The following is a 57,671-nucleotide window of genomic DNA, read 5'->3' as shown; positions in this document are numbered from 1 at the left end:
CCCCATTTATTTAAGTAATTGCTAAGTAATTTTGATGTTGCATAATCGTCTTCGATAACCAGAACTTTATTTTTCTTTCCGTCGGGTTTGGGCAAAGCAGAGATTTGTGACTCAATTGGTGTAATCAATTCTACCGGAATGCTGAATATAAATGATGTACCTCTTCCCATATTGCTGCTTACTTCAATTTCACCATTTAATAATTCGATATATTTTTTGGACAATGTTAATCCAAGACCGCTTGTGCTGATTGTCTGTTTATTTGGCAGTTCGTTCAAACTGAAAGGCTTAAATATGTCTTTCAATTTATTGGATGGAATGCCCCCTCCTGTACTTGATATTTTGAAAGTTATATTATTCTGAAGGGCAGGAGTTACCGAAATAGTAATTTTACCTTCATCAATGAGCCTTTTCGAGATATTAATAATATTCAACAAAACATATTTGATTTTTTGCGTGTCAATTTTTATTTGATCTGGAATTTGTTTATCAACATTGATAATGAACTCGATACTTCTATTTTTTAATTTTTCCTCAAATGCTCTGCTTATCTCTGTAACAAGTTCTTTGAGCCTGACTGTTGTAATATTCTCTTTGATCAGACCCGCATTAATCTTTGCTATGTCTATCAAGTCATTTAACAAGGTGAGTAAGTCTAATGCATTATTCTTTAACGTATTAACATATTCTGACTGAGCCGCTGTTAAGTTTTCTTCGTTCAGCAAAGAAGCAAAACCCATGATGCTGTTGGTGGGAGTTCTAAGTTCATGTGCTATCTCATTGACCAATTGGTTAAGTGAAGTATCAATACTTCCGCGCCTTGCAACCCAAAACCGAATTAAATTAACCACCATTGTACCGATGGTTTCAAGATTGTCTGAATCACTTTTAGTTATTGGTGACTTGCATGCAATTTTCAAAAGTACTTTTTCCTGTGAAGTTATATCAAGCACACTGCAGCTTTCATAAAGAATAAAGTCAGTCGCTGGCAGTTTACAATTGTTTTGCAGATATACAGTATTGTGTTTGCTCTCAGGTTTCAATGCCGGGCATTCGGAGCAGTAAAAATTTTCATCAGAAATAAAACTTTTTTTAGCAGAGCTTGATTTTCCAAATACCGTCAAATTATTTTTATTGTCAATCTTAAAAATAATAACCGCCTGAAGATCAAACTCTGTAACCAAAAATTCGCAAAGGTTATCTGCGAAATCGTTTGAAGATTTCTGTGCAATGTTAAAGAGGTTATTATACTTTTTCAGTGATTCGATTTTGGAGCTTAACATGTTTATTCTCTATTTCAATTGGGTCAATATGAGTAATTCAAATTACTTTGCTAAATATAACGATATGTTTTTTAATCATAAAACTTAAGGCTTCATTTGAAAAGATGGATTAAAACTTAACATCAATCTGAATACTTAGTTTATTATCAATATTTCCTTCGATGAGCGAATTACCGGATGATAATGCATCTTCCTGAGGCTTGTATGTCTCGGCGTACTTAAATGAAAGTTGAAGATAATCCAATATTTTATATCTGGCTAAAAAATACCATCTGATCCCTTCACCAAATAAAGCAATATTATTGAATACTCCGATCAAATCATTTTCATAAACGTATATCGCTGAATTAAAAGAATCAGTTCTGAAAAATGCCACCCTGCCGTAGATAGTTAAATTTTTAATTGGCAGGTATCTCATTTCCTGGTAGAATAAAAATCCCTTGTCGTTAATCTCTGCGTCTTTAATCGAATAGTCAGCTAATTCAAATCTATTTTTAATTCTTAAAGATTTTGAAATATCGTAAATCAATTCAACTCTAATATTTTGTTTCAATCTTTTTGCTATTTGATCCTCAAAATTTATAGATTCAGTCACTTCTTTATTTTCTAATTTAAAACGAAATTTTGCCTGTATCCCTTTCAATGGTTTTGTGTCGAGATCAACAAGTATTTCATCGCCGGAAGTAGGCAGGGGTGAATTAAAAGTTGCACCGGGAAATTTAAATTGATCATAATAAAAATTGAGAGTCCCTACAAAACTTTTCCAACGGAATCCATTGTAGATTCCAAATTCATTTTTTGTTGAACCGGATTGCTCGCCAAATCCAAAGCCGTGCAAATTGGAAAATCCCGAAGGATAATTTCTTATAAGAGCGACATAACTAAAACTGCTGCTGATGGGTAATTCTAATCCATTCAATGAGGCTACAGCTTTTCCATCATAAGCCCATTCACCAAATAGATTTATTTTTTCAAGATAGATATTGTAGTAAGCGGAATTATAACTGAAATTATTTCCTTCCAAATCGAATGGTTTTTCTGAAATGAAATGATTACTAAACTTTGAATTAAAAAACAGCAGCCCGGCTTTTATCCATTCTTGAGAGTTGTAATCTACACGCCCGCCGATAAAAGTTTCTTCAACGGCTTTACGATTTTCAATTTCACTTTGAGTTCGATGTAATCCTGTCTCTGAAATAGAAAGAATCCCGTTTGTTAGCGAATCGGTATTTGAATCAAATTTATTTTTTGAAAAATATCCAGACAAAGTGAAATCACTAAAAGTTACAGAGAGTGCCGCACCTCTGAAAAATTTATTTTCGTCAGTGCTTGTGTATGGGATTATGTCTCTGCTTTTCTTTTTTACCGGGTAAATAGCATCTGCACTTTTAGAAAATCCATACGGACTCCATAAAACTAAACCCTGACCAAATTCGATATTGTAATCGCCGGCGACAAGTATTTTAATTAAAGATAAATCGCGTACAGCAAAATGAAATGAAGTAAAATCATTGAATGATTTTTCGCCGGCATCTTTTTCTGAGATGAATCCTGCTTGATAGTTATCGTAAACTTTAAAAATAAATCTGTTATAAATTTTATAACTTGACCCTGCATAATCTCCATCAATAAAACCGGCTCGATCCTGCAAATCATTTTGAACCCGTGAGCGATAATTCAAATTAATTTTTTTAATGAGTGGTAATTCAGAGGCTTCATCAAACTCAATCTGATTGTAATTAATTTTTTCTTGAGTTATAGTGACGAAAGGAATAATTTTATCCGCCTGCTCTTTTGCCAACCCCTGCACTGAATATAATTCGTTGATTGAAAAAAAATCACCAAACTTTTTACGATGGTTAAAAATTAGATTTACAGTGTTTAGATCAATAGCGGGAATGCTTTGGAGTGTTTCGAGATCATCAGAATTCAAGTCAATTTTGCTGCTGTATAATTCTTCTATCTGATTAAATAGTTCCGAGTTGTCCGTTTCAATATCAAGGTCGGGCAGCAAATCATCAACATTATCTTCAATAATAATTTCAGAAGAATCAACTTGAGAAAAGTTTTCTATCGAAAAAAATAAAACGAGACTGAACATATAGAGTAGAAACAGATTCTTTTTTAAAATGAGATTCATATCAAATTCATTCTATTCCAAGATATTTTTTAACTGCTTCAAATCTTGTCCCATCCCGTCCAAAACTTAATATCAAACCGGCTTGATGCGTTAATCCAAGATCAGGGTGAGTGAACACTGCATAATCAAGACTGAATAATGAATAGTTTATTCCGACCCCGCCTGAAAATTTAGAAGGCTCATTAGAAAACCCCAGCCGAAGGGAGAGGTATTCAATAATGTCATAATCAATTCCAACCATAACTGAAGGTCTGTATCGAATATCTTTTTCGGCGGCAATATTTAGAGCAAGCTCGTTTATCAAATCAACGCTAAATCCGGAATTAAAAACCATCGGAATTTGACCATCTTCATTTCCAACCGTAGCTCTATTTAAATTATGAATACTGAAACCCCATCGGATGGTCTTTGTTAAATATGCGAGACCGCCGATGTTCAGATAAAATGCTGCATCGCTGCCATAATTCTGAATTGAAATATTGTGGAAGTTAATTGCAGCGCCGGCAAAGAATTTATTTTGATAATTGTAAGAGTAGCCAAGCAGGATTTTTGTTTCACGGTAAAGTTCAAATCCATAAGTCATTCCGCCAAGTGCAAAAGAACCTATCGAAGTAGGTTCGTGATAAGCCATAAATCCATTAGCTAATTCTTTAAAGCCGAATGGGGCGGGGGAATAGAAAACACCTACTTCGCGCCAATTCATCTGAGCAATTCCCGCCGGGTTATTGAATAATGCAAACACATCATTACTCAGAGCAACGTCTGCATTTGATAGGGATATTTGTTTCGCTCCCGGATTAAATTGCGCGAATGTTACTATTGGCATACCCAAAGTCAGCAGAAGAGTAAGTATAATTTTTTTCATCTATGTTAAATTAAGTTTGTTGTGTCATTAAATGTAAATTCATATTTTTAATCAACAATTATAAAGTAAGTATATGTATAAAATAAAATATTTCAGTTTAATATTTATCCTCTCTTCGTTCCTGAATTTTGCACAGGAACTTGATTGCACCGTGACCGTAAATTATGAAAGTCTTCCTGTTTCTAATAGAGAATTATTAACAGATTTTGGTGCCGCCGTTGAAGATTATATGAATAAGACACGTTTCTCAAATGATAACTGGGATGCCGAAAAAATTATTTGCAGCATGAATATTTTTTTTACTTCAGCTTCAAGTGATGTTGATTACTCTGCTCAGGTTGTTGTTACAAGCCAAAGACCTATTTATAAAACTGATCGCAACTCACTAATGCTTACAGTCAATGATGGTAAATGGTCTTTCAAATATGAGAAGGGGCAAGCTTTTTATGCAAATCAATCCACCTTCGAACCGATTACAAGTTTTCTTGATTATTATGCTAAAATAATTTTAGGATTGGATTGGGACTCATTTGAATCTTTGGCAGGTTCACCATTTTTTGCCGAAGCATTAAACATTTGCAACCTTGGCGCAAACAGTCAAAAATCAGAAGGGTGGGTTAGAAGCAGCAGTACTTACAGCCGTATGGGTTTAGCCGAAGATCTATTGAATGAGAAGTACAGACAATTTCGTGAATCTATTTACGATTATCATCTCGGCATTGATTATTTCTCTATCAATAAAAAGATCGGGCAGGATAAAATTGTAAAACTTATCAACACCCTGGAATCTTTAAGAACTAAAATTGATTTGAACAGTGTTGTAATTAAAACTTTTTTGATGCTAAAAGCGGTGAGATTATAGAATACTTATCAGATTATCCCGACAAAAGTGTCTTTGCTACCTTGAAAAAAATAGATCCGCCTCACATGAGCAAATACGAAGAAGCAATGGGGGAGTGAGATTTTTAATCTAATTCATCAATGAGAATTGTCTTTATGATAAAATCTCCTTCATCAATTTTATAGAGGTTTTCGTAGCCGTCTATAAGCTGTCCAAAGTTTGTGTACTTTCCATTAAGGTGGGGATATGCGCCAAGCATCACGAAGAATTGTGAGCCTTCAGTATCAACTCCCGAGCTTGCCATTCCTACTGCACCTGTGTTAAAAGGTATGTTCGAAAATTCTGAAACGATTTCGTAACCGGGACCTTCCCAGCCTGTTGCAGATTTGTCGCCTGCCTGAATTACGAAGCCGGGGACAACGCGATGAAAAATTATTCCATCATAAAAATTTTCTTCCGCAAGCTTAACAAAATTGCCGACAGATATTGGTGCTGATTCAGGTAAAAACTTTATTTCAAATGCCCCTTTGTTGGTAATAATGTGAGCCGCTTGATACTTAAAAGCATGCTGCAGCAACTCCTTAATATTAGAATCCTCTTTGGTGATTTCATCTTTTAGTTTCAGTTTTTGATACGCTAATTTCTTTATTGAATAAATGCTGGATTTTTTTGCCGTGCTAAGTATTTTTTTATAAAATACGTTATTCATTCTTTCACTTAAATTCATAATAGATAAAATGGATTCGGTGAAATTGGGATCACTAATGCGTTTTTCAATTTGTGCAGATAGAATATTTTCGAGTTTATTTTGATTCTGAATAATGAAAACTGAATCGAGAGCATCAGCAGCAATTGATACTAATGCCGGGATTTCGCTCGTAAGCGCATTAAAATAAATTTCATTCAACCGGGCACTTAAAGTATCATTTTTTGAAAACGAATTTAGTGAAGTCAAACTTTCGATTTTTGTCAGTTTATCATCTGAATAATAGAAATGAGTTAACTCTTCAAAATATTTTTGATTGTTAGGAAAATTTGCGTACGATCTGATTCTAAATTTATCGGGAATACTTCCCGGAACTAAAATTTCTTCGGTAATAAATTTTTCAGGGAAAAGCTCGGAGTAAGAGACTAATAATTCGCCTCTCACATTTTGGTTTAGTTTTTCATCATATAAAAATTTAACTAAAGAATTTTCTAAAGTCATCAAGAGTGAATCTGAAACTGAGAGATTCTTTAAACTTATTGCCGTTTGTCGTGCAACGATTTCATTATTGTCATAAAGCAGTTGAAAATATTTTCTAAGTTCATTTTCTGCAAATTCTTTTTTAAAGCAAATCATACTTGCAGCTAATGACTTTAATAAAATATTTTCAGTTGATATTAAATAATTGAAAATAGAATTCTGTTCAGGGAAAAAATTATTTCTGCGGAAAGCAAGTAAAATATATTGAATGATTTCATTATCAACGCGATCATTTATTTTTTCATCTAACAGAATACTCAATTGTGTCATCAACTGATCTTCTGATTTTAGCCGGCTTAAAACATAAAGCAAAGATTTAAGCTCAGCCATTTTCAAATCTTTATTGCTTAGTTCATTTGCGATTAATTTATTTTGATCAGTAGTTTTAACTCCCCGAAGCGAAAAGTTCAATAAGATTATGCTTATCGGAATATGCCTGAATTTAGCAGTTGAATAATATTCAATGATTTTATTAAAGTCATTCTGATTTCCGGTATAACTTATGCCTGTAAAATATTTGCCTGCTGATTCGGGATTAGCAAAAACTTTTTCCCAAAAATATTTAGTAGTTTGAAAACACTGCCCCAAGCTTTCAAGACAGAATATTTTTAATTCATCATCGGTAACTTCCAGGTTTATAACTTCGTTGGCGAAAGATGTATCACGGCTGTTGCTTATTGATAACAATGCAGCATTGATTTTCCTCTGTCCATTCGAGGAAAGATACTGCAGCAAAATAGAGTTGTCAAATTCACGTGTGTAAGTTGTGTGAAGCAGATCAGTATAGGCGGGGGAGTATTGTGCTATGATAAATTGAGGGAAACAAAAAAGGAATAAGAGAGTATATAAAATTTTTGAATGATCAGAAAATATTTTATTTATCTTAAATACTGATCTCATAAATTCTATATTTTTTATAAAGCTCTGAGTTCATCACTTGAGCACCGCGATTCATCATTTCATTATCTTCGAGAATCCAGCTTGCTTCGCCGAGGAGTATTCCAATTTTTCTTGCCCGGTTTACTATCTCCCAATAGAATACAGCATCAAGCCCCTTCTTTTGGAATTCAGGAATCACGCCAAGTGTTATAATTCTTGACCATGGAATTTTTTTCTTTTGTGTAAGTAATTTTATAAAACCAAACGGGAATAATTTGCCGTTCATTTTTTTGAAGATGAAATTATAATCGAGCATCACCAAAGCAAACCCGATAAGTTGATTATCAATTTCACCAAACAATACAAGTGATGGCTCTACCAGCGGCTTCAAGTCATTTGCCATCCAATCAATTTCTTCATCGGTCATCGGGATGAATCCGTAATTTGGAGCCCAGGCTTTGTTGTAAACAAATTTAACTTTATCAAGTTCAGATTTAAAATTTTTCATATTTAATTGCGATATTTTAATTCGTGATCTTTGCCTCGCAATTTCAGCAACACGCTTTAACTTTTCCGATGAAAGAACTTTATCCGATTCAAGTTTGTAAGCGTAAAGATCTTTGGCTTTTTTAAATCCATAATTGTCACAAAGAGTAAGGTAATAGGTTGGGTTGTAAGTCATCAACAGTCTTGGTTCATCATCAAAGCCTTCAATCAGCATTCCATATTCGTCATTGCTTGATGGATTCGCCGGACCGCGCATTTCTGTTAAGCCTTTGCCTTTTAACCATGCTTTTGCAGTATCGAAAAGTACATTCGCCACTTGCTGATCATTTATACATTCGAAGAATCCGAAAAAACCAACTTTGTCATTATGATATTTATTATGCAGATCATTTTTTATTGCGGCGATTCTTCCTACCAGTTTTCCATTTCTTTCTGCTAAATACAATTCAGTTTCAGCGTGTTTATAAAATGGATTTTTCTCTTTATCTAAAAGTTTTTTACGATCCATTAGCAACGGCGGGACCCAATAAGGATAGTCTTTATAAATTTCCCATTGGAATTTTATAAAGCGCATCAAATCCTTTTTAGATTGCACAATAGAAATATTTACGTCATTCATCTTTACCTCTAGAAAAAAGAGGCTGTCTCAAAAGTCTAATTTTGTCAGTCTTAGTGGCAATGCCATTGAAGACTGATGGCAGTGCCACTCAGTGTGACAGTAAAAATTATTTTTAAGACAGCCTCCTTAAAATAATTTAATTAATAATCAATCAGATAAGACCTAATTTTGTTCCAACATTTTTGAATATCTGGATTATCTCATCAAGATGTTCATCTTCGTGTGTAGCCATAAAGCTTGTTCTCATCATTTGCCTTCCTTGAGGTACGCCGGGAGAAATGAAGACATTCACAAACACACCTTCATCATAAAGCATTCGCCACATTTGAAAAGCAATTGCATCATCGCCAACAATCACCGGCACAATTGCAGTTCGACCGTCAATAACGTTAAACCCTAATTCATTAAATGCTTTTCTGATTTTATTAGCATTACGGATAAGTTTATCAACAAGCTGCGGCTCGCGTTCAAGGATATTCAAAGCAGCCAGTGCAGAAGCAACCGAAGCAGGAGTCGGTGATGCACTAAAAATAAGGGCGGGGCTAAAATGCTTTATAAAATTTATAACTCTTTCCGAGCCTGCAACAAAACCTCCAAGTGAAGCAAACGTTTTACTGAAAGTTCCCATTGTAAGATCTATTTCACTTTCAAGATTGAACTCGCTTGCAGTACCTCTTCCGCCTTTCCAATAACACCCACTGAATGAGCATCATCTATCATTATTTTTGCGCCATATTTTTTGCAGCATTGTTTAACGCCGGCAAGTCCACAATCTCACCGCCTGTGCTGAATACTCCATCACTAACAATCAGTTTACCGGCTTCAGCGGGCAGCTTGGTAAGAACTTTTCCAGATCGTTCATGTCATTGTGTTTGTAACGAACGAAATCTGCAGTCGCACCTTTCGCCATTAAATTTCCGGCTACAATGCAAGCGTGATTATCTTTATCGGAAATAACGTAATCACCACGATTGACCAAAGTAGGAATAACACCTTGAGCAGATTGATATCCTGTACTAAAAAGAAGTACCGCCTCCTTATTAAAAAACTTTGCAAGCCGTGATTCCAATTCAATATGAAGATCGAGTGTGCCGGTTAAGTATCGCGATCCTGAACAGCCTGTGCCGTATTTTTCGACTGCTTTTATAGCTGCTTCCTTCACTTCGGGATGACTTGTCAGTCCCAGGTAATTATTAGAGCCTGCCATAATTTTTCGTTTACCTTCAATTTGAACAACTGGTCCTTCATTTGCTTCGATTGGTCTGAAATAGGGATAGACGCCCATTGCTTTAACTTCATCAGCACGGGTGAACTCAAGACACTTCTTAAATAAATCCAATTATAACTCCTTAAAAAAATAGACTAAGATAATTTTAAGCGACAAATGTATGATATTCAGCTTAGATTTGCAAAGTAGCACAGGCAATCCTGCCTGTGCTTGATAGAGAGTGCACAGACAGGATTGTCTGTGCTACAGGATCAGATAATCCGAATGGCAATATGTGTTTCGCCAACCGCTCCAAACTTTTACTAACCCTGCAGTAACTGGATTTAATAAAACATAACGAATTGTAAAATACAATTCTTTGTCATCTCTAATCCAACGATCGAAACTTTCATCCTGCCAAAACTTTCCTTTAGAATTTAAATACTCATTGCACCTCTTTGCTGAGATTCCTTTTATAGCTCTCATAATATTACTAATACCTTTATTACCGGGTAATAATTCAAAAACTAAATGAATATGATTAGGCATGATCGTGTAACAAATCAGTTTAAAATCCTTACCATCGGGAAAGTGAATACTATGTTTACAGATATCAGCCAATTCATTTTGCAATAGATAATTGATATTCGTAAAACTTGAATTCATCAGGAGATCATATTTTTGAAACACTTCATAAAATTGTTCAAAATCCCAATTTTATCTTCTAATGATTTCAACGATCTAAGTTTGTCAATTGAAATAGAATTAGCCAAACGATAAGTAATGAAATAGAAGCCCTCCGAAAAATAAAGATGCGGCAAATTTCTTCTATGAAATGACATATAAAATGTAGCACAGGCAATCCTGCCTGTGAGTGATAAACCTTTTAATAATTTAGACTAAATATAAAACATACGCAGATAAAATTGCACACGAATACAGGAATAAAATTTTACATCAGCAATCCTGCCTGTGCGTGAAAACCTTGTGATAATTTAGTACTAAATATAAAACTTACACAAATAAAATTGCACAAGTATAAAGAAACAAAAATTTAACCCGGCAATCCTGCCTATCAGTCATAAATAAGGAGAATAAAAGAAAGTCACACAATACTTGGCCAAACAGACACAAACAAACATTTCACAGAACTACAGGGCACAGACAGGATTGTCTGTGCTACATTATTTCATTTATGGATTGTTCAATAGAATTGTTACTTTTGATTGTCCTTCAAAATCATTTCTTTAACACTGAATGAAGTTTTGGATAACAACAAGTAATGTAAATTTTATGATCTAAAAAATAGGAGAATAAGAATATGGAAGTCAAAATTGAAAATGGTAAGCTCATCATCTTCATTGATTTACAAGAACCCACACCAAGTGCATCTGGAAAAACTTTAGTGGTGGCAACAACACACGGTAACGTGAAAACTGAGTGTGTGATTGATGGCAAACCTGTGGTTATTGGTCTGAACGCTTACATAAAAAAATAATAAAATGTCTTACGAACAAGCAAGAAAAATATTTAAAAAAATTAATCAGACTAAATTATTTTTACTTAAAAATGATTTAATAAACTATGCTGTTGAGTATTCCGGAATTAGAGTTGAATGGTATCTGGCTGCTGATGAAGATAAAGCTGCATTAGAAGATACACGAAGCAGAAAGCATAACGCATTTATTGATGCCTGTAATATTCTTAGCCGCGAAATGTTAAAGCATAATGAAGATGCAAGCTGGAGAATTGATTTAGGAAATGACAGAAAAGTAATTGGCGATTTCGCTTGCTATGTTCACTGCTTTTTGGGTTTGTCTTCGCGTTGACTTTCCTCTTTTTTTTGTTTCTTCCTTTCAGCTTGTTTTTGCTGAATTAGCTTTTTACCAATCCTTTTAATCCGCAGATTTCCATTTCAATCGCACTAGCTCCTGCAAATGGAAACTGCGTCTTTGCAATAAGAAAGGGAATACATCCTTCTGCAATGCGCTTCGCCTTCTCCTTTACATAAGTGGATATGTGGGATAGAGTTCTGTACCTACTCTTCAATCCTAATATGGCATAGTCACAGATAGTTCGATTATCCTGTTAGTGCGGGGAGTTGCGTTGACACTCCGAAAGAGCGGGGGAGTTTGGGAATGGGGGATTGGATGTTGGTGGTGGGGGATTATATTGTTTAATTGTTTGTTGAATGAGGTCATCAATTCGAGATTTTGTTTTGGATACTACAAATACATCGTATGAAAAAAAATAGTATATACCTTATTTAATTGTTTTGTAATACGATTGTTCCAATGTCAGTGTTTTGATCTACAAATACTGCAACATTGGAAATAACAGTATCTTTATATGCTTGGTTAACGGGTGAAAGTTCTACAGAATATGTTTCTTGAGGCAAGCCCATTAGTTTAAAAAAGCCATTTGAATCTGCGTAAGTAACAACGGTATCAAGCCCAATAATTGCAGAGATAGAAGCATCTGCATCCAAAGGAATCACTTGACCAGAGATTGAACCGGATAAAATCAAAGGGATAACTCTGATAACAGGATTCATAATATATTCACCATTACCTGATATATGAATGGATTTATCAACTTCAAAGTCGAGAATTAATTCATATAAAGTATTGGGTTGAATTGTAAAAGCGTGATTCAATTTGATACCGGATTGAATACCGCTTGGAATGGTTAAAAAGTGTTTGATTCCGTTATCAATAATATAATTTCCATCATTAAGAATTAGTCTAATCTGGGTGTAATCACCGGGAGGCAAAGAGGAATCGCCTAACACGGCGCTTGCGCCATTGATTAACTGAATAAGATCAAAAGATGCGGGATTAGAATTAATAGACGACCAACCAGAAATGCTATCGCTTCCGGAATGATGAACCTCGACTTCCTTAACAAAAATAATAACCGAATCGAATGATGCGGGGGAGTCAATTAACAAAATTTTCAAATTACCGGTATTCTGAAAGGAATCGGAGGAAGCATCATCACAACCGAGGAGAAAAGAGCAGAAGAAAGCAATTGAAATAAATATGTGTTTCATGATAATAGGCTAGTATAAAAATAAATAAAAAATTATTTAAAGAATTAACTAACAGAGACTTCTGAAAAATTCAAAAGGTCATTTCCGTGGAAACGGGGATCCAGTGATATGAAATAGATTCCCGCTTTAGCGAGAATGACAGTCAATACGAAATATATTTTACAGAATTAACTAACATTAATTATGGGAGTAATTCTAAAATGAAAGAGACAAAAAATTACTCCCACCAGTTAACAATAGAAAACTTAGAAGATTTCAAATTAGCTTTAGCGTTTTCGATTGCCTGACTACTGTAATAAAAATAAGAATTCCCGGTTGATTGGATATCAGCTTTCTGACCAACGATGATAGTTGCACCAAAAACGCCACCGTTGCCGACAATTTTGGTAACGATAGTAGAATTCCCATAGACAATAATGACACCCTTATAAGTAAATTGACCAGACATTGTGAGGTTACCATTGATGACCAAAATTCCACTACCTTCGGCGGTACCGGAGAAATGAACATCACCGGTAACATAAGTAACTTTTGGTTCAGAATAAGTACCAAGGATAGTCCCAGTAGTGTACGTTCCAGTCGGCAGAGTTATATCAGCGGCAAAGATAATACTTTGAGATAGCTCGAGCCAGTCAGTGTTGTCATCAACTGTACTGACACTTGGAGTGCCGCCTGCTCCTTTTATTTCTTTAGAAATTTTTGGTTTGAGGACATCAACGACATACGCACTATCTACGGGATCATCGACAGTAACACCCGGCAACGGAGAACCCGGACCTGAAGTGCCGTCAATATTATGGTCGTTTCCATCAATCTCAACATTTCCATTTAGGTTTAATGATAAGTTATCAGAAGAAACGTAAAGAGAGGAGTGAATAGGAGGGAAAGGAATAGGATCCCGTTTAGCATTTACAATTGTCTGATGAATTTTATCATCATAGTATCCGGCTGAGGTAATAATTAAAGCAGAATCGGGACCGGTAATAGAAATGTTAAAAGTGCCATCGAACAAAGGGTTGTTGTTGAAAGAACCGGAAAGGGATTTATTGCGCCTAAGTTTTTCAAGGTAAATTTCAACGCCGCTATTTGCGATTAATCGTGCTTCCGTAGTTTTAAATTGTTCGATGGTAGCGTCCAACCCATCTCTTGAATTAGCATCAAGCCTGATAATAAGGAAAGATGTAATTAAAGAAAACCCCAAAACGATAATAAGTGTACCTTTGCCCATTATAAATTCCTCGGATTAATTGTCATTTCCCAATAAGTGAACGGATATTTATTATCAACAGGATAAATAGATTCGATCCACAATTCGGTTTTAATATATTTTATTTTAGCTAAATCAGAAGTAATAACATGTACAGAATCAAAAAATGAAAACTTTGCATCAATAAGACCTAAGGTTGGTCCTGAAGACGAATCTTCATTTATTATCCTCATCAGTAAAATGTCATTAGATTTTTCCGTCAATTCAGCTTGTGTAGAATCAGAGATAAGATAAGTAACAATATCATCAATGCCATCGCGATCGATATCGGCATGAAAAGAAATTTTTGGATTCGGCAGTAATTAAAGGATTTGCAGAATAGTTATACCCAATTTTTCTCTGATCATAGCTTAACATCTCAGCTAAAGTTTTAGCGTTTTGCTGAATTTGCAGATTTGCATCAGAGCTTGAACTCGTAGAAGATTGAAAGACACTAAAATTTATCATCAAGAAGAGAATAATTCCGCCAATCACGACCGAGCCTAAAATATCTAATATTGTAGTCATAATTATTTTAATGTAAAAATGAAAGATAATTTAATGTCACCGCGCATATACTCACTGCTGACTGTGACTTCGACTTTTTTATAAAAGGTCTGGTAATTAGTCTTGGTAGAAGGATTATCACCATCAACATAAAAAACTTTACAAGAAACTGAATAATTTTCGACGTGAGGTGCATCAACTTCTCTAGTAAGATTATTAAAGTCATCCACGTCATTATAATAGGGGTACTTTTCAGTGGAACTTGGACCGAGGCTATAATATGGTGTTAGACTTTTGGGGTTTGTTGTCGGGAAACTAACTGTAGCGGCGTCAAAAGCTTTCTGTTTGATTTCTTCGATAAGATCATCAGCAAGAGAAAAAGCAGTGAGATAGACTTTATTTTCGACCTCAACGGTTGTATTCTCAAGAGCAATTTCATTAAATCTTAATGAGGTAAATGCTAATAGAGCTAAAGCACCGATTGTAAGAAAAGTTTGAACTGACATAAGCGATCGAGTTTTTAATGATAAAAATATTTATTGAAGAGATAGTCAAATCGTATGCCTACAATAAAAATTTATAAAGAAGTTAAAAAAGAATAAAAATTCAGAAGATTAGGAGAGGGAAGACAAATGTGACGACAAATTTGTCAGGGAAGGAAAATCAGACTTAAGGATTAAAGTTTTTAAGTTTGCGTTGGACAGTTCTTTCACTAACTCCGAGAGTAATTGCTGCACGAGTAGTGTCACCATTAAAATAATTAACGATATTTTTACGTGCTTACTTACAGCCTGGTCAATAGAAATTAATTCACAGAGTTATTTTTGGTTTCAAATGAGAACAACGTTTGCGGCAGTTCTAATGTTGAAATCATTTCGTTGTTGTTTGTTTCAGCCACAGCCTTGAAGATCAGGTTTTCCAATTCACGAATGTTACCCGGGAAGTTATAACTTTGAAGCAACAAAAGAATTTCGTCATTTATACCGGAGACAGACTTGTCAAATTTTTTATTAGCCAGACTAATAAAGTAAGAAACAAGAAGAGGAATATCCTGTAAGCGATTACGCAGGGGGGGCATTTTGATTGAAGCACGGTTAAGCCTGTAATAAAGATCAGCACGGAAATCATTAGATTTAATAGAGGATATCAAATCCTTATTGGTAGCGGCAATAATTCTTAAATTTAGTTTGATCGGGCTGGTGCTTCCGACCCTGAATATTTCATTGTATTGAATAACACGTAATAGCTTTCCCTGCATTTCCATAGAAAGTTCACCGATTTCATCAAGAAAAATTGTCCCCTTATCAGCAGATTCAAAATAACCAATTCTGAATTTATCAGCGCCGGTAAAAGAGCCCTTTTCGTGCCCGAATAATTCAGATTCAAAAAGAGAGGGTGTAATTGAAGCAATGTTTACGGTAACAAAAGGACCATTTGCTCGCGGGGATAAATCGTGAATTTTTTTTGCAATTAAATCTTTACCCGTGCCGGTTTCACCGGTTAACAAAATTGTTTCATTTGTGGGAGCAAAAACTTCTATCATCCTAAAAATTTTAAAAACTGTTAAATTATTTGAGATGATATTCGAAAAATTATCAGGAACAGCAGGTAAAAGAATGTCGGAATTAAAAGTTTCTTTTTCAACCAGAAGCAAGCGATGTTCAAGTGCTCTTTTGATAGTAAGCAGTAAACGATTTGTATCAGGCGGTTTAACGATATAATCATAAGCACCAATTTGTATGGCTTTGAAAGCAAGAGAATAAGAATCGTGAGCTGTAATCATTATTACAGGGATATGAGGATGGGTTAAAAAAATATTTTCGAGAAGAGTAATTCCGTTGAAATCAGGGAATGAAATATCGAGCAGGATTAAATCAACTTTATTATTATTTATAATGTTAAGAACGTTTTGCGGATTTGTTTCCGTGAGGACATTAGAAAAACCTTCCTGAATCAAAATTCTTTTTATAGTTCTTAAAAGGATAATTCATCATCTATAACCAAAATTGTAAAAGATTGCATAATTACTGCTCAAAGTTAATTTGAATTATAGTACCCTTATCTATTTCGCTTTCGATTTGAATATTACCGTTTGCACTTTCGATAATATTCCTTGATATAGAAAGGCCCAAACCTGTACCACTGCCAGAAGGTTTTGTCGAAAAGAAAGGATCGAATACGAACCTAAGATTATCTTTGCTGATCCCGCAGCCATTGTCAATTATCCTGATTGATTTCATCCCGGCACTATTGATCAGTTCCTCATAAATTATGCTGCCACCCTTGTCGGGGAGTGAGTCGACAGAATTTATAGTTAAATTAATAAAAACCTGCATCAGTTTTTGTTTATCAAATTTGATCGTAAAATTATTTAAAAGCTGTTCAGAGACAGCAGCTTTTTTTCCGGTTTAAGTATGGATTGAGTATTCGGACTGAATATCTGAAAATATCAACCGGTTGAAAAGTTTCCAGTGTCTGCTTTACTGTCGCCACGTGCGAATTGCCGAAGTTCATTTATTATTTTAGTAATTCTATCGGATCCTTCTTTTAAATCAGAAAGTAAAGTAACGAATTCGGTTTTGAAAAGAGCAAAGTCCATTTTGCCAATTTTAAAATCAGGATTAGCTGAGCGGTACTGGTCGAGGAGCAGGCATTATTTCGTCGAAGCGATCTTTAATATAAGACAGGTTTAAGGAAATGAAAGAGTTTGGATTATTTATTTCGTGAGCTATACCACTAACCATTAAACCGAGAGAAGCTAATCTTTCTGCCTGCTGTAATTGAAGGTTATGATCAATTAATTCGTTCTCTTTTAACCTTTTCGGTTATGTCGGTAATTCTGATCAACAGCAGAGGTTTGTTTTTCAGAGATATACCTATGCATTCAATATCAAGATCAAGCAAAACATTATTTACAGAATCCACCTGCATTTGAATGTAAGTTTCTTTGAAGGCAGATCAACAGTGTCAATTAAATCACTAAGCGGTTTGTTTGTCAGTCTGTCAAGTTTTTAGTAAGAAATTATTTTCATCAAAATCTTCAATGGAGACATTAAATAAATCGGAAAATTTTTTATTTACGAAGATACAATTCAACTTATAATTTAATAAGATAAAGCATCTTCAGAAGCCAGCAAAATTGATCTATAAAGTTCTTCGCTGTCGCGCAGGCTTTTTCAATAATATGTTTTTCATTTATCTCATTAATTATTTTTTCCTGCAATTGGAAATGCTGGATAAGCAGAGCAGCGATATTTCCAAATTCATCCTTTTTGGAAATTAGAGATTTGAGTAATGCCGGATCATTTGTCGTAAGACTTAAAGAGATTTTGTTAAAAGGTTTATTGATGAAAAAGAAAAAGAAAACTATTAAGAAGATTAAGATGACAGAAGAGAAAAGAATGCTTTCCAATATGTGCTTGCTGAAGTAATCATGAGCTAATTTCGCCAGAGGATTATTAATTTTAGAATGACCGGGCAATTGGCACACCTGAAAGATTCAATAAATTTTCGGAAGCAGTTATAGTAAATTCATCCGTTGAATTGGTATCTAGATCAGAAGTTCTTCCACATTTTCCGAGATGGATACCTCCCCGGAGTTCAAATCAGAAGCTGCGAGAGAAAATTTTTATCCCACAATTTGCTGACGATGAGATAACCAACAGGAGCCGAGAGCCGCTAGAGTCTTCGAATTGAATAGGTGCAGTTCGAATCTCAATTAGTCCTGAATTTGACTTAATGAAGAAGTGATTAAAAGGGGAACGACTTAATTCAGGTTCGAGATCGAGCTGATTTAAAAGCAAGTTATTGAGTGAGTGGTCATTCAAGTTATTTACAGAATAAACCTGGTGAAAATGAGAATCAAATAACCAAACCGCACAAGAGTTAAATGTTTCGAGTACATCATCAACATTTATTGAAGCCCAGGCAGTATCCGGCTGATTTAAGAAATCAATCATTTCATTCCAGTAGGAATAATCATAGGCAAAGACCTCAAGATTTTTCCCGGTGATAGACAAGGATTTAAGAAATCGAGCACGTTCATCTTTGATAGATTGAAAAATGATTTCGTTTATACTTAATTTTTGTGATTCGTATTGGTAGAAAGCGGCGAGGAGGAATGCAACGGTAATTAATACAAGAAAAAATAGGACTTTGGTTTGAATTGACTTAAACATTACTTACAACCATTCCAATCAAAAGGGGGAAGACGAAATCGAAGATAAAAAATAATTGCAAAGATAATCTTATGTACATCGGTGATTTCTTTGATAAGATGAAAAGAAATTAAAATTATTTGTCTGAAAGTTAATTCACAATAGTTTAATGACATAATCAAATAAGTGTTTTTGAAAGAGCATCATGCTCGCGGTGCGGAGTAGGCTCCCAGCCCCTGTCCAAAGGAGAGGGAAGGAGAAAAGAAGGAGTTTTGTTTGCGGCTGCGTCTATAAATTTAACAAATGACTAATGGGTTTTATGAATAGCCATCAACCTGAAAGAGGGTATCGTCAATTAAAACTTTACTGCTTTCAAGATTGATCTGATATTTTTTATTTAGCAAAGAAAGAATTTCTTGGTACGCTAAATCCGGTTCTGTTGAGTCTGATAGATGAAGTTCGGTTGTCATTTTAACACTTTCTTCTACAATTTTGTCTTTTTTCAATTTTTCAAAAAGCCATATTTGCGTTACTCATCAATTCATCATTTGTGATTCTACAAAATGTAATTCCATATTTTTCTAAATACGTTTGCCTGTAAATATCATATTCTTTTTGATCAGGTTCATCATGAATGCTTCCATCTAATTCAATTGCAAGTTTTAGTTCCGGACAGTAGAAATCTATAACGTAATGATCAACCGAGTATTGGCGAAGAAATCTTTCTCTCATTTGTCTTTTCCGCAAATACATCCAGACAAGTTTCGCGCAGTAAGTCATATTAGTGCGGAGTTGTCTGCGGCGAGCTTTCATTTCTATTCTATTGTAGTGTTTGGTCATCTCAGTCCCTTTCGAACCCATCCCTCGCCCTTCCCTTTACAAAGGGAAGGGAATCCTGCATTTTGCAATGCACTTTCCCTTTACTAAAGTCGAAGATCCCGTATTCGGGAGGAAGGACGGGTTAGGGTTCTGCTTTTTCCTTCTTCAGTTCTATTATGGCATAGCCACAAGTAGTTCAATTCAATTATTCCGATATGCAGCAGAACATCATTCCACTGCGTCGAATGTCCTGCGAGACCTTGAGCAGCCCCGCCTTCTTGCGGGGTCAATTCTAATATGGCATAGCCACAGGTAGTTCGATTAAAAGTTCGCCACCTTTTCAGTAACGATCCAGATCTCACCGCGTCTCAATTCTATTATAGTTCGATTAAAAGCAGGAGTTATTATGTTTACACCAACAATAGTTGCGTCTCAATTCTATTATAGTTCGATTAAAAGCCGGAGTAAACTCCATAAATGGGATGCCTATAATGGGGTCTCAATTCTATTATAGTTCGATTAAAAGCCAACTAATGTTGAACTAAATTACATCACTTTATAGTCTCAATTCTATTATAGTTCGATTAAAAATGAAAATAAAATATGAATATGAAGTCGGGGATTAGTCTCAATTCTAATATAGCTCGATTATCCCGCTAATGCAGGATGACTTCATTTCACTGCGTCGAATGTCCTGCGAGACCTTGAGTAGCCCCGCCTTCTTGCGGGGTCAATTCTATTATGGCATAGCCACAGGTAGTTCGATTAAAAGAGGATTACAGAAGTTCCTAATTGACCACAATGACAAGTCTCAATTCTATTATAGTTCGATTAAAAGCTTCCTACCTAACATATACCTTGAAGCCTCATCACGTCTCAATTCTATTATAGTTCGATTAAAAATGAAAATAAAATATGAATATGAAGTCGGGGATTAGTCTCAATTCTAATATAGCTCGATTATCCCGCTACTGCAGGATGACTTCTTTTCACTGCGTCGAATGTCCTGCGAGACCTTGGAGCAGCCCCGCCTCCTTGCGGGGTCAATTCTAATATGGCATAGCCACAGGTAGTTCGATTAAAAGCAGGAAACCTAAAGTATGCACAATTACCTCATCAAGGGTCTCAATTCTATTATAGTTCGATTAAAAGCGAAAGCGGGTTCACTCCGATAGTTACCGAGATGAAAAGTCTCAATTCTATTATAGTTCGATTATACCGCTGATGCAGGATGTCTTCATTTCATTTTGTCGAATGTCCTGCGAGACCTTGAGCAGCCCCGCCTCCTTGCGGGGTCAATTCTATTATGGCATAGCCACAAGTAGTTCAATTCAATTACTCCGATATGCAGCAGAACATGATTTCACTGCGTCGAATGTCCTGCGAGATCTTGAGCAGCCCCGCCTCCTTGCGGGGTCAATTCTAATATGGCATAGCCACAGGTAGTTCGATTAAAAGTTCGCCACCTTTTCAGTAACGATCCAGATCTCACCGCGTCTCAATTCTATTATAGTTCGATTAAAAGCAGGAGTTATTATGTTTACACCAACAATAGTTGCGTCTCAATTCTATTATAGTTCGATTAAAAGCCGGAGTAAACTCCATAAATGGGATGCCTATAATGGGGTCTCAATTCTATTATAGTTCGATTAAAAGCCAACTAATGTTGAACTAAATTACATCACTTTATAGTCTCAATTCTATTATAGTTCGATTAAAAGAACAAATTGAACAACCCAGTAGTTACGCAAATCAGTCTCAATTCTATTATAGTTCGATTAAAAGAGGCAATTACAAATCCGCTATGCACTATGACTGCAAGTCTCAATTCTATTATAGTTCGATTATCCCGCTAATGCAGGATGACTTCTTTTCACTGCGTCGAATGTCCTGCGAGACCTTGAGCAGCCCCGCCTCCTTGCGGGGTCAATTCTATTATAGTTCGATTAAAAGGGTAAAGAAATGAAAATACAATATGAAGTTGGGGAGTCTCAATTCTATTATAGTTCGATTAAAAGAGTACAGAGATATTGAAATACCACTGTACAAAATTGGTCTCAATTCTATTATAGTTCGATTAAAAGAGCATAAGCCGACGATAAATATGCTCAGAAAGGAGTCTCAATTCTATTATAGTTCGATTAAAAGGTACGATCGGCAAATGTTCCTTCGCAATTCCATTACGGTCTCAATTCTATTATAGTTCGATTAAAAGTAATTCTAAGAGGTCTTTAATCTTGTTGCGGTTTTAATTCTATTATAGTTCGATTAAAAGTTTCCGGCATCTGTTTAATTATCGCCGGAGTTTGGAGGTTTCAATTCTATTATAGTTCGATTAAAAGTCAAGTCAACAACTGATATTGCGTTTGCTTTCATAGAGTCTCAATTCTATTATAGTTCGATTAAAAGTTGGCAATGATGACCATGAACCAATAAAAGCAAGTAAGTCTCAATTCTATTATAGTTCGATTATCCCGCTAATGCAGGATGACTTCTTTTCACTGCGTCGAATGTCCTGCGAGACCTTGAGCAGCCCCGCCTCCTTGCGGGGTCAATTCTATTATAGTTCGATTAAAAGTCACATAAAAGAAAGGACTCACTATGAGTACCAAAGTCTCAATTCTATTATAGTTCGATTAAAAGAGATTTTTGATTATTTTAAGTTTCCCATTGATATGTCTCAATTCTATTATAGTTCGATTAAAAGGAATTATACTTATCTCAAACTCAAACCAAAAAAACGTCTCAATTCTATTATAGTTCGATTAAAAGTTGGCAATGATGACCATGAACCAATAAAAGCAAGTAAGTCTCAATTCTATTATAGTTCGATTATCCCGCTAATGCAGGATGACTTCTTTTCACTGCGTCGAATGTCCTGCGAGACCTTGAGCAGCCCCGCCTCCTTGCGGGGTCAATTCTATTATGGCATAGCCACAGGTAGCTCGATTATCCCGCTAATGCAGGATGACTTCATTTCACTGCGTCGAATGTCCTGCGAGACCTTGAGCAGCCCCGCCTCCTTGCGGGGTCAATTCTATTATAGTTCGATTAAAAGTTATGGAAAATAAACCAAGTGGTAAAGCAATATGTCTCAATTCTATTATAGTTCGATTAAAAGGCCTAGATATTATGGTGCATATAGAGTGAGTTTCCTTCAGTCTCAATTCTATTATTGCATAGCCAAGATTAGTTCGATTAATCAATGCTGCTAAATACGTAACACCTTACGGGCTGCTTATTTCGTTTCAATTCTATTATAGCCTGATTACTTTCTGTCTTGAGACAACAATCCGTAGTTAATATGATTAAATTTACAAAATATTCTTTAATAACAGTATTATTTGTCTGAGAAATGGGATTGAGATAAGAAGTACAGGAACCAGTAGTTGAGTTGGATGGTATTAAATTATTTATTTTCAACTGGTATATACTTCTTATCACCGGCAGGTAGTTATTATTTAAATCAGATTCACTTTTTAACAATCTTACCTCCTTTTCCTTTGTAGCAACAGCGATAATTATAGGCACTACTATTTCGTCTACTACTTTACCTATCTCCGCACCTGTTTTTGCTCCCCTTTTACCGTCTATGGCTTTTCCTATTTCTTTCCCAATTATTTGGAATATCATTTTTATCTCCTTTTATTTAATTATAATATGTTTAGCTATGAAATTGATGATCTTAACAACGATGGTTCCGTCTATTTTCAAGAGTTAACCTCCTTTCTATATTTAACTTTACTAATTGTTCTTATTTCTTCCTTGTAACTTCTCTAATGATCGTAACTACAGCGATAATAATCGTGAACCAGTTCATTTTATACCTCCTTTCATTTTTTATTTGCTTTTTCTATTATCTCTATCACTATGGGACCTGCCGCAGCAATTATTGCAACTGCGATTTTTATTACGTTCCACATACTTTTACTCCTTTATAAATTATTGAATTTTCTTACAACTGAAATTTTCAAAATGAATAATGGACTTAAAAAAAGAACAACGTTGTGGAAACATTGTGGTTGCAATTTCTCTGATGCTTGGTGTACATAGATAGATATATTAGAGTTGTGAAGAGCCTAAGGAGATTTGCACTGTGTGGGGTTTATTTTCTGCATAAAAAAACCCGATTGATATTTTACACTATCGGGTCATTTCTAATATGGCATTGCCACAATTAATTCAATTAAAGTTTCAAAAAATTAAAATTCAAAAGTCTTCGTAGCAAAGCGGAGATCCCGATAGGCACTTGCCGTGTCGGGGCAATTCTATTATAGTTCGATTAAAAGCCAATTAACAAAAAATGAGGCTGATCTGCTTATGGAGTCTCAATTCTATTATAGTTCGATTAAAAGCCCTGAACAGAAGTTCTATGAGAAGCCGATGTTGTCTCAATTCTATTATAGTTCGATTAAAAGAAACGGTAAGTATATAGGAGAACACTTCATTTATGGTCTCAATTCTATTATGGCATAGCCACAGGTAGTTCGATTATCCCGCTAATGCAGGATGACTTCATTTCACTGCGTCGAATGTCCTGCGAGACCTTGAGCAGCCCCGCCTTCTTGCGGGGTCAATTCTATTATGGCATAGCCACAGGTAGTTTGATTAAAAGAACAATGTTCGTTCATCTGGTCTTGGGACTGTTTTGTCTCAATTCTATTATAGTTCGATTAAAAGTATCAAACATTTAATTTATCACATTATTATATAGTCTCAATTCTATTATAGTTCGATTAAAAGTTATTTAAGATGAAACTACTAGTTATATCAAATCAGTCTCAATTCTATTATGGCATAGCCACAGGTAGTTCGATTATCCCGCTAATGCAGGATGACTTCTTTTTACTGCGTCGAATGTCCTGCGAGACCTTGAGCAGCCCCGCCTTCTTGCGGGGTCAATTCTATTATAGTTCGATTAAAACCCCATGTACAAGCAAGAACGCCAGTTCCTGTTGTGTATTTCAATTCTATAATAGTTCGATTAAAACTGATAAGACTGCAAACAATCGGGACTTTCTAATAACATTTCAATTCTATAATAGTTCGATTAAAACGCGCCTCGGCGGAGGCTGATGACAGATCCGGAGAATATTTCAATTCTATAATAGTTCGATTAAAACCGTTTGACGGTGAGGACTTAGGTGCTACTTATGATGAATTTCAATTCTATAATAGTTCGATTAAAACGTTGCAAACAATGCCGCTAATTTTAAGAGAATATAATTTCAATTCTATAATAGTTCGATTAAAACGTGGTTAGAGCCTTACACTACTCGTGATGTAGCAACATTTCAATTCTATAATAGTTCGATTAAAACTCAAAACGGAATTTTATTGATCAAAAGGTTGAAAGCATTTCAATTCTATAATAGTTCGATTAAAACCAAAGTGACCAGAATACCTGCAACAAAGTTAAACATATTTCAATTCTATAATAGTTCGATTAAAACACTAACGGTGCTTATATTTTGTTTATTCTTTTACATATTTCAATTCTATAATAGTTCGATTAAAACCACCTGACTGGATTACTAAGAGAAGAAAAGATATTAATTTCAATTCTATAATAGTTCGATTAAAACTGACTATTGCACCAGCAGCAGTGACCCAGCTATGATATTTCAATTCTATAATAGTTCGATTAAAACGACCATAAGCATAAGCGGCGAATATGTCCCTAATTTATTTCAATTCTATAATAGTTCGATTAAAACTATCGGGTGAAACGTGAACCCTTGCCCGATATATTTCATTTCAATTCTATAATAGTTCGATTAAAACGAATTTAAGCCAAAATCAAGCCGTCGGTAATAATGTAATTTCAATTCTATAATAGTTCGATTAAAACGTAATGGGCAAAGCCTTTAGCAGATCACAATCGCAAAATTTCAATTCTATAATAGTTCGATTAAAACACATAACAACTCATTACCGGATTGCTGCCAAGCTAATTTCAATTCTATAATAGTTCGATTAAAACTAAAGCACTGGAAGCACTGAAAAAGAATTTCAGAATTTCAATTCTATAATAGTTCGATTAAAACAGTACGTGACACGAAGTACAAAGACAGTCCACGTTCATTTCAATTCTATAATAGTTCGATTAAAACGCAATGCCACTATTTAGTGAAACAAGAAAAGACAAATTTCAATTCTATAATAGTTCGATTAAAACGACTTTGATTTTGACTTAAATTCATAACTTTTATTTATTTCAATTCTATAATAGTTCGATTAAAACAACCGTAATTTTGCCCCCAAACGCACACAGATGCGTCATTTCAATTCTATAATAGTTCGATTAAAACAAGCGATGGAGCATATCGCTTCATATTCACCTTGCATTTCAATTCTATAATAGTTCGATTAAAACTAATTATTATGCACGTGATAACATATAATATCCTTTCATTTCAATTCTATAATAGTTCGATTAAAACTTGATTAAACTCTTCACAAATCCCCAGCCAACGCCACATTTCAATTCTATAATAGTTCGATTAAAACCACAAATTCAATGAACCATTGTCGCATAGATTCCGGATTTCAATTCTATAATAGTTCGATTAAAACTCTACTCCTGTTAAGGTCATATAACAACCCACCAGTATTTCAATTCTATAATAGTTCGATTAAAACCATCCTTCACAGCTAACTTATTTTTATTTGATGAAATTTCAATTCTATAATAGTTCGATTAAAACGAGTATGAATTTAAACATAATTACATACTTGTCTAATTTCAATTCTATAATAGTTCGATTAAAACTTTTGCCCGAACTATCACAAATTACCAGCTAAATACATTTCAATTCTATAATAGTTCGATTAAAACGAATTATCAGAAAAAGAAGTACAAGAGCTAAACGTGATTTCAATTCTATAATAGTTCGATTAAAACCAAAATTGGGTATGTCAAGAGAATATGCAAACATTGATTTCAATTCTATAATAGTTCGATTAAAACGCGGCGGCGAATATCCCTATCTCCACAAGATGAGAAATTTCAATTCTATAATAGTTCGATTAAAACGAGATGTAGAAGGGATAGTAATCCCTTTCAAACTTATTTCAATTCTATAATAGTTCGATTAAAACATAAGCAATGGGAAACTAAGAAGATCAAAGCATTAGATTTCAATTCTATAATAGTTCGATTAAAACGAGGTGACAGGCAGCGCAGTTATAGCAAACGTAAACATTTCAATTCTATAATAGTTCGATTAAAACTGTTTTATTTAGAAGAATATCGAACGTTTTGTCTCTATTTCAATTCTATAATAGTTCGATTAAAACAAGAATTGAAACTCTCGGCGCGAATCGTTGACGTATTTCAATTCTATAATAGTTCGATTAAAACGTATTGACAAACAAGCTGAAGCAGAAAAGAAGATGCATTTCAATTCTATAATAGTTCGATTAAAACCAATTCACTAATTGTATTACTGAAACTACCTGAATTATTTCAATTCTATAATAGTTCGATTAAAACCAACTAATAGCTACTTTATTCATTGATAACTTAAGAATTTCAATTCTATAATAGTTCGATTAAAACAAAGATTTGAATGCCACAGAAGCGGCTAAAAGAGCATTTCAATTCTATAATAGTTCGATTAAAACAACTCCGTAATTTACTTGCAAAGATACCGCAGAAAGATTTCAATTCTATAATAGTTCGATTAAAACGCTAAAACCTCCTTATGTCTGTCTGGCAATTTATCATATTTCAATTCTATAATAGTTCGATTAAAACTTCCTTGCTTTGGTTTCATAAGCATTTTTAGAAATATTTCAATCTATAATAGTTCGATTAAAACAAGCTCCGCAAGCCTTTCCGTCTTTTAGTTAATATTATTTCAATTCTATAATAGTTCGATTAAAACTGCCCCAAAATAAGCCTTTTTAAATCATATTCAACGCATTTCTTTTACTTAGCGTTGTCGAAGTGTAATTGTGTAAAAACATAGGGGGTCCGACAACTGACACGGATTTCATTGATTTTCACGGAATATTTAGATGAATGTATCGGTGTCATTTCTTTCAGCCCCAAGTACTTTACGTTCGGTGTAATTTCTCGAATCAAAAGTATAATAATGACACAGTCTTTTCTTTGTTTATAATATCTTTTATCCCTTATAATCGTTTCGAAAGTAGATTCTGTAACTTCTCCTTCAAATACAGAGTTCTGAACCCAAATTAAAATCGTCTCAAAAATTTTAAGAGTTTTTGCTCCTCTTTTGGTGCTGCATCATATACTATTATTGTGTACATCATTATTCCTTTTTTAACCATCTGCATTGATTGCATTGAATATTAATCCGTGTTAATCTGTGAAATCCGTGTCTACCACCAGATTTTAAATGGTTTATATTCCTTTTCACCAAGAATATATTTAATTAATTATAACATTCTAACCTGATCAGGTGTCTATAACTTACTGATCTTTAAGGTTCCGGTGCTTTATTGTTGTTTTAAGTTTTTCGTCATATTCCTTAACAAATATTTTCGACCCTCTTCGTTTAAGTGACAGAAATTTGCTTCTTAGTAAAATGTTTTTCCTGTATTTGTTTTTATTTAAAAGAAAATATTAGTCTGTCCGATAAAAGTGGTTTGAATATTTCGGCTATATCTAAGGAAAGTGAAAAACCTTCTATCACCAGGTTCGTGCAAATAGCTTATCAATGGATTGAGCTGTGTTTTGTAAATTTCACTTAGTGCCGTTGTGTAAACTAATGCGTTACCAAATGAAATTAGAGCATTGATTGGATTAGTAGGTGGGTGTTTTCCCTTTTCTGAAACTGAATATCTTCATTCACTATCAAGTTCCACGATTTGTAGTAAGTTGATTTTATGTTACCCTCAACCCCATCAACTCCGCAACAGATAGGCAGGAATCTATTTTGCTTATCTGATCATTAATAATTTCTATGAATACACTCATATCTTTTTCACGTGCATTATGGTATTGCAGTGTTTTTATAACATTGTCCGCTGCCCCTTCGACAAACTTACGGGCAATGTCTGTTCTTCGTAATGGATCTTGATAGGCTTCTACCTGATTGACTAAAAGTCTGCCGGATACAAAAGGTTCACGCGGATAAAATGAACCTGTGTAGTAGCCGTAATAGTTAAATAGGTGAAGTGTTATTTGATTTTGTGCTATATAATTTAGAAACTTCGTGTTGAATCTCATTTCACTGAAACAGTATATGGCTTCAATATCTTCAACAGGAATCGGTTTACGCGGAAGTCTTTTCGGCTCTTGCTCTTCTACTTCTTTTATTGCAGTTTCGCTTAGACTTTCATCAGTTACTTCTATTTCCTCCTGATCGGGTTGCTCGGTCTCTTCCGGCTCACCTGCTTCACCTGACTCGAAGTAGATTGTGTTTGCCTTGCGGATTAGTTTTCCGCTACTGAATATGTAATAGTTCCTAGACACGGATTACACGGATTTTCACAGATTATTTATAAAATTACTCTTTTGTGTTTCATCGAATCTTCTCCAAAATTTACTAATAATCCTAATCGCAATTTTGATAATGCTAAATAATTTAATGTTTGTTTTAAATGTGAACTTGTTAGTGTTTCAATAGCTTTTGCTTCTAATATTATTTTATCAAATACTACAAAATCAGCATTATATTTTCGTGGTAAAACAATTCCTTTGTATTCAATATTGAATTCTTTTCTCTTGGAAGGTTCCTTTCAATTTAAATTCTATTTCCAACGCATCTTTATAAACGATTTCATTAAATCCTTTTCCAAGATTTTTATGAACTTCCATACAGCAGCCAATAATTTGATAAGTTAAATCTTCATCTAATAATTGCATTGTACATCCGTGAAAATCTGTGTAATCCGTGTCAAATAATTCTTTTATCCATCAGTGAAAATCTGTGTAATCCGTGTCTAGACATAGCAAAGATCATAATAACTACAATTTTTACAAAACGGTTTATTTATTACGCCAGGCGGAATGCGTAAAGCCAAAATATTTTTAATATCGTTTTTAATTTTATTTAATTGCATTCTGTCGGCATCAGTCAATTCAACTTTAATTTTTTGTCGAAGCTTTGGGTAATCAATTTCACCTGTTACGCAATCAACTCCTTTTTCCTCGAGAACACTAATATAATACTTTACCTGCCAGATGTGAGTTTCCTCCATCTTATCGCTTTTTTTTACTTCGTGAATAGTCTTTGTTTTACCATCATAAAAATCCAGAACAATATCATCAATTTGAATTTCGTGTTCCTCTCGTTTATAAGTGGATTCTGAAATGAACTTACCAACGGCAACGGTGTCACTGTTGTGCTCCATATCTATTCTGTGTGTAAACATCCACAACTTACGATGGCAAATAAAATAATAATGTATTTGTGTCCCGGTCATATTGAGCACGAATTATTAATTGATATTTGGAACAATCCGCATTTTCCTTAGACACGGATTGCACTGATTTACAGGATTATTTTAATTGGTTTTCGTAATCATAAGTAAGCATCATTTCTTTTAATTTTGCTTCGGCGTTTTCAAGTGCGTTCTGTTCGCCTCCGGCGCCTGCTATGTATCCATTGCACGGTAGGGTAACAAATACATCTGTTCCCGCATTCCTATCAATAACCGGTTTAGCGCTTCTTTCTCTTTCTTCATTTAATTCCGCCCTTATAGAAGCGGCTAATTTATTTGCATTATCACTTATTGAAACTGCTAATGTTTCCATCAAACTAAATGTTCTTGATTGATTACTTGTTATTCTCCAGTTTATTAAACCACTTGCAATCGCATCAATAATCTTTTCTCTCTTTTCTCTTGGACAAACTAAACATTCTCCAAAACTATTCTTTCTGGTTTTCCAATGATTTGTTTTAAGTTTCTCTATTTTTTCTAAAGTTAATTCTGGTTCGTGTTGATTTGTTGAGATACAAAAGCAAAGTCCTCAAATCGATAACAGCATCAAAAACGAATAATCCGGTAGCTCTTGTATTATCAGGTATCCAGTTTCTTCTGGGTAAGGTCCTTTTGTTTTCAGAAAGGAATTCTGAGATTTCATTCTCAGATAATATTTTACCTGTCGCATCTTTTACAATAACTGGATGGACGTTAGGATTACTACTTCTATCAAAGGTAAGATTCTCTTTCTGATTTTCTAATCCGCCAAGAAGGGGTGTAAAGGTCTTAATGCGGAAATTGAAAAGGGCTCCTTCTTTTTAGCGATGTTTCACCAGTTTGTGCTTTCATCCATCCTCCTAAGAGTTGATCCGTATAAATAGGGTCGCAAGGCGACCACGGTTCTTTATTGGAAAGACCGTTATCCTTTGTGATTTCATAGTTGAACGTAATTGGTGCTTGCGCTTCTCCTAATGATTCTAAGATTGCATCAAGTATAGAGCGTTTTACCTGCCCACTTGAGTACGCGCATCGTACTCCAAACTGTTGATCGTAGTAAGATTTTGTCCGTCTTGGACACAGAAAACGGTATGTTCTGAATAATGACCAGACTTTTAAGGAAATAAAGTTTTTCATCTGATCTCTCCTTTATGATTTTATATTGTTTAAATAAGCATATTTGAACTTGACCAATGTAAGAAAATAAGGATACTTATCGGCTTGCATTTTATCCATTTCGTCAACAAGGGAATCGAAGAACTCACCCTGCAATGGATTGTCTTTAAGTACTTCAATTAGGTTTTCTATGAACAATTTTCTTGTTGAAGATTCAAGAAGCTTTTCTACATTATTGAATGATGTCTTTTTGCCACGAGCAGAATGGACACATATTCCTGAAGAATTTTCGCGGTTTCTTCGGCAGCTTGAATGGTTGTTTTGTTTTTAACATTGCTAATACCCATGATAAATAAATGTTATAGTTGATTATGCTTTTTTTTCATCGTTTTAATTTTAGGATAAACTGGTTCCTTATTTCTTTGCGGGAAGTATTCACGTAAAGCTTTTAGTTAATTTCTTGTAGCCCTATTATTCCGCTTTGTAAAGCAGTTCGGAATGCAAACTGTGTGTTATATACTTCGTCTATTGCTTTTTGCCAACACCTTTTAGCTCACCGAAAAGGTAATCATACATCTCAATTTCACGCTTTATTTCTGGTAGGTTAATTTGAATAAAACCGACAGTGGTATTTGTTTTACTCAAACTATAAATATGAACGTTCATTTTTTCATTTGGGAATTTTCTTGCAAGAGCAAAGAGAACTTTTATCCAACCTTGGGTTTCAATTTTACTGACACTCTTATCAAGTTTAAATGGTGGAACGAATAATGCCTTTTGATAATTTGCATTCCTTAAAGCAAACGTTAACCAGTGCCCGTTCCATGTTTCAATCTGGTTTCCTTTCAAGTTGGGTGTATCATTAACCAACTCTCTGTATTTTTGCCAACCTTCATAGAGTAATTTAATTATCTCCTCTTTTTCAAAAAGAATTACGAACCCACCTTCAACTCGAACACCTAACCCAACTCCAATCCATGATGCATATATTTCTTCTTGACTCAAGGGTAAATTAAAGCTTGTCATTTGTCCAGAAGTAGTTGCTTCAAGGTCAGAACTTCCCGCTACCAATGAATTGCTTGTATTCGGAACGCCACTTTCGATATTTTTTATAATCGCTTCAATTCTTTTAGTGCGTTCTTCGAGTGTGGGATATTTTTTCTTCTCCCATGAAATTTTAGGATTTTCTAATGGTGTATTCCCTCCTTAACAAATATTTTTGCTCATCAAAAAAAAAGCGGAATGAATACTTCTTTCCAAAATTCTTTGACGCACCGTTTCTTTTTTGCATTCTGATTTGTCAACGCAACTAATTTCTTTCCTATAATGGATGCATACATTCTTTTCTCCTTCTTTATAAAAAATTCTCTGTTTCTTTTAAGCTTAATCCCTTTTCGCTATCGTATAATTCATCTGGAATCACAAAAGGCCAGGAGCCGCAAGTAAGTTGTCCTTTACTTTTGGAAAAATTTATTAAATGTAGTTTTTACTGTGATAGGTATCTCCATTCGTATCCGTTCTTCATTTCTTGCTTTGTTATAACTCTCCTTATCACCTTCAACTATACAACAAGCTGAATCTATGTCAAGAGTTTCCAACAAAACTGATTTTGGATAATCGCATAATTTCTGAATTCTTAAGCCATTCTCTCCAAGAATACAATGAGATTTGATTGAACCAATATCAATTTGCGGATAAACATGATCTATTATTTTTGAATACTATTTTCTTTTAACACTGAATCGTCAGGCAATTCATCAAAACTCTTTTTCACAATCTCATGGTTATATGGTTTTGAATCGTTACTATTTTCAGAAGGTTTTATTATATAGACAGTTTTTAGTCTTCCTATGGTGTTTTCATTCCTTCTCCTATTCACTCTGCCGAAGCGCTGAATCATGCTATCCAACGGTGCGGCATCAGTAATCAAAATATCAAAACTTATATCTAAACTAATCTCAACAACTTGTGTAGCAACTACAATGCATGGTCCTACTTTCGCGTCAAAATCACTTTTAATTTTATCTTCAATTTTTTGCTCTATCCGTTCTTTTATATCTGCTGTGTAAAAGCATTTGGGAATATTTGGATAAAGTTTTTCCAGTTTTCAAATATTGTTTGCGCTCTATTAACCCGGTTTACAACAACCAATACCTTTTCTTTTTGCTTTATTCCTTTGTCAATGATCTCAAATACAGCGTCATCATTTTCAATCTTGTAAATAAAATGTCTATTGTAAGTTTCTAATTGGTTCTCATCCAACTCAACTTTGTAAACATTTTTTCTCCACCCAATAAATCATAAATTAAATTTCTCAACGCGGTAGGCATTGTAGCGGTTCCGACATGTATACGGCAGTTCAAATACAAAAGTGTTCTGATTACCTCATAAACCAGAGCCATTGAAGTATAATTGTATGAATGTATTTCATCAAGAATTATATCGTTTCCTTGTAAGTCAAGAGCAGTAGCTTCATATCCTTTGGTTCTTAAACAACGGAAGCAATTTGAAAAGGTGTGAGTACTTTATAGAAGCGCTGGTAAGTGATTGTAATGCTTTTTCTTCTTTAACTTCGTTATTTGTTAGCACCAACCTGCTCGATGCGTGTAATAATCTTACATCGTCATTTGGACATCTTCTTTAATTCTTTTACACATTGCGTTTATTGCGGCTTGAAACGGAAGAGTATAAAAGATTCTTCCCTCTGCAACTTAATTAGAAAATCCGTTTTACCTGCTCCAGTTGGCGCTGTAACTAATGTATGCAATCTTTTATCTTGAACATCTATCGTTGATAAATGATAGAGTTCACTTCTTCTCGTACTGTTAAAAAAGAAATCCAGATTTGGCTCTAGAAATATGTTAGCAGATTGTTCTTCAGTGCATTCTACTAAAGCAGAAGCAAAATGATCTGCAGCATTTAATAACCCTCTCCATTTAGACCATTCAAAATTTGTGTGCTCACAATAGTCCAAGAGATAATCAAACGCCTGCCGAACTTCATTTAAAGTTAATTCTCGTGTTGCGTATCCGAAATGCTCGATAATAGCATCAGCATCTATACTCCACTCATTCCAATTCTCTGAGTGTCTTTCAAAAATTATATCTTCACCGTATCCCTCAACCAAATCAATTATTCCTCTACCGTTTGATGATTGAGTTAACGACTTGATTGATTTGTGATGTCCAATGATCATTTCAATTAAATAATCCCATTCATTTTGGGGAAACGAAGGAAGGAATAGCAAAGATGAAATTTCATGCCGCAAAGGAATTTCTGTTCTTTGTTCAATCAGGTCAATTTTATCATTAATAAGTTTTTCTTGAAACGAAGGATGTGCTTTGCCAAGATCATGCAACACTGCACCTTTCCGGGCTATATCGATATTAAGATTTACTTTTGCGGCTATTTTTCGATTGCATCTACTACATATTCAGTATGTTCCATAAGCGAAGTCCCGCCGTTTCTTAAACTTTTAGCAAGAAGTGTCTTCGTCTGGGTAATCATTCTTCAGCTTCAATTCTTGTCGGGTTTCCATGAATTTCAATTTTACCATACATAGGCTCTGCAATATTGAAACGATTGTAACCCACGGTAAATGAATCTTCACTTTCACCAAAGATCAGTTCAAATCCATCAATCAAATCAAATTCTTTTCATTTACTTCTACAATTTCTTCACTTGGTAATAAAACATCCTCATTACGGCAAAGACAAACATGTTGCATTGCTGCTCGTTGAGCATCATTAATATTATTAAAAGCTAAATACAATACCGGGTTTATCATCACTCCTCGTTTCAGTATAGATTTAGAGCGCGAAACAATTTTCTTTTTTACGGTAAATGCTTTTGGTTGAATCTGTTCTTGCTGCGTTGAAATAGAGCTATAAGAAAGGCGGTGTCTAATGATTTTTTGAATCCCGGTGTTTTTGTTTATGCCATCCAATAACTCTGGAAATAATTTTAATTCAATTCCTTTAACAATCGAGGGAGTTAAAAACTGTTGACTAAAAGTTTCCCCGTCTCTCACAGCAGTCCATGGCTTTATAAAACCAAACGGACCGGAATATTTTACCAAATAATATTTTATATCTTTCATAATAATGCTCCAAAGCCGCAGCCTGTTGAATGCCCAACACCGACATTCCAGGCAAACCGTATTGCTTCCGGGTGCCTTCAATTATCACGGGGCAAAAATTAACTCGGTTATAAATCCCATTTATCCTAACTAGTTTCGTCTTCGGATTAGAATAATTTTTATCAAATGAAATTTTTTATATCATCACTTATGTTAGCACACTTTAATTTTTTCTTTAATGTTTCCGTTAAATAAAAACTGGTTCCTTCATCTTTATAAGTGAGATGGATTGCTTTTTTATTCTCATCATATTTTCTAACAAGTACCGGGCTCGCTAAAGTAAATTTTTCATTTGAACTAAAAAAGTGGCGTGTCTTGCATTTGAATTTCTTTAACAACCATACCGCAGCAAACATCTGGATCTTTTGTAGCATTCGTAATTAATTGTTTGCCAATTTCTTCATCCCAAAAACTTATAAACCATTTTGCGCCATTGGTATAGCTGAATCCATCCTTAATCATTTTGCCGCCTTGTAACCAGCTTAACGAATAAAGACTAATTTCATCATGGATTTCATTCCATCCTATCCACTTGTGAAAAGTGCCGATTAAAAAGTTTTGGTAATCAAAAGGAACTGTTTGAGTATTCTCAGTTAAACTAAAATGTAATCTCATTTCATCTCCAATTAATTTTTAATCTGTGTAAATCTGTGTAATCAGTGTCTGGTTGATTCATATTCTTCCAGCGCCATTGTTTCAACTTTATTCTTTAATTCTGCTGGCAGTATTACCCTTTCGTAATATTTCCCGTCTTTACCTTTTTCGTCAGGCGAGGCTACAAATTTACCTTTGCTTCCATCAACAATACTAAATCCCTTAATGATAATTCCATCATCAGTTTCGATGTCAAAAAAAGCAAGTTTCTTACCGCCTTTTTCATTGCTGAGTTTATTTAAGTGTAATATTTTCATTTGAACCTCTGAATTATTTTGTTTTGAATCTGTTATTTAAAAATTTCTAATATTATACTGCTTCTGCCAATCCAAAACCCATAGAATTTTTTTCTCCAAAGCCGCATTCATAACCAACTTTAATTAATTCGGGATCACCTTCAATTGTGAATGGGGCTTGAATCCCTATTACGTCAACCGGAAATCTGCCATTTTCATTTATAGTTATTTTTTTTGTGACCCTTCTGTGCTTTTGAACGTACTCTCCATCCCATTCCAATTTGCAGTATTCGTTCAAAGTCTGATTTCTGTTTAACAATCCTTTTTTATTTAATAGATTTTTTGTCAGTACTCTACTCATATCCTCTATATCATCAGGGCGCAAGTAATATTGCTGCATTTTGCCATTATGTTCTACCAGAGTTGATAAAATTATTGGAGATAGCAGGACGAATTTCATTTTAGAGGAGAAGGATATTTCGGGAAGAATTTCAGCAGTGATAATTCTAAATGTAATTGTCTGATCTTTGTCAGTTATATCAATCACTTTGTTTTCGAAAGTACCAATTACAAAATTTTTTAATGAAGGTATCAATAAGCGGGGAGGAGACATAAGTTTAATCTTTGGTGATTTTAAGATAAGATGATTCCTCTTTTAATTCAATCTTTTCGAATCTTAGTGCAAACGTGAAGAGTTTATATTTTTTACCATCAACTTTAAATCCTCTGTCGTGCAAGAATTCTGAAAACTCTGGAGATCCAAATTGCAACAAACTATAAATTGCTGAGCTTAACTGATAATTGTAGTTAATTGGAATTGAGCTATTTATATCACAATCTAAATGAAGCACCAATCTCACAAGAACCCTTCGATAAAAAATAAATTTAATTTATTTATTATATCACTACCCTTACAATTCCAAATAATGAAGGGAGTACGATTTATTATTGTAAAAATTCAACGAGTACTTTATAAACCTTGTTCAAATTAAGAAAATGAATTGATAAAGTCCAATAATTCTTTATTCAAAAATTGAAATATCTTTATTGCCAAATCGAGGATAATATCATCTTCTTGCCTGAAATAAACTTACCTGCCAATAATCTATAGAAATAAATTCCTGAGCTTAATTCTAAATTGTAAATTATTCATTGTTCATTCCTTCGCCGTCTCGTCTTTCTCCCACACCTGTCATGCAGTAATTCCATTTGTCTTACGCTATTCATACGCTATTTATACGCTAAAGATACGCTTTGATAATACCTCTTTCCTGCTTATATTTATATGTGAGTTCTATTAAGTCTTTAATTTGAGGTATTTAAAATGGCAATTGTAACCAAACGCATACTGGGTGATTATCATGGAAAAATCGGTGACGAAATGTTCAAGATGCGTTATGGAAGACAATTTTGTTATCCAGCCCCTTCAAAACACAAGATGAGTAATTCTGCGGCTTTCAAAAATGAGCAGAGTAAGTTTGGTTTGACAGTATGTTTTGCTAAAATTATTAATAGCGTTAAAGAACTTTCAGATGTCTGGCGTGGTGCTCGCGTCCCCGGTGTGAATTGTTACCAAAAAATAATTAAAAACAATCTTGCCTATGCCAGGAAGGATAGTCTGACATTATCCAATATTATTACTCCGGCTGGAAACGATTACGCAACTGTCAGCGATATCACTTTTGGAAATAACTCTATAACATTTTTAGCAAAGTTGAAGGGTGGTGCAAGTATAGACTTTTTCAAGCAGCCGCATAAGTTTTTTGCAATTCTATTTCTTTATGAACCAAAGCTGCCGGACACAAGCCCGTATGTTTTAATCACATATCAAAAAGAATTTAATGCACAATCATCCGGTACTTTTGAAGTCGAGTTAGGGGGTAACACTGCTCCGATTAGCCAATATAATAAAGGGGTATTATTTACTGCGGCTGTTTTACTTCAGGCTGACAACAAAAAAAATTATTGGACGAGTACATTTGCTATCGAATTATCGTTATAAATTAATGACTGAAGTTCCGTGCGGTCTTGAATGATGATTGTTATAACCGCGAAAGTGGGTATCCTTTGTACTAAAATAAGCGGAAGATGAATTCGTGTCCCAATGGGATGTGAATGACAATATAAGCCCTTAAAATTCATTTTGTGTAACTTCAGTAACTAAAAACAATACCCATTGCCTATAAGGCAAGTTGATTATAGAGAAGAGCAAACCGTTAAAACGGTTGGCAGTTAAATATTTTTTAAGTTCTCAACGGGATTAATCCCGTTGAGAATGTAAATCAAATAATGATTAACCGTTTCAACGGTTTCAAAGTTCAATTGGTAAAGCAGGAAAGTTAGAATTAGGCAAAAACATTTATTTTTTTTCAAAAAAATTATTTGTTCGATTTTTTCGTATGTATTTGGTTTTTGCTAGTAAACCAAATAACTCATCCCCTTTTCCCCCTTCTCTTATAAGAGAAGGGGGCTGGGGGGTTGAGTTCAAAGTAACAAAAATTGTTTTGATAACTACAATATTTTCCTTTTTAATTCCTTATAAAAATATTTTGGTCAGAATTAAAGAATCAAAAAAACTCTTGACATTCACACGGATGAAGGATATATTTTGATTGTAAAATGAAAGTTTTAAGAACATTATTAGTATTATCAATTATAGCAACCGCATTTGCGGGTGCTTACATTGATTACTTTCACGCAAGAAGTGACAGTGAAGATATTATTCTTGAGTGGAAAACAGGAGAAGAATCTAATCTCAAAAACTTCGTCATCGAAAGAAAAACCCCCCAGAGCAGTTACATTGAACTATCAACTATCGAACCTAAAGGGTCAAATTCATTTTATTCTTTTACTGACGAAACAGCTTATCGCACAAACGATTTAGTATTTGTTTATCGGCTTAAAATAGTTGACAACAACAATCAGGTTTCCTATTCTGCGGAGGTTTCTGTTTCACATAGCATATCAGGTGTAAAGAGGACGTGGGGCAGTATCAAAGCTATGTTTAGATGATTTTTCGCTCCAGCACTTCCTTTCTAAAAATTAACACAATTTTTTTCAATTCATTTACCTTCTCCCTTCTATTACAATTTTTCTCTGCACTTATTTTTATTTCTCTTCTTACTTCATCAATTAGCTGTTCAAGCTCTGTCAAATTCACCGGTGCAGATGAAGTAGTTGAAGCCGAAAAGTTTAACGAAATAAATGTTCTTCTTTCCGATCAGCAAAATAAAATCAGCTATACAGTTTTGTCCGATCTATCAATCGAAGATGATGAAAGAATCATCGCGCTTATAAGCAAAGGGAATATTTTTTCTCTCTCTCAAAATGAAGAGAATCTGCTGCTTGAAATAAATGGTATGGAATTTAATTCATACAAGTTTATTTTTTCATCGCGTGACAATTCTGAACATGTAAACCTGGGGGGGAAAGTTTATCATGGAAAAATTAAATTCACTCCGGCTCACGGTAAGATAAATATCATTAACGTAATATCACTTGAAGACTATGTTAAAGGAGTCCTGCCTAAAGAAATGCCGACCGGGAATGGTTATGAAAATTTTGAAGCATTAAAAGCAGTTGCTATCTGCATTCGTACTTACGCAATACAAAAATTTTAATTCAAAAAATGAATTTGATATTTATACAGACGAGCGTGATCAGGTTTACGGCAGTGCAGATTCGGAGACTCAAATTTCCAATCTTGCAGTTGATGAAACCCAAAATATGATTCTCACTTACAAAGGCGAAACAGCGCAAATATTCTATCATTCAACTTGTGGTGGAGAAACTGAAGCAGCATCGAATGTTTTTCAAGGGCAGGGGGCTGCTTACATGAAAGGAGTAAAGGATGGCAGTCCTTCTAACTGCAGCATTGCACCAAGGTTTGAGTGGATAGAACATTATTCTAAGGAAAGTTTTGTCAAAAGAATTGTCACTGCAGGTTTGTTGGCAGATTCAAATTATGTTATTAAAGATATAAAAATATTATCCCGTTTTCCATCCGGCAGAGTGAATGAATTACAATTAGATTTACAAGATTCAAATTCATTTGAAAAGCATGTTAGCTTATTCGGTAATTCAATGCGAAGTATAATCAGAAATTCAGATAATTCGGCAATTCTGCGGAGCACTTTGTTTGATATTGAAACTTCGGAAGATAGCATTAAAATTTCAGGTAGGGGAAATGGTCACGGAGTTGGATTATGTCAATGGGGAGCTATCTATCAGTCACAGAATAAAAAAGATTATAAAACCATTGTCGATTTTTATTTTCCCGGAACAGAAATCATTATATTAAAATGATAATTAAATCCCTCCCCATAATACTTGCCTCAGCTTCGCCGCGAAGAAAAAAACTACTCCAGCAGATAAATTTAAAATTCAAAACTCTTTCGGTTAATCTTGACGAGAAGCAATTGCCAAATGAAAAACCTTTTCGCATGGTAAAAAGATTAGCCGATGAAAAACTTCAATTAGCTCTTCAACAAATAGAAAATGGAATTATAATTACTGCTGATACAATAGTTGTGCTCGATGGAAAGATTATTGGTAAACCAAAGGATGAAATAGATGCGGTAAAAATTCTTAAGAAACTGAGTGGAAGAAAGCACACAGTTTATACAGGTTTTGCTGTGTTCAATACATCAACAAATAAAAAAATATGCGGTTACGAAAAAACATTCGTTCAATTTCGTAAACTTACTAATGAAGAAATTTCTCTTTATGTTGAAAGCGGCAGCCCGATGGATAAAGCAGGCGCCTACGGAATTCAGGATGACTTTGGTGCTGTCTTCATTCAAGCAATTAACGGCTGTTATTATAATGTAGTTGGACTTCCGCTTTCGAGAGTTTATCATGCTCTTAAAGAGGTAGGGGTTTGATAAAGAAAATTAAACAGCGGCTTTTATTTTCTTTAGCGCTCGGCGGAATATTTTATTTAGCATTCACAATTTATGCTGACTTCGATTTACTCGTATTAACATTCAGTAAATTCTCATTGTGGCTGCTGCCCGTTTTACTTTTACTTTCCTTTCTAAATTATTTATTTCGATTTGCCAAGTGGCATTATTATTTAGGTCTGCTAAAAATAAAAATTCAGTGGAAAGATTCACTCTCAATTTTTCTTTCCGGGTTAATTATGAGTGTTACTCCCGGTAAAATGGGCGAACTGTTAAAAGCTTATCTTGTAAAAGAGGTAATCGGAACAAGCGTAGCTGTAACCGGACCTGTCATTTTATTTGAAAGAATAACCGATTTTGTTTCTTTACTAATTATTACACTGACAGGCGCATATTTTTTTGATTATGGAAGAAACATAGTTTTAGGCGTTGCACTTTTTTTTCTGATTGTTTTAATCATAATGAGCAATAAGCGCTTTGCATTGCCTTTAATCAGAATTTTCGAAAAAATTTCATTCTTAAAAAAATACTTTTTATCAATTCACACGGCTTACGAAAGTTCATATACTTTAGTACAAATTAAACCATTGCTGATTTCAACTTTTATAAGTCTCATTTCCTGGTCATTTGAATGTTTGGGATATTTTTTGATTCTGTTTAATTTTGATGTGCAAATTAATTTCTTCTGGGCATCTTTTAGTTATGCTTTTGCCACAATCGTTGGTGCAATTTCTATGCTGCCCGGTGGATTAGGTGTTACAGAAGGCTCATTGACATACTTGACAATGAAAATTGGTGCTTCAAAAGAGATTGCTGTTGCTTCAACATTTATCATAAGGGTTGCGACTTTATGGTTTGCAGTTCTTGTTGGAGTAGTAAGTGTTTCATTTTATCAAAAAAGATTTGGCTCTATAAATTTCGATTTACAAAATAAAAACAAAGGGAATTCTCTTATAAAGAAGTATAAAAAATAATTATTCCTTCCTCGGGAAAAAAATATCTGTAGTAAATGATAAACTGATCGTACCCGATAATCCTATCCTTGCATTTATCGAAGGTGATGGTATCGGACCGGATATCTGGCGTGCGGCAAAAATGGTGCTTGATGCAGCTGTTGAAAAAGCATACAGTGGTAAAAAGAAAATTTCTTGGATGGAAGTTTATGCCGGTGAAAAAGCAGTTAAAGTTTACGGTAAAAATCAATGGCTTCCTGATGAGACTGTTGAAGCTATTAAAGAATATGTAGTTGCGATTAAAGGTCCGCTTACAACTCCTATTGGGGGTGGTATCAGAAGCTTAAATGTTGCATTAAGGATTTTACTCGATCTGTTCGCTTGTGTTCGTCCGGTTAAATATTACAAAGGCGTTCCAAGCCCTATGAAAAGACCTCAAGATGTGGACATCGTTCTCTTTAGAGAAAATACTGAAGATGTTTACTGCGGTATTGAATTTAAATCGGGTACCGATGAGGCTAACAAACTGATTAATTACATTAATAAAAACTTTGATAAAAACATCAGACCGCTCTCCGGGGTGGGGATAAAACCTATCAGTGAATTTGGAAGTGCCCGGCTTGTAAGAAAAGCTATCGAGTTTGCACGTGATCATAAACGTAAAAGTGTAACGCTCGTACACAAAGGCAATATAATGAAATTTACCGAAGGCGCTTTCAAAGATTGGGGATACAAAGTTGCTGTTACTGAATTTAGAGATTTAATTGTTACTGAAGATGAACTTTATTCAAAACATAATGGTAAAATGCCTGAAGGTAAAATTTTAATTAAAGATAGAATAGCAGACAGTATGTTTCAGCAAATGCTTCTTCGCCCTTCTGAGTATGATGTTGTTGCAACACCAAACTTGAATGGTGATTTTCTTTCCGATGCCTCCGCTGCGCAGGTTGGTGGATTAGGAATTGCACCCGGAGCCAATATGAGCTACTCAACTGCAATATTTGAGGCTACACACGGCACAGCTCCCAAATATGCCGGAATGGATAAAGTTAATCCCGGTTCCGTAATTCTATCCGGTGTTATGATGCTCGAATATCTCGGCTGGAACAAAGCTGCTCGAATGATTGAAAAATCTATGCAGAAAACTATTAAATCAAAAATTGTAACTTATGACTTCGCAAGACAAATGAAGGGTGCAAAGGAAGTGAAATCATCTGAGTTTGGAGCGGAAATAGTTAAAAACCTTTAGACGCACTTTTCTTTGTGTGTTTAATAAAAATCATTGATTCTATGATGAAGAAATCTTAACTTTAATTGAACAAATAAATATTGAAAAGGAGATTTAAAATGTCACAAGAAAATGGATTAAAGAAAGGACTATTGATCGGATTTTTAGCCGGTGGAATAGTCGGTTCAGTACTGGCTTTATTGTATGCTCCTAAAAGCGGCAGAGAACTTCGCAGCGACATAAAAGCAAAAGCCGATGATTATCTTGATGAAGCAGAAAAATATGTTAATGATGCTCGTGAAAAAGCAAAAGACATGATCAACGAAGGTAAAAAGCGATCAGAGAAAATCATTGTTGATGCTAAATCGAAATCGGAGGATCTTTTAAAAGATGCTGAGAAGATTTTTAAAGATGCAAAACTAAAAGCAAGTCAACTTGTTTCAACAGGCAAAGGTGTAGTTGAACAAGAAACTGACAAAATTAAAACTGCTGTAAGAGCCGGTATGGATGCTTACAGAGAGACAAAAGAATCGTAAGAAATTATGGATACTACATCTGTCTTCTTAATCATATTATTAATTTCAGCTTCGGCTTTATGTATTGCTCTGATTGTTTACATCGCAAGAATTACTAAATCAGTTAATAAGATTGAAAAGAAAATTTCAGATTTAACAACTGATCTTAATCCTCTGATTAATTCAGCCAGGGATTTGAGCGATAAATTGGCAACGCTAACGGATGAAATAAATTCTCAGATTTACATTTCCAAAGAAGTTGTTAATAATGTGAAAGACAGCGTAGATAAAATAATTTCATTTGAGGAAAACATTAGGAGGGGTTTGGAAGAACCGGTAATGGGTCTGCTGAAAAACCTCTCCGCTATTTTTAATGGGGTTAACTCTTTTTGGTCAACATACAAAAATCAACATTAATTTTTCTTACCTATAAATTAGGAGGATAATCCTTTGAACAATTTTTTACCAGATTCCATAAGGAACATAGCTTTAATTGGGCACGGCGGAAGCGGCAAAACGTCTCTCTCCGAGCTGATTTTATTCACAGCCGGAGAGATAAATAGAATAGGAAATATCACCGACGGAAATACCGTTTCCGATTTTACCCAGAATGAAATTGAAAAACAGATATCCATTTCTGCTTCACTGCTTCACCTCGAATGGAACAACACAAAACTAAACATTATTGATACACCCGGATACGCTGATTTTATCGGCGATGTAAAAACTGCTATGCGTGTCTGCGACACCACTGTAATGCTGCTCAAATCAGCCGAGGGGGTGGAAGTCGGCTCTGAAGTTACAGGTAAATTCGTTAATGAGTTTGCTCTACCTTCAGCCGTTATCATAAATAAAATTGATAATGAGCACTCAAACTTCAAGCGAACACTTCAGCAAGCTAAAGAACGACTATCTTCCGGCAGCATAGTAATTTCTTTCCCTGCAAACGAAGGGGTAAATTTTAAAACTGTGATTGACGTATTAAAAATGAAAGCCTACACATACGGAGATCCCGGCAGCAAAAAAGTAACTGAATCTGAAATTCCCGCCGAACTTAAATCTACCGCAGAAGTTTATCGTACTGAGTTAATCGAAAAAGTAGCTGAATCATCAGAAGAATTGATGAATAAATATTTCGAAGCAGGTGTATTAACCGAGCAGGAACTCGATGAGGGAATTCGCCAATCTATATTAAAACGCAGTCTCACGCCTGTTTTTGCATTGTCGGTGGCTAAAGCTGTTGGGATAAACTTATTTTTAGATTTTACAGCTAAGTATTTTCCATCGCCTGCTGCAAGAGGTGGTGAAGAAGCGGTACTCGGTTCAGATAAAAAGAAAGTATTAATCAAACCCGATCCAAATGGTGAACCGGTAGTATTCATTTTTAAAATAATTGCAGAACAACATGTTGGTGAACTTTCTTTATTCAGAGTTTATTCAGGGACAATTAAGGCTGGAATGGATTTAGTGAATGAAGCAAATAACAAAATTGAAAGACTTACCCAGTTATCAATGCTGAACGGAAGAACACGCAAGGAAGTAACTCAGCTTTCTGCGGGTGATTTTGGTGCGGTTGTTAAGTTAAAAGACACACACACAAATAATACACTTGCTTCAAAGAATTTTGCCGTTACTCTCCATCCTATTGAATTTCCTGAAGCAGTGATTAGGGGTGCGATTGTTCCTAAAGCAAAGGGGGATGAAGATAAAATTGCTTCCGGTTTGCATACTTTGCACGAAGAGGATCCATCATTCAATGTTAAGTATGATCCTGAAATTGCGCAGACAATTATCTTTGGACAGGGTGAACTACAATTAGCATTAGCAGTAAAAAGATTAAAGGAAAGATACAACGTTGAGGTTGATCTTGTTGAACCTAAAATTCCTTATCGCGAAGCTATTAAAGGAACTGCAAATGATGTTGAATATAAACACAAGAAACAATCCGGTGGACGCGGACAATATGGTCATGTTCATTTTAAGATTGAACCATTACCTCGTGGTACCGGGTTTGAATTTGTAAACGGAATTGTTGGTGGTGTAGTGCCGGGAAGATTTATTCCTGCAGTTGAAAAAGGTATTATTGAAGTGATGGAAAAAGGAGTTCTATCGGGAAATAAAGTTGTGGATGTAAAAGTCACATTGTTTGATGGAACTTTCCATACTGTCGATTCGGATGAAATGTCATTTAAGATAGCAGCTTCAATGGGCTTTCGTAAGGGTTTTGAAATGGCGAAGCCTTGTCTTCTTGAACCCATTTATGATATTGAGGTTACAGTTCCCGAAGAATTTATGGGAGATGTCATGGGTGATATCTCAAGCCGTCGTGGAAAAATTTCAGGTATGGATTCGGATGGACACTTCCAGATTATTAAAGCCAAAGTTCCTTTAGCAGAACTTTATAAATATTCTTCTCAATTAAGAAGCCTTACCCAGGGACGCGGAGTGCACAAACGAAAATTCTCTCATTATGAAGATGTTCCAAAAGAGATTGAGCAAAAGGTCATTGAAGAGTATAAAAAATCTAGAGAAGAAGATAAATAATTATATTATTAAGAGGCTGTCTTAAAAGTAATTTTTACTGTCACACTGAGCCAGTCGAAGTGTGAATTCATTATGGCATTGCCATCAGTCTTCGACAAGCTCAGACTGACAAAATGAGACTTTTGAGACAGCCTCTATTATTTTTAAAGAATGAAAATGGAAAAACTTTGGTCACCCTGGCGTTCGCAGTATATTGATTCATTTAAGCATCAGAAAGACAAAAATGATTGTGTCTTCTGCCAGGTAAAGATGGAAGATATTAATTTAGACTCCAACCTATTAATTGATAGAGGAAAATATACATTTACAATTCTTAATCTTTACCCTTACAACAACGGTCATCTGATGATTTTGCCATTACGCCACACGGATGATTTTTTATCCCTCACCTCTGATGAATATGCTGAGATTTTTGAGAAGTTAAAACTCGCAAAGTCTGCTCTGGAAAAAGTACTGAAACCTCAAGGTTTTAATATTGGAGCAAACATTGGCAAAGCCGCCGGGGCAGGCATCGAAGAGCACATCCATTTTCACATTGTCCCAAGATGGAATGGTGATACTAATTTTATGCCTGTTCTTGGCGAAGTAAAAGTCATCTCGCAGGATTTACTTCAGACAAAAAAATCTGCTTGAAGTTTATAATAGTTAGATTTGACGTGCAATTTCATTTTCATTTCGTTAAACCTCAAATATAAATTATGATTAATCCAAAAGTGTTTTTGATAATTCTTATTTTGCTCCCCCTTGTTTTGTCTTGTAATGACAATAATAATAAACCTTCGAATCAAAAAGGATTAGTTGTAAAAGAAGGACTGCTTTATACTGACTCACTTTCTGATATTCCATACACCGGCAGATACGTTTCAGTTTATAAAGATAAAAAAATTGAATTTGAAGTGAAGGATGGTGTAAAAGAGGGTTTATTCAAATTATATTTTGAAAACGGCAAATTAGAGATTGAAGGCAATCTTTCTAAAAATAAGAATAATGGCGAGTGGAAATATTATTATGCTGAAGGAATACTTCAATCAAAAGGCAATTTCAAAAACGATACTCTAACCGGGAAATGGTTTTGGTTTCATAAGAATGGGCAAATTTCTGAAAGCGGTGTTTTTAGAAATGGTTTGAGAGAAGGGGAGTGGCAATCACTTGATACAAATGGAGTACTTCAATTCACAAGAATTTATAATAATGGAATTGAAATAGACTCAATTAAGCATTAATTCGAATGAGTGCAATAAAATTAGGAACGTGCAGTTGGAAATATGATTCCTGGAGGGGTTTAGTCTATCCAGAAAAAAAACAGATCAATTACTTAGAAGAATATTCAAAGCAGTTAAACACTGTCGAAATTGATCAATGGTTTTGGTCACTCTTCCCAAACGATAAAGTTCTGCTGCCGGATAATAACTTAGTAGAAGAGTACAGTAAAAGCGTGGGAGAGGATTTTAGATTTACTATTAAGCTGCCGAATGCTATCAGCCTCACTCACCATTATCAAAAAAGTAAAACAGAGCCTCTGCTTTCAAATAAATATTTTTTATCCGCTGAACTTTTTAATAGAACAATTGAGATTTTATCTTCCTTTGGAAAGAAACTTGGTTGTGTGATGCTTCAGTTTGAATATTTGAATAAGTTAAAAATGCCTGATCAGAATACATTTCTGAATAAGTTAAAAATATTTGCTGATGAAATTGATACAAATAATATTCCTGTAGCAATAGAAATAAGAAATCCAAATTATCTGAACGAAAAATATTTTGCTGCTATGGATGAACTTGGATTTTTTCATGTTTTTCTGGAAGGATATTTTATGCCTTCGACAATAGAGACATACCAAAAATTTCAAAAACATATAAACGGAATTTGTGTATTTCGATTACACGGACCGGAAAGGAAAGAAATTGAAAAAATCAGCAACGAACAATGGAATAAGATTTATATCAGTCGTGACGAACAAGTAAAAAAGTTAGCTGAATTATTTAGCGAAATAAGGAAAAAGGATGTGGATATCTATGTGAACGTCAATAATCATTTTGAAGGTTCTGCACCTCTGACAATAAAAAAAATAAAAGAATTACTTTAGAAGAATAGAAATAACATTGCGAAATGAATTATTAAATATTATTTTTGTGCGATCAAAAAATCGGGCTCATAGCTCAGTTGGTTAGAGCATCTGACTCATAATCAGAGGGTCGGTGGTTCAAGTCCATCTGGGCCCACGAAAAAGGCTTCAAATCTGAAAGGATTTGAGGCTTTTGTTCGAAAGCTGAATTGAATCCCGCTGATTGTGTAGCGATTTTGTAGCGACTGTGTAGCGACTTTTAGACATACCTACTTTTGATGAATTTTGGATTGATATTTTATTGATTAGAATTAACATTTTGAAAATACAAATTAGCTTATTGATTTATTATTTTCAACAAGTACCAAAGTAATTTTTCCGGGGTGATAGATTACGGCAAATTCTTTGCCGATATTAAAACCGGAATCGTTAAGCTGTGAGTTTTTTATTTTGATCTGCGGAACTTTTTTATAATTCCGCTTTGTTGGGTGACTGCTTTCGTAAACTTTCATCATAAACCCCGATCATCAGCTTCTTCAAAAATCTTTCCGCAAATTCGACATTTTGAACGGCGGGCAATTACTATATTATGCGAGCTATTAACGGAATGAGTTTCTTCCAGTATCATCAAATTACGATGACATCTGTGAGGTGGAATCGGTACGATTTCACCAGTGTTTTGATTTTTTACATTTAAGCTATCCATAAAAGTATCCTTTCGATTAAGTTAATAAATAGGGCACAACACCCCGAAAAAAACGTTTTTGCCCCGTAATCACTTCGAAAGGATTTAGCGCCGAAAGTAAAGGCGAAAAGGGGTGACGTTATTCGTGTTACACCTTTTTGCCTTTACCTTGTTAGGTAAGAACGACAATGGGCTTTCAATGAAAAGGAAGGGTTAAGATGACTTACGTAAATTGAATTCAGGGGCAAAAACATTTGGTATTATATTATGGAAACAATGGCAATGCTTCTTCTGTTTTAGCATTGCGATTGTTTAAATCGAATGGCTTAATGAAAAAAAATAGGACTGTGTAGCGATTTCAAGTGCGGCAGCACGAAAGTAGCGGAACAGTTTTATTTTTTTATTGTGTTGTTATATTTTATGACAATTGCATAATAAATTAAACAATTATAAAATTGTTATATTTGAATCAAATAAACAAATTGGTTAAAGATGATACTAAGTAGAATAAGAAAAAAAGCTCGACTGATTTGAACACCAACAAGCCCACCTTCCACCCTGACACAACCCCCAAAATAGCAAATATAGGCTAATCAAGAAAAATTTTCGCCGCAATTTGACAAATATAACTCACGATCACAAAAAGAGGCGTTTTCATACCTTCAAAGAACAGAGACGTAGCGCCTTAGACGCAATATTAGCAAAAATAACATGAAAAGCAAAGCCGAGCCGTCCACTTTTACTATCTAAAAGGATAACATCTCAAATGTGGGTTTAGATTTTAGGTGGGTTTTGCTTTCGATGAGTTTGTTTTTCTTCTCATTGCAGAGCATACAAGAGCAGTTTTTTTCGTTATAATCATCTAACCTATAAAGCAATTCTGCATAGGCTTTTTGCCAATATTCAGGATCTTCCGGTTGAATATTTTTAAGAAATAATTGAGACCAAAATATTTTCTTTGCCATACCATACAAAAGTATGGTAAAATAAATGATTATCAAAAAAGTAATAAAATATCAATTTGTAAAAAAACGAAGTTTATTTAATTAGTTTTAAACGTTTTAAGTCATCCTTTGACCACCCAATATTATCAATAAGTTTTTTAAGAAAGGTTGGATTATAAAATGTTTTCCTGGGATGGTAATGAACGACAACGCGATTGTTATCTTTCAAGTAAACTAATGTTGCTCCATTAGCTATTTCACGAGTCCATTCATCTCTTTCAAGAGCAGAGATTAAAACGTCACAAGAAATATTTTTGATTTGTCCCCATTCATTGATTTGCCAATTTATCATATAAAAACTTTAGATAGTTAAGAAAATTATAACAATAAAGTTATATTTAGATTCAACCCTGTTGAGAAATTAAAAAAAATGAGGTGCTCAGACTTGAACACCTCATTTGTAAGGCTAACAATATTATATTGATGATTTAATCATCGACCGAAAACTAAAACAAGGAGTGGAAAATGTCAAGGATAAAAGAATAAGGGATTTATTTTGGGATATTTTTTCTATTTCACAAAGATAATAAAAGAGAGAGATGGGAAAGAAATATTTAAAGGAATAATTATAGGACAGTCCATCTCTCTCAAAGGAAACCATATTTTCAGGAGGGAAAAAATGGCGTGAGAAATTTATTAAGAAATAAAATAAGAGTCAATAAAAAAGAGGTGCAATTAAGCACCTCTTTAAGAATAAAGTTAAAAGTAAAAAGATTGAATAACTAATGTTAAAGCAAGCGAACTCTAATAAGTTGATCTGCGCCCGTGGCGGCATCCATTGCATAACCGTTGATTGATTCGGGAGGTATTGAACCTGCCTCTGTAAGATTAGGCTGTGCTGAAGTTGATGCAACAGGGGTTGCACCTGCAGGAACAGAGACAGAAAGATTATTAGCTTCGCGAGCTTTACCATTTCCATCGGAAATGACTTCCTTATAACCATTAGCATTTAGAGTAATGGCAGCGCCGGAATAAACAAGAGCAATTCCTGCAATCATTACAGGAAGTTCTTCACCTAAGTCAGCATCTGCATTTGATACGCCGAGTGCTTTAGCACTATTGGCGCAAAGCCCACCATTGAAATTGATAAATAAATTCTTAGTTATTGCAGCAGTAGTCTTTACTGAAGAAATAAGAACCGGGTTTTCTGTTTTCATTTATTGTTCCTTTTTTTAATTGTTGTTTTAGTTGTTAAATCTGGAAGCGATGTAGATTCCGTATCAGGTTCGGAAAGATTGTGGTTATCATATGGGATTAAGTAGTCATCAAGACCTTGTTTATCTTCGTCTGATAATTCAATATTAGTCCCTTCTGGATAGAGTTTGCCTTTATAGAAAAGGTCAGTTTTTTTGATTATGTATGTGTTCATTTTAACCTCATAGTTAGTGCTTGTAAAATACACACCCCTTCTTTTCCCTCTCCAGAGGGGATGTTATTGCATTAGGCATTGGTGTCATTGATTATGTAACCGGCTTCGGAACCGACAACTTTAACTGTAAAGATATTTGTGTTTCGTACTATTTCAACTTTACCACCTTCATCATAGGTATCTATGATGGGATTGTTTTTTTTCTGCAATGTATAAGCGAATGCAGGTTCGTAATAGGAACGCGGTAAATCAGAATGCTGTTGAGGAACAAAAGCTATTACAACATTATCAGACCAAATATCACTGAAGGTACCGGCATCATCCGCAAAGACAGCGTCACCAACAAAAAGCTGATCGAAATCAAATAACTGACGAAGCAGTTCCGGGGTTATAACAGCGCTTTGGGTATATTTGATTCTATCAAGAACTGCGGGGTGGTTTTTAAGCGCTTTGTAAGACTGGGCACCGATTATACAAACATTAGGACGTTTTGCAATCTTGCCTCTGATAGCTTCCTTAGCAGTATCGAAGATAGTGAAAGGATCTGATGTAGTAGTTGTAAATCTATCACCTGGCGCAAGAGTGACTTTATTACCCGAAGGGTAAGTAGCTAAATCCTGAGCAAGATCAGCGGCGATTTTCTCGTGTCTAAGAGCAATGCCGTCAGCTACGACAGTAGCTGCGTGAATGCGAAGGGGAGTGATGTCCTCATCAATTTCACGGTAATCGAGAGGATACTCAAGATCGTGTTCAGTTAATACAAAATCAATCTCTGATCGAGTATCAGGATTTACCCTGTTTGATTTAGCGCGGATAGCTCTTTCAGTATTGTAAATCTTAAAAGCTTCTTTAGTGAACTGAGGTATTTTACCACCTTCCTTATCAACACCAACAACAGGAAAGAGTTTTGAGGCTATAAGCGAAGCGTTTACATAGCCTCTTGCGATATTGGTCAGAACCGGATCAACGATTCTATTTTTTGAGAGTGTACCCATTTATTTTTTCTCCTTAATATGATTATAAATTATTTCGATCTATGTGTTTTACCTGAAACACGATTATCACTGTATGGATACTTTTTTGTATCAAGAGCGGTTTCAGGTTTAGAAGAGGCAGCATTAGCTTTCTTCTTTCTTTCAGTTTTTAGAAAAGGTGATTTAGATTTATTAGTGAACATTTATTTCTCCTTTTTTTAGTTCAAGATCAAGATCAAGTTCAGGTTCAAGATTAAGGTTGTGTGACTTTACGAACTGCACTTAAGTACGAAATATTTTCAGTCTTCATAATGCTAAGTGCTTTTCGGTGGATAAGTGCTGATTCCTGATTAACAGGTAATCCATTAAAATCATCTTTGATAGGAACCGAATCATTAGGCTTTTCAGCGAAGTTTTCTAAATAGAGAACCTTCGGCATTGAGTTGATAAATTCAGATAGATGATTAACAAGCTTAGATTGAAAAGACTCAAATCCATCAGAAAAATTATAAGCTCCGACGAATCCAACAAGGGAATCTAACTTGCTCCGCAAAGCGGGAGTCAAGTTTCCTGAATTGACTTTATCATCAAGAAGCTGATTGAATTGAGAAAGATCGAGTTTGTTAGTAATAGACTTAACCTGGTTCGAGAGATTCGCCAATTCATTAGAAACATTAGCAGTTGAAAACTCTGAAAAGTTTTGAGATAAAGTACTTAGAGAGTTTCTTAGAGATTCGAGTTCTGCTGAAAAAGAAGTGAACAAATCCTTATTTAGTTAGGCAAGATCAAGTTCAGGTTCAAGTTCAAGATCAGGTTCAGGTTCAAGAACAGGATCAAGTTCAAGGGATGCTTCAGAAGATTCAGTACTGAATTCGATTGTATTAGTAATTTCATCAGAAAATTGAATATCGGCTAAACCTTTTACTGCGGGCAGTGCTCCACCAAGAAAACCGATGTGCCGGAGCTTACCTTCAGAGTCAAGCGATATACTTCTTTTCTTATAAAGTTTGTTAGAGAGAGCTTCCTTAAACTCCGGGATGAGGTCTTTGGCTTTAGCGATAAGCCTGTCGCCAACAACCTTAAGAGATTCAACCCAGCCATAGGCGGGGGAACTATCAACAGGGTGACCGATAACAATCGGTGCTTCCTGGACTTCAGGATCATAAGACTGAGCTATAAAATTAAGATCATCAAGAGAATAATCTTTTGTGATCCCTTTGTCAGAAGTATGTGATCCGGTCTTAAATATTTCGAATTCCATTTTATTGAACCTTAATTATTAATGAAATAGCTATAAACACTTAAATTTATAAAGCAAAAATAAGTATGTAGCCTAATAAAAGCAAATAAAATCTTTGAATTACTTAATAAAATAAGTATTTTTGCATATTAAAACTAATTAAATTAGGCAAAATCAATAGAGAATTGAAATGGATAAAAAACCAAAGAAAAAAATAGAATTAACAGAGGAGCAAAGGATAGAAAAGCTTGCTTCCTACGGCTTAACAAACAAAGAAATATCAGAAGCATTGGGTTATGATGAAAATACCTTGAAAAGGAATTTTGAGATTTTTCTTACAAAAGGGAAGGCTAATCTTAAAGAGAGGTTAAGGCGGAAACAAATACAGGTTGCAATGCAGGGAAATGTTACAATGCTTATCTGGCTCGGGAAACAGTATCTTGAACAAAAAGAGAAAGTTGAAGAGAGCGGTGAACTTAAACTGACAGTAGTTAGAACAATCAGCCAAATGAATGAGCAAGAATGGGCAAAGAATTAAAATTAGAAATAAAGTACCATCCTAACCAGTCAAAGATATTTTTTGAGAGTGATGCACGTTATAAGATAATAGCAAAAGGCAGAAGGTTCGGATTGACAAGAGGCTTTGCAAATTATGTTATGGAGCAGATGATCGAAGGGGTATCGCCGGTGCTTTGGGTTGATACTATTTATGGAAATATCGAACGGTATGTTGAGAGATATTTTATGCCTGTACTTCGGACTATACCTAAAGAATATTATAAGTACCGCGCAAACAGGAATGATCTTAAGATCGGGAAAAGTATTTGTGACTTCAGGAGTGCCGATAAGCCTGAGAATATCGAAGGCTTTGGCTACGCACTCATTGTTATCAATGAGGCGGGGATTGTGCTCAAGAATAGGAGACTCTGGACTGAGAGTATTATGCCGATGATTATGGACTTTAAGGCGAAGGTGCTTATTGGCGGAACGCCAAAGGGGAAGAGTGTAAAGAAAACGAATGAGAAGCATTTGTTTTATGAACTGTTTCAGAAATGTGAAACGTCAAATCCCAAAGGGACAAGCGTGAAAGGTGAAACAGGAAAGAACACACCCCTTGAACTTCCGGGCAGAGAAAGCAACACACCACTTGTATTACCTGACAAACAAGGCAACACACCCCTGCACCCCTCTCAAGAGGGGAATTTGCAATGGGCTGCATTTAATTTTTCTTCGTATGATAATCCGTACATTGAAAAAAGTGAGATTGATAATCTTGTGATGGAAATTTCACCGATGCTTCGAGATCAGGAAGTGTTTGGGAAGTTTATTGATAAGGAATCTAAAGGGGTTATTGATTCAAGCTGGTGGAAGTATTATGAAAGAGAGTACATTCTTGAGAAAAAAGTCACTGCGATTACTCAAAGCTGGGATACAGGTTTTAAGGATGGGGAGGGGAATGATTATTCTGTTTGTACTACCTGGAAAACTGCTGAAGATGGTTATTATTTGATTGATATGTGGCGGGGTAGGGTTGAGTTCCCGGAATTGAAAAAGCATAGTATAAGATTATACGAGCTTTTCAGACCGAATGAAATTCTTATCGAAGATAAGGCAAGCGGGCAATCACTTATTCAGGAACTGCAGAGGGAAACGAGACTGCCGATTAAAGCGGTCAAAGTTGATAAAGACAAGATTGCAAGAGTGCACGCGATTACTCCGCTGATTGAGGCAGGCAGGGTTAAGCTGCCTGTTGGTGAGAGTTGGGTTAAGGACCTTGTGAATGAGTGTGAGGACTTTCCGGATGGGGAGTTTGATGATGTGGTGGATTCTGTGAGTCAGTTTTTGAATTATTGCAAGACAGTTAATAGAGCGGTCAGTAGTGAGATAAGAGTGGTGAGCAGGGAAAGAACAAATGAGAGGCTGAGGAGGAAAGTTAGAAGAGCCTCATCCCTCGCCCTTCTCCAAAGGAGAAGGGGATAAATTCAATTGGGAATGGGATATTTAAAATAAATTGGAGATAAAATGAGTAAGAAATTTAAGAATGGAAATATGAAACTTTTGAAAGAGTTTGCTACAAGGGAAAAACTCGATTTGTATTATCAGTTGTTTAGTGCTCTGCCTGATCCTGATACTATTCTCGCAGAGAATAATTATGATTATAATATTTATCGTGACTTGCTGACTGATCCTCATTTGATGTCAACTATTCAACAACGAAAGATGCAGGTACTGCAGATGGAGTTGGAGGTAAATCATAAAGATGAGAAGCTAAAAAGCAAAGCAATTGAGTTGATAAATAATCTTCCTATCACAAAAGTGATGGGAGAGATTCTTGATTGCGTATTCTTTGGAATGTCAATCGGAGAGATAGAATGGAAAAGATAAATGATGAGCTTGTCCGGTTGATGTTGTCAGCAAGCCTATAGAGTGGTTTATATTTAACAGGGATAATGAATTAAGATTAAGAAAAAGAATTAACGGCAGTTATGTATTTGAGGAGGGTGAAAAGTTACCGGACTTTAAGTTTATTGTGAGCAGGTATCATCCGACTTACACTAATCCTTACGGTGAAAAGATATTGAGCAGATGTTATTGGGCGGTGACGTTTAAGCGTTCGGGGGTGGAGTTTTGGCAGGTGATGATGGAGAAGTTCGGGATGCCTTACCTTATCGGCAGGTATCCGCCGAGTGCTACTGAACCTGATAAAGATATTCTGCTTGAGAACTTAGAGTTGATGATTGAAAATCAGACTGCGATATTTCCTGATAGTACTGTGATTGAGATAAAGGAGAGTCCGCAGTATGATATAGGTCAGTTGTACGAGAACTTAGCTAAGTTCCACAATAATGAAGTAAGTAAGGCGGTGCTAACTGTTACTCTGACAACAGAGCTTCAGAGTGTTGGTTCGTATAAGGCGGCGGAAATCCATAGGGAGATGCTGGAGTACTTAGGGATTACTGATAAGAAGATTGTGGAGAATGCGCTTAATATTCTTCTTGAGTACTACTGTTACCTGAACTTCGGAATGACTGACGCACCGAAGGTGGTGCTAAGGAAAAAAGAGAACGTGATCGAGCACAGTACGGAGCGGGATAAGGCGCTGAGTGAGATCGGGGTTAGGTTCACGAAGGAGTATTTCGTGAAGCGGTATAATTTGGAGGAGGGGGAGTTTGTTATGGGTCAAATGTCAGATGTCAAAAGTCAAACGGAAAGTAGGATAAAAGAAGGTAAAAGAATAAAGTAAAAAGATAAAAGAGAAAAGATTAAAGTGAGGAGTAAGATTAATACACCAATTAAGAAAGTATTCCGCTTGATGCGTGTGTTAGTTTGCAGGCTTCAGCCGAAAGCAAACTAACCGGAGCGACGCATAAGCGGATACGGGCATTCTGCAGAGAACTAAGATATGGAAAAAATAAATAGAGATCGTAAGGGCGTGGGGGTGTGTCGAGTGCGTGAGCCACCCCCACGTCCCGGCACAGATAGACAGACTTACGTTTACAGTAAAACCGGAATAATGAGAGAGGATTAGTGTGGTTTTGTTTTGCTCTATTTGGTTTATGATTAAATAAAGAAAAGGAATTCACTGAGCGAAGGACGGCGGCGGGTGGGTGGGTGGAGCCGTCCGAAGCGAGAGTAATGATAGAATGTATAATATTTTAATAATGAAAAACACTTCGACAAGCTTCTTCGTGGCAAGCGGCAAGCTCATCCTTCGACAAGCTCAGGATGACAGTCAAAATTCGTTTAATAGGAGAGGAGCTTAACACTACTTTACACGAAGCAAGGTTAAGGCGGGAGTTAGGAACACACCCTTCTCCCCTCTCAGAGGGATTGTTTAATTTTGTTTTTAAATTGATCTAAGAAAAGGCTCGCTCAATGTGAGTGGAGCGGAAGGTGCGCTGCACGGAAAGCTGATGCTAAGCCGTCAGGCGAAAGCCAGCAAGTGCCTGCACCTGAAGCGGAACGATGATGAACTGATAAGGTTCAGTGCCGAGTTTACATAAGTTCACATTATAGGACTTCGATAGAATGATAAGGTTCAGACAGCACATTTTGGCTTGTCCTATAATGTAATTTATGTAATACTGGCTTTCCAATGTATTGATGAATTGAGTACATCTCAGGAAATGTTTAGAATACAAAATAGAGGCTCTGATTTATGACAACAATAAAAAATTATCCTTTAAAAATTAAGATGAAGAATTGTTTTATTGTTATCCTTCTTTAGGGAGGAGTATGAGAATGAAAGTTGTTTTAAGGGTGTTGGATTTATGGATTGTTTTATT

The 57,671-nt window shown here is 35.1% G+C and carries 63 protein-coding genes, 1 tRNA gene, 5 pseudogenes and 5 CRISPR repeat arrays (1 of these 74 running past the window's edge); of the genes and pseudogenes, 23 read left to right on the top strand and 46 right to left on the bottom strand.

Annotated elements, in window-relative coordinates; translation table 11 throughout:
- From IPH11_10800 to IPH11_10790, 3 genes are all read right to left on the bottom strand, one after another.
- Nucleotides 1-1,283, bottom strand: the 5' portion of a protein-coding gene (locus tag IPH11_10800; GenBank protein MBK6914101.1) for a response regulator. It extends 1,075 nt beyond the left edge of the window; only the first 1,283 of its 2,358 coding nucleotides appear in the window; the start codon lies at nt 1,281-1,283; the stop codon falls past the left edge of the window.
- 109 nt (nt 1,284-1,392) lie between these two features.
- Nucleotides 1,393-3,423: a helix-hairpin-helix domain-containing protein gene (locus IPH11_10795; protein ID MBK6914100.1), complete on the bottom strand. Its 2,031-nt coding sequence runs from the start codon at nt 3,421-3,423 to the stop codon at nt 1,393-1,395.
- A 7-nt stretch (nt 3,424-3,430) separates the two neighbouring features.
- Complete coding sequence (locus IPH11_10790) at nt 3,431-4,288, bottom strand: hypothetical protein (protein ID MBK6914099.1); 858 nt, start codon at nt 4,286-4,288, stop codon at nt 3,431-3,433.
- Nucleotides 4,289-4,361: 73 nt separating this feature from the next.
- Here IPH11_10790 and IPH11_10785 point away from each other — a divergent pair, with 73 nt between their 5' ends.
- Nucleotides 4,362-5,150, top strand: a complete 789-nt coding sequence (locus IPH11_10785) for a DUF4835 family protein (GenBank protein ID MBK6914098.1) — start codon at nt 4,362-4,364, stop codon at nt 5,148-5,150.
- Nucleotides 5,151-5,253: 103 nt separating this feature from the next.
- Here the strand turns inward: IPH11_10785 and IPH11_10780 are convergent, their stop codons facing one another.
- The 4 genes and pseudogenes from IPH11_10780 to IPH11_10765 all read right to left on the bottom strand — a co-directional run bounded on the left by IPH11_10780 (nt 5,254) and on the right by IPH11_10765 (nt 10,208).
- A complete protein-coding gene (locus tag IPH11_10780) occupies nt 5,254-7,275 on the bottom strand; it encodes a peptidylprolyl isomerase (protein ID MBK6914097.1) in 2,022 nt (673 codons plus the stop codon).
- A complete protein-coding gene (locus tag IPH11_10775; GenBank protein ID MBK6914096.1) occupies nt 7,259-8,380 on the bottom strand; it encodes a hypothetical protein in 1,122 nt (373 codons plus the stop codon). The genes IPH11_10780 and IPH11_10775 overlap by 17 nt, the downstream gene beginning before the upstream one ends.
- A gap of 151 nt (nt 8,381-8,531) precedes the next feature.
- A pseudogene (locus IPH11_10770) lies at nt 8,532-9,665 on the bottom strand (aminotransferase class I/II-fold pyridoxal phosphate-dependent enzyme).
- A gap of 186 nt (nt 9,666-9,851) precedes the next feature.
- Entirely contained in the window at nt 9,852-10,208 is a 357-nt protein-coding gene (locus IPH11_10765) for a transposase (protein ID MBK6914095.1), read from the bottom strand.
- 700 nt (nt 10,209-10,908) lie between these two features.
- On the opposite strand from IPH11_10765, the gene IPH11_10760 reads away from it, so the two are divergent.
- Nucleotides 10,909-11,085 (top strand): hypothetical protein, encoded by a 177-nt coding sequence (locus IPH11_10760; GenBank protein MBK6914094.1) that lies wholly within the window; start codon nt 10,909-10,911, stop codon nt 11,083-11,085.
- 4 nt (nt 11,086-11,089) lie between these two features.
- Complete coding sequence (locus IPH11_10755) at nt 11,090-11,416, top strand: hypothetical protein (GenBank protein MBK6914093.1); 327 nt, start codon at nt 11,090-11,092, stop codon at nt 11,414-11,416.
- Nucleotides 11,417-11,853: 437 nt separating this feature from the next.
- On the opposite strand, the gene IPH11_10750 is transcribed toward IPH11_10755, so the two are convergent.
- From IPH11_10750 to IPH11_10635, 24 genes and pseudogenes are all read right to left on the bottom strand, one after another.
- Nucleotides 11,854-12,639: a DUF4382 domain-containing protein gene (locus IPH11_10750; GenBank protein ID MBK6914092.1), complete on the bottom strand. Its 786-nt coding sequence runs from the start codon at nt 12,637-12,639 to the stop codon at nt 11,854-11,856.
- Between the two features lie 217 nt (nt 12,640-12,856).
- Nucleotides 12,857-13,867, bottom strand: coding sequence for a hypothetical protein (locus IPH11_10745; GenBank protein MBK6914091.1), 1,011 nt, complete (start codon nt 13,865-13,867; stop codon nt 12,857-12,859).
- The gene (locus IPH11_10740) at nt 13,867-14,079 is read right to left on the bottom strand and encodes a hypothetical protein (protein MBK6914090.1); all 213 of its coding nucleotides are present in this window, start codon (nt 14,077-14,079) and stop codon (nt 13,867-13,869) included. The genes IPH11_10745 and IPH11_10740 overlap by 1 nt, the downstream gene beginning before the upstream one ends.
- 73 nt (nt 14,080-14,152) lie before the next feature.
- A complete protein-coding gene (locus tag IPH11_10735; GenBank protein MBK6914089.1) occupies nt 14,153-14,413 on the bottom strand; it encodes a hypothetical protein in 261 nt (86 codons plus the stop codon).
- Nucleotides 14,414-14,415: 2 nt separating this feature from the next.
- Nucleotides 14,416-14,898 (bottom strand): hypothetical protein, encoded by a 483-nt coding sequence (locus IPH11_10730; GenBank protein ID MBK6914088.1) that lies wholly within the window; start codon nt 14,896-14,898, stop codon nt 14,416-14,418.
- Nucleotides 14,899-15,061: 163 nt separating this feature from the next.
- A complete protein-coding gene (locus IPH11_10725) occupies nt 15,062-15,160 on the bottom strand; it encodes a hypothetical protein (GenBank protein ID MBK6914087.1) in 99 nt (32 codons plus the stop codon).
- Nucleotides 15,161-15,197: 37 nt separating this feature from the next.
- Complete coding sequence (locus tag IPH11_10720) at nt 15,198-16,349, bottom strand: sigma-54-dependent Fis family transcriptional regulator (GenBank protein ID MBK6914086.1); 1,152 nt, start codon at nt 16,347-16,349, stop codon at nt 15,198-15,200.
- A 67-nt stretch (nt 16,350-16,416) separates the two neighbouring features.
- Nucleotides 16,417-16,728 (bottom strand): HAMP domain-containing histidine kinase, encoded by a 312-nt coding sequence (locus IPH11_10715; protein ID MBK6914085.1) that lies wholly within the window; start codon nt 16,726-16,728, stop codon nt 16,417-16,419.
- A 113-nt stretch (nt 16,729-16,841) separates the two neighbouring features.
- Nucleotides 16,842-16,991 (bottom strand): hypothetical protein, encoded by a 150-nt coding sequence (locus tag IPH11_10710; GenBank protein MBK6914084.1) that lies wholly within the window; start codon nt 16,989-16,991, stop codon nt 16,842-16,844.
- 498 nt (nt 16,992-17,489) lie between these two features.
- The gene (locus IPH11_10705) at nt 17,490-17,873 is read right to left on the bottom strand and encodes a hypothetical protein (GenBank protein MBK6914083.1); all 384 of its coding nucleotides are present in this window, start codon (nt 17,871-17,873) and stop codon (nt 17,490-17,492) included.
- Nucleotides 17,874-17,997: 124 nt separating this feature from the next.
- Nucleotides 17,998-18,570 (bottom strand): hypothetical protein, encoded by a 573-nt coding sequence (locus IPH11_10700; GenBank protein MBK6914082.1) that lies wholly within the window; start codon nt 18,568-18,570, stop codon nt 17,998-18,000.
- 296 nt (nt 18,571-18,866) lie between these two features.
- Nucleotides 18,867-19,055 (bottom strand): hypothetical protein, encoded by a 189-nt coding sequence (locus IPH11_10695; GenBank protein MBK6914081.1) that lies wholly within the window; start codon nt 19,053-19,055, stop codon nt 18,867-18,869.
- A 4-nt stretch (nt 19,056-19,059) separates the two neighbouring features.
- Nucleotides 19,060-19,389, bottom strand: a complete 330-nt coding sequence (locus tag IPH11_10690; protein ID MBK6914080.1) for a DUF559 domain-containing protein — start codon at nt 19,387-19,389, stop codon at nt 19,060-19,062.
- Nucleotides 19,390-19,472: 83 nt separating this feature from the next.
- Nucleotides 19,473-19,658, bottom strand: a complete 186-nt coding sequence (locus IPH11_10685) for a hypothetical protein (protein ID MBK6914079.1) — start codon at nt 19,656-19,658, stop codon at nt 19,473-19,475.
- A gap of 8 nt (nt 19,659-19,666) precedes the next feature.
- A CRISPR array of direct repeats spans nt 19,667-20,022; the repeat unit is 29 nt; unit sequence GTCTCAATTCTATTATAGTTCGATTAAAA.
- Nucleotides 20,023-20,796: 774 nt separating this feature from the next.
- Nucleotides 20,797-21,219: a CRISPR direct-repeat array (repeat unit 30 nt; unit sequence GTCTCAATTCTATTATAGTTCGATTAAAAG).
- 75 nt (nt 21,220-21,294) lie between these two features.
- Nucleotides 21,295-21,844: a CRISPR direct-repeat array (repeat unit 27 nt; unit sequence TCAATTCTATTATAGTTCGATTAAAAG).
- A 72-nt stretch (nt 21,845-21,916) separates the two neighbouring features.
- Nucleotides 21,917-22,207: direct repeats of the CRISPR family, unit length 30 nt; unit sequence GTCTCAATTCTATTATAGTTCGATTAAAAG.
- Between the two features lie 359 nt (nt 22,208-22,566).
- Complete coding sequence (locus tag IPH11_10680) at nt 22,567-23,001, bottom strand: hypothetical protein (protein ID MBK6914078.1); 435 nt, start codon at nt 22,999-23,001, stop codon at nt 22,567-22,569.
- A gap of 1,262 nt (nt 23,002-24,263) precedes the next feature.
- A CRISPR array of direct repeats spans nt 24,264-27,257; the repeat unit is 30 nt; unit sequence ATTTCAATTCTATAATAGTTCGATTAAAAC.
- Nucleotides 27,258-27,301: 44 nt separating this feature from the next.
- Nucleotides 27,302-27,589 (bottom strand): CRISPR-associated endonuclease Cas2, encoded by a 288-nt coding sequence (locus IPH11_10675; GenBank protein ID MBK6914077.1) that lies wholly within the window; start codon nt 27,587-27,589, stop codon nt 27,302-27,304.
- Nucleotides 27,590-27,717: 128 nt separating this feature from the next.
- Nucleotides 27,718-28,813 (bottom strand): annotated as a pseudogene (gene cas1b / locus IPH11_10670) (type I-B CRISPR-associated endonuclease Cas1).
- A gap of 26 nt (nt 28,814-28,839) precedes the next feature.
- Nucleotides 28,840-29,206, bottom strand: a pseudogene (locus IPH11_10665) (GxxExxY protein).
- A gap of 77 nt (nt 29,207-29,283) precedes the next feature.
- Entirely contained in the window at nt 29,284-29,766 is a 483-nt protein-coding gene (cas4, locus tag IPH11_10660; protein MBK6914076.1) for a CRISPR-associated protein Cas4, read from the bottom strand.
- Between the two features lie 76 nt (nt 29,767-29,842).
- A pseudogene (locus IPH11_10655) lies at nt 29,843-30,866 on the bottom strand (CRISPR-associated protein Cas7).
- A gap of 46 nt (nt 30,867-30,912) precedes the next feature.
- A complete protein-coding gene (locus IPH11_10650; protein ID MBK6914075.1) occupies nt 30,913-31,077 on the bottom strand; it encodes a hypothetical protein in 165 nt (54 codons plus the stop codon).
- A gap of 327 nt (nt 31,078-31,404) precedes the next feature.
- Complete coding sequence (locus IPH11_10645) at nt 31,405-31,905, bottom strand: hypothetical protein (GenBank protein MBK6914074.1); 501 nt, start codon at nt 31,903-31,905, stop codon at nt 31,405-31,407.
- A gap of 682 nt (nt 31,906-32,587) precedes the next feature.
- Nucleotides 32,588-32,809 (bottom strand): hypothetical protein, encoded by a 222-nt coding sequence (locus tag IPH11_10640; GenBank protein ID MBK6914073.1) that lies wholly within the window; start codon nt 32,807-32,809, stop codon nt 32,588-32,590.
- A gap of 122 nt (nt 32,810-32,931) precedes the next feature.
- Nucleotides 32,932-33,141 (bottom strand): hypothetical protein, encoded by a 210-nt coding sequence (locus tag IPH11_10635; GenBank protein MBK6914072.1) that lies wholly within the window; start codon nt 33,139-33,141, stop codon nt 32,932-32,934.
- A 244-nt stretch (nt 33,142-33,385) separates the two neighbouring features.
- Here IPH11_10635 and IPH11_10630 point away from each other — a divergent pair, with 244 nt between their 5' ends.
- Complete coding sequence (locus IPH11_10630; GenBank protein ID MBK6914071.1) at nt 33,386-33,523, top strand: hypothetical protein; 138 nt, start codon at nt 33,386-33,388, stop codon at nt 33,521-33,523.
- A gap of 18 nt (nt 33,524-33,541) precedes the next feature.
- On the opposite strand, the gene IPH11_10625 is transcribed toward IPH11_10630, so the two are convergent.
- From IPH11_10625 to cas6, 5 genes and pseudogenes are all read right to left on the bottom strand, one after another.
- A complete protein-coding gene (locus IPH11_10625) occupies nt 33,542-34,312 on the bottom strand; it encodes a CRISPR-associated endonuclease Cas3'' (GenBank protein ID MBK6914070.1) in 771 nt (256 codons plus the stop codon).
- Nucleotides 34,313-34,382: 70 nt separating this feature from the next.
- Nucleotides 34,383-34,978 (bottom strand): annotated as a pseudogene (locus IPH11_10620) (hypothetical protein).
- Between the two features lie 336 nt (nt 34,979-35,314).
- Nucleotides 35,315-35,632: a hypothetical protein gene (locus tag IPH11_10615; GenBank protein ID MBK6914069.1), complete on the bottom strand. Its 318-nt coding sequence runs from the start codon at nt 35,630-35,632 to the stop codon at nt 35,315-35,317.
- Between the two features lie 41 nt (nt 35,633-35,673).
- Complete coding sequence (locus IPH11_10610) at nt 35,674-35,928, bottom strand: septation protein SpoVG family protein (protein MBK6914068.1); 255 nt, start codon at nt 35,926-35,928, stop codon at nt 35,674-35,676.
- Between the two features lie 52 nt (nt 35,929-35,980).
- Nucleotides 35,981-36,520: a CRISPR-associated endoribonuclease Cas6 gene (gene cas6 / locus IPH11_10605; GenBank protein ID MBK6914067.1), complete on the bottom strand. Its 540-nt coding sequence runs from the start codon at nt 36,518-36,520 to the stop codon at nt 35,981-35,983.
- 711 nt (nt 36,521-37,231) lie between these two features.
- Between cas6 and IPH11_10600 the strand changes: the two genes are divergently transcribed.
- The 14 genes from IPH11_10600 (at nt 37,232) to IPH11_10535 (ending at nt 48,270) form a co-directional block, all read left to right on the top strand.
- Complete coding sequence (locus tag IPH11_10600) at nt 37,232-37,909, top strand: hypothetical protein (protein ID MBK6914066.1); 678 nt, start codon at nt 37,232-37,234, stop codon at nt 37,907-37,909.
- 617 nt (nt 37,910-38,526) lie between these two features.
- The gene (locus tag IPH11_10595) at nt 38,527-38,919 is read left to right on the top strand and encodes a hypothetical protein (GenBank protein ID MBK6914065.1); all 393 of its coding nucleotides are present in this window, start codon (nt 38,527-38,529) and stop codon (nt 38,917-38,919) included.
- The gene (locus IPH11_10590; protein MBK6914064.1) at nt 38,916-39,527 is read left to right on the top strand and encodes a SpoIID/LytB domain-containing protein; all 612 of its coding nucleotides are present in this window, start codon (nt 38,916-38,918) and stop codon (nt 39,525-39,527) included. The genes IPH11_10595 and IPH11_10590 overlap by 4 nt, the downstream gene beginning before the upstream one ends.
- Entirely contained in the window at nt 39,487-40,212 is a 726-nt protein-coding gene (locus IPH11_10585) for a SpoIID/LytB domain-containing protein (GenBank protein ID MBK6914063.1), read from the top strand. Before IPH11_10590 ends, IPH11_10585 begins: the two co-directional genes overlap by 41 nt.
- On the top strand, nt 40,209-40,790 hold the full coding sequence (gene maf / locus IPH11_10580; protein ID MBK6914062.1) for a septum formation protein Maf: 582 nt from the start codon (nt 40,209-40,211) through the stop codon (nt 40,788-40,790). Before IPH11_10585 ends, maf begins: the two co-directional genes overlap by 4 nt.
- Nucleotides 40,787-41,782: a flippase-like domain-containing protein gene (locus tag IPH11_10575; protein MBK6914061.1), complete on the top strand. Its 996-nt coding sequence runs from the start codon at nt 40,787-40,789 to the stop codon at nt 41,780-41,782. The genes maf and IPH11_10575 overlap by 4 nt, the downstream gene beginning before the upstream one ends.
- Nucleotides 41,772-43,010, top strand: a complete 1,239-nt coding sequence (gene icd, locus IPH11_10570) for an isocitrate dehydrogenase (NADP(+)) (GenBank protein ID MBK6914060.1) — start codon at nt 41,772-41,774, stop codon at nt 43,008-43,010. Before IPH11_10575 ends, icd begins: the two co-directional genes overlap by 11 nt.
- Before the next feature lie 98 nt (nt 43,011-43,108).
- The gene (locus tag IPH11_10565) at nt 43,109-43,525 is read left to right on the top strand and encodes a YtxH domain-containing protein (GenBank protein MBK6914059.1); all 417 of its coding nucleotides are present in this window, start codon (nt 43,109-43,111) and stop codon (nt 43,523-43,525) included.
- Nucleotides 43,526-43,531: 6 nt separating this feature from the next.
- Nucleotides 43,532-43,921 (top strand): DUF948 domain-containing protein, encoded by a 390-nt coding sequence (locus tag IPH11_10560; protein MBK6914058.1) that lies wholly within the window; start codon nt 43,532-43,534, stop codon nt 43,919-43,921.
- A gap of 33 nt (nt 43,922-43,954) precedes the next feature.
- Nucleotides 43,955-46,048 (top strand): elongation factor G, encoded by a 2,094-nt coding sequence (gene fusA / locus IPH11_10555; protein ID MBK6914057.1) that lies wholly within the window; start codon nt 43,955-43,957, stop codon nt 46,046-46,048.
- A gap of 156 nt (nt 46,049-46,204) precedes the next feature.
- Nucleotides 46,205-46,681 (top strand): HIT domain-containing protein, encoded by a 477-nt coding sequence (locus tag IPH11_10550; protein MBK6914056.1) that lies wholly within the window; start codon nt 46,205-46,207, stop codon nt 46,679-46,681.
- A 65-nt stretch (nt 46,682-46,746) separates the two neighbouring features.
- Nucleotides 46,747-47,271 (top strand): hypothetical protein, encoded by a 525-nt coding sequence (locus IPH11_10545; GenBank protein MBK6914055.1) that lies wholly within the window; start codon nt 46,747-46,749, stop codon nt 47,269-47,271.
- Nucleotides 47,272-47,276: 5 nt separating this feature from the next.
- Nucleotides 47,277-48,134, top strand: a complete 858-nt coding sequence (locus tag IPH11_10540; GenBank protein MBK6914054.1) for a DUF72 domain-containing protein — start codon at nt 47,277-47,279, stop codon at nt 48,132-48,134.
- Between the two features lie 62 nt (nt 48,135-48,196).
- Nucleotides 48,197-48,270, top strand: a tRNA-Ile gene (locus tag IPH11_10535).
- Nucleotides 48,271-48,445: 175 nt separating this feature from the next.
- Here IPH11_10535 and IPH11_10530 read toward each other — a convergent pair.
- The 10 genes from IPH11_10530 to IPH11_10485 form a co-directional block, all read right to left on the bottom strand.
- Nucleotides 48,446-48,625: a hypothetical protein gene (locus IPH11_10530; protein ID MBK6914053.1), complete on the bottom strand. Its 180-nt coding sequence runs from the start codon at nt 48,623-48,625 to the stop codon at nt 48,446-48,448.
- Nucleotides 48,625-48,819 (bottom strand): hypothetical protein, encoded by a 195-nt coding sequence (locus IPH11_10525; GenBank protein MBK6914052.1) that lies wholly within the window; start codon nt 48,817-48,819, stop codon nt 48,625-48,627. Before IPH11_10525 ends, IPH11_10530 begins: the two co-directional genes overlap by 1 nt.
- A gap of 725 nt (nt 48,820-49,544) precedes the next feature.
- Complete coding sequence (locus tag IPH11_10520; protein ID MBK6914051.1) at nt 49,545-49,763, bottom strand: hypothetical protein; 219 nt, start codon at nt 49,761-49,763, stop codon at nt 49,545-49,547.
- Nucleotides 49,764-49,836: 73 nt separating this feature from the next.
- Nucleotides 49,837-50,094 (bottom strand): hypothetical protein, encoded by a 258-nt coding sequence (locus IPH11_10515; protein ID MBK6914050.1) that lies wholly within the window; start codon nt 50,092-50,094, stop codon nt 49,837-49,839.
- A 436-nt stretch (nt 50,095-50,530) separates the two neighbouring features.
- Entirely contained in the window at nt 50,531-50,959 is a 429-nt protein-coding gene (locus IPH11_10510; protein MBK6914049.1) for a DUF2190 family protein, read from the bottom strand.
- Nucleotides 50,956-51,171 carry a hypothetical protein gene (locus tag IPH11_10505; protein ID MBK6914048.1) on the bottom strand — a complete coding sequence of 72 codons (216 nt, stop codon included), beginning with the start codon at nt 51,169-51,171 and terminating at the stop codon, nt 50,956-50,958. Before IPH11_10505 ends, IPH11_10510 begins: the two co-directional genes overlap by 4 nt.
- Nucleotides 51,172-51,242: 71 nt before the next feature.
- The gene (locus tag IPH11_10500) at nt 51,243-52,166 is read right to left on the bottom strand and encodes a hypothetical protein (protein ID MBK6914047.1); all 924 of its coding nucleotides are present in this window, start codon (nt 52,164-52,166) and stop codon (nt 51,243-51,245) included.
- Nucleotides 52,167-52,195: 29 nt separating this feature from the next.
- Complete coding sequence (locus IPH11_10495; GenBank protein ID MBK6914046.1) at nt 52,196-52,348, bottom strand: hypothetical protein; 153 nt, start codon at nt 52,346-52,348, stop codon at nt 52,196-52,198.
- A 50-nt stretch (nt 52,349-52,398) separates the two neighbouring features.
- Nucleotides 52,399-52,908, bottom strand: coding sequence for a hypothetical protein (locus IPH11_10490; protein MBK6914045.1), 510 nt, complete (start codon nt 52,906-52,908; stop codon nt 52,399-52,401).
- A 12-nt stretch (nt 52,909-52,920) separates the two neighbouring features.
- Nucleotides 52,921-53,406: a hypothetical protein gene (locus IPH11_10485; protein MBK6914044.1), complete on the bottom strand. Its 486-nt coding sequence runs from the start codon at nt 53,404-53,406 to the stop codon at nt 52,921-52,923.
- A 169-nt stretch (nt 53,407-53,575) separates the two neighbouring features.
- Here IPH11_10485 and IPH11_10480 point away from each other — a divergent pair, with 169 nt between their 5' ends.
- The 5 genes from IPH11_10480 (at nt 53,576) to IPH11_10460 (ending at nt 57,149) form a co-directional block, all read left to right on the top strand.
- Nucleotides 53,576-53,923 (top strand): hypothetical protein, encoded by a 348-nt coding sequence (locus IPH11_10480; GenBank protein MBK6914043.1) that lies wholly within the window; start codon nt 53,576-53,578, stop codon nt 53,921-53,923.
- Nucleotides 53,908-55,365 (top strand): phage terminase large subunit, encoded by a 1,458-nt coding sequence (gene terL / locus IPH11_10475; GenBank protein MBK6914042.1) that lies wholly within the window; start codon nt 53,908-53,910, stop codon nt 55,363-55,365. The genes IPH11_10480 and terL overlap by 16 nt, the downstream gene beginning before the upstream one ends.
- Before the next feature lie 42 nt (nt 55,366-55,407).
- Nucleotides 55,408-55,770, top strand: coding sequence for a DUF935 family protein (locus tag IPH11_10470; GenBank protein MBK6914041.1), 363 nt, complete (start codon nt 55,408-55,410; stop codon nt 55,768-55,770).
- A gap of 37 nt (nt 55,771-55,807) precedes the next feature.
- Nucleotides 55,808-56,629, top strand: a complete 822-nt coding sequence (locus tag IPH11_10465) for a DUF935 family protein (protein MBK6914040.1) — start codon at nt 55,808-55,810, stop codon at nt 56,627-56,629.
- Between the two features lie 364 nt (nt 56,630-56,993).
- A complete protein-coding gene (locus IPH11_10460; GenBank protein MBK6914039.1) occupies nt 56,994-57,149 on the top strand; it encodes a hypothetical protein in 156 nt (51 codons plus the stop codon).
- Nucleotides 57,150-57,671: the final 522 nt, after the last annotated feature.

The sequence above is a fragment of the Ignavibacteriales bacterium genome, assembly GCA_016709155.1.
Taxonomy (GTDB): domain Bacteria; phylum Bacteroidota; class Ignavibacteria; order Ignavibacteriales; family Ignavibacteriaceae; genus JADJEI01.
This window is presented reverse-complemented; position numbering and strand designations above follow the sequence as displayed.

Coding starts and splice junctions, on each gene's coding strand:
- IPH11_10775 (MBK6914096.1), bottom strand. CDS start 8,380: ATGAATGACGTAAATATTTCTATTGTGCAATCTAAAAAGGATTTGATG.
- IPH11_10550 (MBK6914056.1), top strand. CDS start 46,205: ATGGAAAAACTTTGGTCACCCTGGCGTTCGCAGTATATTGATTCATTT.
- IPH11_10790 (MBK6914099.1), bottom strand. CDS start 4,288: ATGAAAAAAATTATACTTACTCTTCTGCTGACTTTGGGTATGCCAATA.
- IPH11_10530 (MBK6914053.1), bottom strand. CDS start 48,625: ATGAAAGTTTACGAAAGCAGTCACCCAACAAAGCGGAATTATAAAAAA.
- IPH11_10520 (MBK6914051.1), bottom strand. CDS start 49,763: ATGGCAAAGAAAATATTTTGGTCTCAATTATTTCTTAAAAATATTCAA.
- IPH11_10750 (MBK6914092.1), bottom strand. CDS start 12,639: ATGAAACACATATTTATTTCAATTGCTTTCTTCTGCTCTTTTCTCCTC.
- IPH11_10780 (MBK6914097.1), bottom strand. CDS start 7,275: ATGAGATCAGTATTTAAGATAAATAAAATATTTTCTGATCATTCAAAA.
- IPH11_10480 (MBK6914043.1), top strand. CDS start 53,576: ATGGATAAAAAACCAAAGAAAAAAATAGAATTAACAGAGGAGCAAAGG.
- maf (MBK6914062.1), top strand. CDS start 40,209: ATGATAATTAAATCCCTCCCCATAATACTTGCCTCAGCTTCGCCGCGA.
- cas6 (MBK6914067.1), bottom strand. CDS start 36,520: ATGTCTCCTCCCCGCTTATTGATACCTTCATTAAAAAATTTTGTAATT.
- IPH11_10740 (MBK6914090.1), bottom strand. CDS start 14,079: ATGAGGATAATAAATGAAGATTCGTCTTCAGGACCAACCTTAGGTCTT.
- IPH11_10735 (MBK6914089.1), bottom strand. CDS start 14,413: ATGACTACAATATTAGATATTTTAGGCTCGGTCGTGATTGGCGGAATT.
- IPH11_10505 (MBK6914048.1), bottom strand. CDS start 51,171: ATGAACACATACATAATCAAAAAAACTGACCTTTTCTATAAAGGCAAA.
- IPH11_10485 (MBK6914044.1), bottom strand. CDS start 53,406: ATGGAATTCGAAATATTTAAGACCGGATCACATACTTCTGACAAAGGG.
- IPH11_10745 (MBK6914091.1), bottom strand. CDS start 13,867: ATGGGCAAAGGTACACTTATTATCGTTTTGGGGTTTTCTTTAATTACA.
- cas4 (MBK6914076.1), bottom strand. CDS start 29,766: ATGACCGGGACACAAATACATTATTATTTTATTTGCCATCGTAAGTTG.
- IPH11_10795 (MBK6914100.1), bottom strand. CDS start 3,423: ATGAATCTCATTTTAAAAAAGAATCTGTTTCTACTCTATATGTTCAGT.
- IPH11_10615 (MBK6914069.1), bottom strand. CDS start 35,632: ATGAGATTACATTTTAGTTTAACTGAGAATACTCAAACAGTTCCTTTT.
- IPH11_10715 (MBK6914085.1), bottom strand. CDS start 16,728: ATGCAGGTTTTTATTAATTTAACTATAAATTCTGTCGACTCACTCCCC.
- IPH11_10500 (MBK6914047.1), bottom strand. CDS start 52,166: ATGGGTACACTCTCAAAAAATAGAATCGTTGATCCGGTTCTGACCAAT.
- IPH11_10510 (MBK6914049.1), bottom strand. CDS start 50,959: ATGAAAACAGAAAACCCGGTTCTTATTTCTTCAGTAAAGACTACTGCT.
- IPH11_10680 (MBK6914078.1), bottom strand. CDS start 23,001: ATGATATTCCAAATAATTGGGAAAGAAATAGGAAAAGCCATAGACGGT.
- IPH11_10565 (MBK6914059.1), top strand. CDS start 43,109: ATGTCACAAGAAAATGGATTAAAGAAAGGACTATTGATCGGATTTTTA.
- IPH11_10710 (MBK6914084.1), bottom strand. CDS start 16,991: ATGGACTTTGCTCTTTTCAAAACCGAATTCGTTACTTTACTTTCTGAT.
- IPH11_10690 (MBK6914080.1), bottom strand. CDS start 19,389: ATGACCAAACACTACAATAGAATAGAAATGAAAGCTCGCCGCAGACAA.
- IPH11_10755 (MBK6914093.1), top strand. CDS start 11,090: ATGTCTTACGAACAAGCAAGAAAAATATTTAAAAAAATTAATCAGACT.
- IPH11_10595 (MBK6914065.1), top strand. CDS start 38,527: ATGAAAGTTTTAAGAACATTATTAGTATTATCAATTATAGCAACCGCA.
- IPH11_10540 (MBK6914054.1), top strand. CDS start 47,277: ATGAGTGCAATAAAATTAGGAACGTGCAGTTGGAAATATGATTCCTGG.
- IPH11_10470 (MBK6914041.1), top strand. CDS start 55,408: ATGAGTAAGAAATTTAAGAATGGAAATATGAAACTTTTGAAAGAGTTT.
- IPH11_10525 (MBK6914052.1), bottom strand. CDS start 48,819: ATGGATAGCTTAAATGTAAAAAATCAAAACACTGGTGAAATCGTACCG.
- IPH11_10590 (MBK6914064.1), top strand. CDS start 38,916: ATGATTTTTCGCTCCAGCACTTCCTTTCTAAAAATTAACACAATTTTT.
- IPH11_10730 (MBK6914088.1), bottom strand. CDS start 14,898: ATGTCAGTTCAAACTTTTCTTACAATCGGTGCTTTAGCTCTATTAGCA.
- IPH11_10785 (MBK6914098.1), top strand. CDS start 4,362: ATGTATAAAATAAAATATTTCAGTTTAATATTTATCCTCTCTTCGTTC.
- IPH11_10495 (MBK6914046.1), bottom strand. CDS start 52,348: ATGTTCACTAATAAATCTAAATCACCTTTTCTAAAAACTGAAAGAAAG.
- IPH11_10610 (MBK6914068.1), bottom strand. CDS start 35,928: ATGAAAATATTACACTTAAATAAACTCAGCAATGAAAAAGGCGGTAAG.
- IPH11_10700 (MBK6914082.1), bottom strand. CDS start 18,570: ATGTTTAAGTCAATTCAAACCAAAGTCCTATTTTTTCTTGTATTAATT.
- terL (MBK6914042.1), top strand. CDS start 53,908: ATGGGCAAAGAATTAAAATTAGAAATAAAGTACCATCCTAACCAGTCA.
- IPH11_10645 (MBK6914074.1), bottom strand. CDS start 31,905: ATGACAAGCTTTAATTTACCCTTGAGTCAAGAAGAAATATATGCATCA.
- IPH11_10560 (MBK6914058.1), top strand. CDS start 43,532: ATGGATACTACATCTGTCTTCTTAATCATATTATTAATTTCAGCTTCG.
- IPH11_10545 (MBK6914055.1), top strand. CDS start 46,747: ATGATTAATCCAAAAGTGTTTTTGATAATTCTTATTTTGCTCCCCCTT.
- IPH11_10760 (MBK6914094.1), top strand. CDS start 10,909: ATGGAAGTCAAAATTGAAAATGGTAAGCTCATCATCTTCATTGATTTA.
- IPH11_10600 (MBK6914066.1), top strand. CDS start 37,232: ATGGCAATTGTAACCAAACGCATACTGGGTGATTATCATGGAAAAATC.
- IPH11_10515 (MBK6914050.1), bottom strand. CDS start 50,094: ATGATAAATTGGCAAATCAATGAATGGGGACAAATCAAAAATATTTCT.